Annotated in this window: 57 protein-coding genes (1 of these 57 cut by a window edge); 27 read left to right on the forward strand and 30 right to left on the reverse strand. The window is 69.5% G+C overall.

Annotated features, from left to right (window positions below):
• Window positions 1–234 (forward strand): hypothetical protein (locus ACWICD_RS11085; RefSeq protein ID WP_376130394.1); only part of this gene is annotated, 234 nt, incomplete at its 5' end.
• Window positions 235–270: 36 nt separating this feature from the next.
• On the opposite strand, the gene rocD is transcribed toward ACWICD_RS11085, so the two are convergent.
• The 5 genes from rocD to ACWICD_RS11110 all read right to left on the reverse strand — a co-directional run bounded on the left by rocD (window position 271) and on the right by ACWICD_RS11110 (window position 4170).
• Window positions 271–1497, reverse strand: coding sequence for an ornithine--oxo-acid transaminase (rocD, locus tag ACWICD_RS11090; protein ID WP_454140176.1), 1227 nt, complete (start codon window positions 1495–1497; stop codon window positions 271–273).
• A gap of 9 nt (window positions 1498–1506) precedes the next feature.
• Window positions 1507–2379: a dimethylargininase gene (gene ddaH / locus ACWICD_RS11095; RefSeq protein WP_454140177.1), complete on the reverse strand. Its 873-nt coding sequence runs from the start codon at window positions 2377–2379 to the stop codon at window positions 1507–1509.
• A 153-nt stretch (window positions 2380–2532) separates the two neighbouring features.
• Window positions 2533–3519: an NAD(P)-dependent alcohol dehydrogenase gene (locus ACWICD_RS11100; protein WP_454140178.1), complete on the reverse strand. Its 987-nt coding sequence runs from the start codon at window positions 3517–3519 to the stop codon at window positions 2533–2535.
• A gap of 1 nt (window position 3520) precedes the next feature.
• Window positions 3521–3736 (reverse strand): helix-turn-helix transcriptional regulator, encoded by a 216-nt coding sequence (locus ACWICD_RS11105; RefSeq protein WP_376130405.1) that lies wholly within the window; start codon window positions 3734–3736, stop codon window positions 3521–3523.
• The gene (locus ACWICD_RS11110) at window positions 3736–4170 is read right to left on the reverse strand and encodes a hypothetical protein (RefSeq protein ID WP_454140179.1); all 435 of its coding nucleotides are present in this window, start codon (window positions 4168–4170) and stop codon (window positions 3736–3738) included. Before ACWICD_RS11110 ends, ACWICD_RS11105 begins: the two co-directional genes overlap by 1 nt.
• Before the next feature lie 158 nt (window positions 4171–4328).
• Here ACWICD_RS11110 and ACWICD_RS11115 point away from each other — a divergent pair, with 158 nt between their 5' ends.
• Together ACWICD_RS11115 and ACWICD_RS11120 are read left to right on the forward strand one after the other, a co-directional pair.
• Window positions 4329–5174 carry a PIG-L deacetylase family protein gene (locus ACWICD_RS11115; RefSeq protein WP_376130411.1) on the forward strand — a complete coding sequence of 282 codons (846 nt, stop codon included), beginning with the start codon at window positions 4329–4331 and terminating at the stop codon, window positions 5172–5174.
• A gap of 42 nt (window positions 5175–5216) precedes the next feature.
• Window positions 5217–5927, forward strand: a complete 711-nt coding sequence (locus ACWICD_RS11120; RefSeq protein WP_376130414.1) for a hypothetical protein — start codon at window positions 5217–5219, stop codon at window positions 5925–5927.
• Between the two features lie 189 nt (window positions 5928–6116).
• Here the strand turns inward: ACWICD_RS11120 and ACWICD_RS11125 are convergent, their stop codons facing one another.
• Window positions 6117–9809 carry a bifunctional proline dehydrogenase/L-glutamate gamma-semialdehyde dehydrogenase gene (locus tag ACWICD_RS11125; protein ID WP_376130417.1) on the reverse strand — a complete coding sequence of 1231 codons (3693 nt, stop codon included), beginning with the start codon at window positions 9807–9809 and terminating at the stop codon, window positions 6117–6119.
• A 154-nt stretch (window positions 9810–9963) separates the two neighbouring features.
• Between ACWICD_RS11125 and ACWICD_RS11130 the strand changes: the two genes are divergently transcribed.
• The gene (locus tag ACWICD_RS11130; RefSeq protein WP_376130420.1) at window positions 9964–10896 is read left to right on the forward strand and encodes a LysR family transcriptional regulator; all 933 of its coding nucleotides are present in this window, start codon (window positions 9964–9966) and stop codon (window positions 10894–10896) included.
• A 44-nt stretch (window positions 10897–10940) separates the two neighbouring features.
• On the opposite strand, the gene ACWICD_RS11135 is transcribed toward ACWICD_RS11130, so the two are convergent.
• A complete protein-coding gene (locus tag ACWICD_RS11135; RefSeq protein WP_376130423.1) occupies window positions 10941–11501 on the reverse strand; it encodes a thioesterase family protein in 561 nt (186 codons plus the stop codon).
• Between the two features lie 140 nt (window positions 11502–11641).
• On the opposite strand from ACWICD_RS11135, the gene ACWICD_RS11140 reads away from it, so the two are divergent.
• Window positions 11642–12148, forward strand: a complete 507-nt coding sequence (locus ACWICD_RS11140; RefSeq protein ID WP_376130426.1) for a GNAT family N-acetyltransferase — start codon at window positions 11642–11644, stop codon at window positions 12146–12148.
• Window positions 12149–12154: 6 nt separating this feature from the next.
• Window positions 12155–12910 (forward strand): coenzyme F420-0:L-glutamate ligase, encoded by a 756-nt coding sequence (gene cofE / locus ACWICD_RS11145; protein ID WP_454140180.1) that lies wholly within the window; start codon window positions 12155–12157, stop codon window positions 12908–12910.
• Between the two features lie 4 nt (window positions 12911–12914).
• On the opposite strand, the gene ACWICD_RS11150 is transcribed toward cofE, so the two are convergent.
• The 4 genes from ACWICD_RS11150 to ACWICD_RS11165 all read right to left on the reverse strand — a co-directional run bounded on the left by ACWICD_RS11150 (window position 12915) and on the right by ACWICD_RS11165 (window position 17248).
• Window positions 12915–13730, reverse strand: coding sequence for an MBL fold metallo-hydrolase (locus ACWICD_RS11150; protein WP_454140181.1), 816 nt, complete (start codon window positions 13728–13730; stop codon window positions 12915–12917).
• Window positions 13730–14953: a cytochrome b/b6 domain-containing protein gene (locus ACWICD_RS11155; RefSeq protein WP_454140182.1), complete on the reverse strand. Its 1224-nt coding sequence runs from the start codon at window positions 14951–14953 to the stop codon at window positions 13730–13732. The genes ACWICD_RS11150 and ACWICD_RS11155 overlap by 1 nt, the downstream gene beginning before the upstream one ends.
• 558 nt (window positions 14954–15511) lie before the next feature.
• Window positions 15512–16462, reverse strand: a complete 951-nt coding sequence (locus ACWICD_RS11160; RefSeq protein WP_454140183.1) for an electron transfer flavoprotein subunit alpha/FixB family protein — start codon at window positions 16460–16462, stop codon at window positions 15512–15514.
• A 9-nt stretch (window positions 16463–16471) separates the two neighbouring features.
• A complete protein-coding gene (locus ACWICD_RS11165; protein ID WP_454140184.1) occupies window positions 16472–17248 on the reverse strand; it encodes an electron transfer flavoprotein subunit beta/FixA family protein in 777 nt (258 codons plus the stop codon).
• A 166-nt stretch (window positions 17249–17414) separates the two neighbouring features.
• On the opposite strand from ACWICD_RS11165, the gene ACWICD_RS11170 reads away from it, so the two are divergent.
• Window positions 17415–17951, forward strand: coding sequence for a MarR family winged helix-turn-helix transcriptional regulator (locus tag ACWICD_RS11170; protein WP_454140185.1), 537 nt, complete (start codon window positions 17415–17417; stop codon window positions 17949–17951).
• Between the two features lie 596 nt (window positions 17952–18547).
• Here ACWICD_RS11170 and ACWICD_RS11175 read toward each other — a convergent pair.
• Window positions 18548–19324, reverse strand: a complete 777-nt coding sequence (locus ACWICD_RS11175; protein ID WP_454140265.1) for an enoyl-CoA hydratase — start codon at window positions 19322–19324, stop codon at window positions 18548–18550.
• A gap of 147 nt (window positions 19325–19471) precedes the next feature.
• On the opposite strand from ACWICD_RS11175, the gene ACWICD_RS11180 reads away from it, so the two are divergent.
• From ACWICD_RS11180 to ACWICD_RS11205, 6 genes are read left to right on the forward strand one after another with little or no spacing between them, the layout of a single operon-like run.
• A complete protein-coding gene (locus tag ACWICD_RS11180; protein ID WP_376129556.1) occupies window positions 19472–19759 on the forward strand; it encodes a WXG100 family type VII secretion target in 288 nt (95 codons plus the stop codon).
• Between the two features lie 38 nt (window positions 19760–19797).
• Window positions 19798–20130 (forward strand): hypothetical protein, encoded by a 333-nt coding sequence (locus ACWICD_RS11185; protein ID WP_454140186.1) that lies wholly within the window; start codon window positions 19798–19800, stop codon window positions 20128–20130.
• Window positions 20131–20142: 12 nt separating this feature from the next.
• A complete protein-coding gene (locus ACWICD_RS11190; protein WP_376130453.1) occupies window positions 20143–21495 on the forward strand; it encodes a hypothetical protein in 1353 nt (450 codons plus the stop codon).
• Entirely contained in the window at window positions 21492–22154 is a 663-nt protein-coding gene (locus ACWICD_RS11195) for a hypothetical protein (protein ID WP_376130456.1), read from the forward strand. Before ACWICD_RS11190 ends, ACWICD_RS11195 begins: the two co-directional genes overlap by 4 nt.
• Entirely contained in the window at window positions 22151–22747 is a 597-nt protein-coding gene (locus ACWICD_RS11200) for a hypothetical protein (RefSeq protein WP_454140187.1), read from the forward strand. Before ACWICD_RS11195 ends, ACWICD_RS11200 begins: the two co-directional genes overlap by 4 nt.
• Complete coding sequence (locus tag ACWICD_RS11205; protein WP_454140188.1) at window positions 22744–23361, forward strand: hypothetical protein; 618 nt, start codon at window positions 22744–22746, stop codon at window positions 23359–23361. The genes ACWICD_RS11200 and ACWICD_RS11205 overlap by 4 nt, the downstream gene beginning before the upstream one ends.
• A 6-nt stretch (window positions 23362–23367) precedes the next feature.
• On the opposite strand, the gene ACWICD_RS11210 is transcribed toward ACWICD_RS11205, so the two are convergent.
• Window positions 23368–24528, reverse strand: a complete 1161-nt coding sequence (locus ACWICD_RS11210) for an acyl-CoA dehydrogenase family protein (RefSeq protein ID WP_454140189.1) — start codon at window positions 24526–24528, stop codon at window positions 23368–23370.
• Between the two features lie 99 nt (window positions 24529–24627).
• Window positions 24628–24999, reverse strand: coding sequence for a LysR family transcriptional regulator (locus ACWICD_RS11215; protein WP_454140190.1), 372 nt, complete (start codon window positions 24997–24999; stop codon window positions 24628–24630).
• Between the two features lie 38 nt (window positions 25000–25037).
• On the opposite strand from ACWICD_RS11215, the gene ACWICD_RS11220 reads away from it, so the two are divergent.
• On the forward strand, window positions 25038–26702 hold the full coding sequence (locus ACWICD_RS11220; protein ID WP_454140191.1) for a flavin-containing monooxygenase: 1665 nt from the start codon (window positions 25038–25040) through the stop codon (window positions 26700–26702).
• A 24-nt stretch (window positions 26703–26726) separates the two neighbouring features.
• Here the strand turns inward: ACWICD_RS11220 and ACWICD_RS11225 are convergent, their stop codons facing one another.
• Window positions 26727–27971 carry an acetyl-CoA hydrolase/transferase family protein gene (locus tag ACWICD_RS11225; RefSeq protein ID WP_454140192.1) on the reverse strand — a complete coding sequence of 415 codons (1245 nt, stop codon included), beginning with the start codon at window positions 27969–27971 and terminating at the stop codon, window positions 26727–26729.
• 92 nt (window positions 27972–28063) lie between these two features.
• Between ACWICD_RS11225 and ACWICD_RS11230 the strand changes: the two genes are divergently transcribed.
• Genes ACWICD_RS11230 through ACWICD_RS11250 form a run of 5 tightly spaced genes read left to right on the forward strand, consistent with a single transcriptional unit; the run spans window position 28064 to window position 31898 of the window.
• Window positions 28064–29230, forward strand: coding sequence for an acyl-CoA dehydrogenase family protein (locus ACWICD_RS11230; protein WP_454140193.1), 1167 nt, complete (start codon window positions 28064–28066; stop codon window positions 29228–29230).
• Window positions 29231–29232: 2 nt separating this feature from the next.
• The gene (locus ACWICD_RS11235; RefSeq protein WP_454140194.1) at window positions 29233–30003 is read left to right on the forward strand and encodes a FadR/GntR family transcriptional regulator; all 771 of its coding nucleotides are present in this window, start codon (window positions 29233–29235) and stop codon (window positions 30001–30003) included.
• A gap of 18 nt (window positions 30004–30021) precedes the next feature.
• Window positions 30022–30933 carry a hydroxymethylglutaryl-CoA lyase gene (locus ACWICD_RS11240; RefSeq protein WP_454140195.1) on the forward strand — a complete coding sequence of 304 codons (912 nt, stop codon included), beginning with the start codon at window positions 30022–30024 and terminating at the stop codon, window positions 30931–30933.
• Window positions 30934–30957: 24 nt separating this feature from the next.
• Complete coding sequence (locus tag ACWICD_RS11245) at window positions 30958–31434, forward strand: MaoC family dehydratase (RefSeq protein ID WP_454140196.1); 477 nt, start codon at window positions 30958–30960, stop codon at window positions 31432–31434.
• On the forward strand, window positions 31431–31898 hold the full coding sequence (locus tag ACWICD_RS11250) for a nuclear transport factor 2 family protein (protein WP_454140197.1): 468 nt from the start codon (window positions 31431–31433) through the stop codon (window positions 31896–31898). The genes ACWICD_RS11245 and ACWICD_RS11250 overlap by 4 nt, the downstream gene beginning before the upstream one ends.
• A gap of 3 nt (window positions 31899–31901) precedes the next feature.
• On the opposite strand, the gene ACWICD_RS11255 is transcribed toward ACWICD_RS11250, so the two are convergent.
• From ACWICD_RS11255 to ACWICD_RS11320, 14 genes are all read right to left on the reverse strand, one after another.
• Window positions 31902–33050 carry a thiolase C-terminal domain-containing protein gene (locus ACWICD_RS11255; RefSeq protein WP_454140198.1) on the reverse strand — a complete coding sequence of 383 codons (1149 nt, stop codon included), beginning with the start codon at window positions 33048–33050 and terminating at the stop codon, window positions 31902–31904.
• Window positions 33047–33442 carry a Zn-ribbon domain-containing OB-fold protein gene (locus ACWICD_RS11260; protein ID WP_454140199.1) on the reverse strand — a complete coding sequence of 132 codons (396 nt, stop codon included), beginning with the start codon at window positions 33440–33442 and terminating at the stop codon, window positions 33047–33049. The genes ACWICD_RS11255 and ACWICD_RS11260 overlap by 4 nt, the downstream gene beginning before the upstream one ends.
• A 7-nt stretch (window positions 33443–33449) precedes the next feature.
• Window positions 33450–34994, reverse strand: coding sequence for an AMP-binding protein (locus ACWICD_RS11265; RefSeq protein WP_454140200.1), 1545 nt, complete (start codon window positions 34992–34994; stop codon window positions 33450–33452).
• Complete coding sequence (locus ACWICD_RS11270) at window positions 34991–36007, reverse strand: acyl-CoA dehydrogenase family protein (RefSeq protein WP_454140201.1); 1017 nt, start codon at window positions 36005–36007, stop codon at window positions 34991–34993. The genes ACWICD_RS11265 and ACWICD_RS11270 overlap by 4 nt, the downstream gene beginning before the upstream one ends.
• Window positions 36004–37197: an acyl-CoA dehydrogenase family protein gene (locus ACWICD_RS11275; protein ID WP_454140202.1), complete on the reverse strand. Its 1194-nt coding sequence runs from the start codon at window positions 37195–37197 to the stop codon at window positions 36004–36006. The genes ACWICD_RS11270 and ACWICD_RS11275 overlap by 4 nt, the downstream gene beginning before the upstream one ends.
• Window positions 37194–38117, reverse strand: coding sequence for an LLM class flavin-dependent oxidoreductase (locus ACWICD_RS11280; protein ID WP_454140203.1), 924 nt, complete (start codon window positions 38115–38117; stop codon window positions 37194–37196). Before ACWICD_RS11280 ends, ACWICD_RS11275 begins: the two co-directional genes overlap by 4 nt.
• Before the next feature lies 1 nt (window position 38118).
• Complete coding sequence (locus ACWICD_RS11285) at window positions 38119–38940, reverse strand: LLM class flavin-dependent oxidoreductase (RefSeq protein ID WP_454140204.1); 822 nt, start codon at window positions 38938–38940, stop codon at window positions 38119–38121.
• Window positions 38928–40118, reverse strand: coding sequence for an ABC transporter substrate-binding protein (locus ACWICD_RS11290; RefSeq protein WP_454140205.1), 1191 nt, complete (start codon window positions 40116–40118; stop codon window positions 38928–38930). The genes ACWICD_RS11285 and ACWICD_RS11290 overlap by 13 nt, the downstream gene beginning before the upstream one ends.
• 122 nt (window positions 40119–40240) lie before the next feature.
• Window positions 40241–41401, reverse strand: a complete 1161-nt coding sequence (locus ACWICD_RS11295; protein ID WP_454140206.1) for an ABC transporter substrate-binding protein — start codon at window positions 41399–41401, stop codon at window positions 40241–40243.
• Entirely contained in the window at window positions 41398–42285 is an 888-nt protein-coding gene (locus ACWICD_RS11300) for a MaoC/PaaZ C-terminal domain-containing protein (RefSeq protein WP_454140207.1), read from the reverse strand. The genes ACWICD_RS11295 and ACWICD_RS11300 overlap by 4 nt, the downstream gene beginning before the upstream one ends.
• A 54-nt stretch (window positions 42286–42339) precedes the next feature.
• A complete protein-coding gene (locus tag ACWICD_RS11305; RefSeq protein ID WP_454140208.1) occupies window positions 42340–43428 on the reverse strand; it encodes an acyl-CoA dehydrogenase family protein in 1089 nt (362 codons plus the stop codon).
• Between the two features lie 76 nt (window positions 43429–43504).
• A complete protein-coding gene (locus tag ACWICD_RS11310; RefSeq protein ID WP_454140209.1) occupies window positions 43505–44116 on the reverse strand; it encodes a TetR/AcrR family transcriptional regulator in 612 nt (203 codons plus the stop codon).
• A gap of 85 nt (window positions 44117–44201) precedes the next feature.
• Window positions 44202–45386, reverse strand: coding sequence for an acetyl-CoA acetyltransferase (locus tag ACWICD_RS11315; RefSeq protein WP_454140210.1), 1185 nt, complete (start codon window positions 45384–45386; stop codon window positions 44202–44204).
• Window positions 45386–46771 (reverse strand): hypothetical protein, encoded by a 1386-nt coding sequence (locus ACWICD_RS11320; protein ID WP_454140211.1) that lies wholly within the window; start codon window positions 46769–46771, stop codon window positions 45386–45388. The genes ACWICD_RS11315 and ACWICD_RS11320 overlap by 1 nt, the downstream gene beginning before the upstream one ends.
• A 112-nt stretch (window positions 46772–46883) precedes the next feature.
• Here ACWICD_RS11320 and ACWICD_RS11325 point away from each other — a divergent pair, with 112 nt between their 5' ends.
• Genes ACWICD_RS11325 through ACWICD_RS11335 form a run of 3 tightly spaced genes read left to right on the forward strand, consistent with a single transcriptional unit; the run spans window position 46884 to window position 49569 of the window.
• The gene (locus ACWICD_RS11325) at window positions 46884–48074 is read left to right on the forward strand and encodes an acyl-CoA dehydrogenase family protein (protein ID WP_454140212.1); all 1191 of its coding nucleotides are present in this window, start codon (window positions 46884–46886) and stop codon (window positions 48072–48074) included.
• The gene (locus ACWICD_RS11330) at window positions 48071–49102 is read left to right on the forward strand and encodes a TIGR03617 family F420-dependent LLM class oxidoreductase (protein ID WP_454140213.1); all 1032 of its coding nucleotides are present in this window, start codon (window positions 48071–48073) and stop codon (window positions 49100–49102) included. Before ACWICD_RS11325 ends, ACWICD_RS11330 begins: the two co-directional genes overlap by 4 nt.
• Window positions 49099–49569: a nuclear transport factor 2 family protein gene (locus ACWICD_RS11335; RefSeq protein ID WP_454140214.1), complete on the forward strand. Its 471-nt coding sequence runs from the start codon at window positions 49099–49101 to the stop codon at window positions 49567–49569. The genes ACWICD_RS11330 and ACWICD_RS11335 overlap by 4 nt, the downstream gene beginning before the upstream one ends.
• Before the next feature lie 9 nt (window positions 49570–49578).
• On the opposite strand, the gene ACWICD_RS11340 is transcribed toward ACWICD_RS11335, so the two are convergent.
• Complete coding sequence (locus ACWICD_RS11340; RefSeq protein WP_454140215.1) at window positions 49579–50535, reverse strand: nuclear transport factor 2 family protein; 957 nt, start codon at window positions 50533–50535, stop codon at window positions 49579–49581.
• A 192-nt stretch (window positions 50536–50727) separates the two neighbouring features.
• Between ACWICD_RS11340 and ACWICD_RS11345 the strand changes: the two genes are divergently transcribed.
• The 5 genes in view from ACWICD_RS11345 to ACWICD_RS11365 are tightly spaced (at most 27 nt apart) and all read left to right on the forward strand, a layout consistent with a single transcriptional unit that may run on beyond the window.
• Window positions 50728–51528, forward strand: a complete 801-nt coding sequence (locus ACWICD_RS11345; RefSeq protein WP_454140216.1) for an SDR family NAD(P)-dependent oxidoreductase — start codon at window positions 50728–50730, stop codon at window positions 51526–51528.
• Between the two features lie 27 nt (window positions 51529–51555).
• Window positions 51556–52740, forward strand: a complete 1185-nt coding sequence (locus ACWICD_RS11350; protein WP_454140217.1) for a thiolase family protein — start codon at window positions 51556–51558, stop codon at window positions 52738–52740.
• 2 nt (window positions 52741–52742) lie between these two features.
• Window positions 52743–53714: an amidohydrolase family protein gene (locus ACWICD_RS11355; RefSeq protein WP_454140218.1), complete on the forward strand. Its 972-nt coding sequence runs from the start codon at window positions 52743–52745 to the stop codon at window positions 53712–53714.
• On the forward strand, window positions 53711–55273 hold the full coding sequence (locus ACWICD_RS11360) for a class I adenylate-forming enzyme family protein (RefSeq protein WP_454140219.1): 1563 nt from the start codon (window positions 53711–53713) through the stop codon (window positions 55271–55273). The genes ACWICD_RS11355 and ACWICD_RS11360 overlap by 4 nt, the downstream gene beginning before the upstream one ends.
• A protein-coding gene (locus tag ACWICD_RS11365) for an LLM class F420-dependent oxidoreductase (protein ID WP_454140220.1) crosses the window boundary here: on the forward strand, window positions 55270–55957 show its 5' portion. The gene runs 197 nt beyond the window's last position; 688 of the gene's 885 nt are visible here — the first part of the coding sequence; it begins with the start codon at window positions 55270–55272; the stop codon falls past the right edge of the window. Before ACWICD_RS11360 ends, ACWICD_RS11365 begins: the two co-directional genes overlap by 4 nt.

A 55957-nucleotide genomic window follows, 5' to 3' on the forward strand; every position in this document is an offset into this window, starting at 1 on the left:
GGTAATTTGGCATTTGACAAGTGCACGCTGTTGAGTTCTCAAGGATCGGATGCTCCTGCTACTCGGCCTCTCAGCTCCGCCCGCAGGGCAACTTCACTATCTTATGTGTCGCTTCGCTTCTGTCAAATCCGCGTTCCCGACAAGATGTCGGGCACAGCGATCATCGACGACTTCACGAAGCTGGATCTGCTCCGGACGTTCAGCTTCTCGCCGATCCGCCGGGCAACTTGTTGAGTCTATGGGTTTCTGCGTGACTGTCAAAATCGACGCTCACGCGCCGAGCCCGACCCGCAACTGTTCGACCGCCCAGTCGAGCTCGGTGGCCCGCACGACCAGCGGCGGCGCGAAGCGCACCGTCTGTCCGTGGGTGTCTTTCGCGAGCACACCCCGCGCGAGCAGCCGTTCGGCGATCTCGCGACCCGTGCCGACGGCGGGGTCGATGTCCACTCCCGCCCACAGTCCCGCGCGGCGCACCGCCGTGACGCCGTGGCCGATGAGAGCCGTGAGCTTGTGCTCGAGGTGCTCGCCGAGCGCGAGTGCCCGCGATTGGAACTCGCCCGACTGCAGCATCTCGACGACCCGCAGCCCGATCGCCGCAGCGAGCGGATTGCCGCCGAAGGTCGACCCGTGCTCACCGGGCCGGATGACCCCCAGCACGTCGCGATCGGCGACGACGGCCGACAGGGGCAGGATGCCGCCACCCAGCGCCTTGCCGAGCAGATAGACGTCGGGCACGACCTGTTCGCGGTCGCACGCGAACGTCGTGCCGACGCGGCCGAGCCCCGACTGGATCTCGTCGGCGATGAACAGCACGCCGCGCCGGGTGCAGATCTCGCGCACTTGCCGCAGGTAGCCCTCGGGCGGCACGATGACGCCCGCCTCGCCCTGGATGGGCTCGATCAGCACGGCCGCCGTGTTCGGGGTGATCGCCGCTTCGAGCGCGGCGGCGTCGCCGAACGGCGCGTGCACGAACCCGGGGGCGAACGGCCCGAACCCGGCGCGCGCCACGGGGTCGTCGCTGAAGCCGACGATCGTCGTCGTGCGGCCGTGGAAGTTGCCGTGCGCGACGATGATCTCCGCCGCATCCGGCGCGATGCCCTTGACGCGCTCGCCCCACGCGCGCGCGACCTTGATGCCGGTCTCGACGGCTTCGGCGCCCGTGTTCATGGGCAGCACCATGTCTTTGCCGGCGAGTTCGGCCAGCGCCGCGGCGAAGAGCCCGAGCCGGTCGTTGTGGTAGGCGCGGCTCGTGAGCGTCAGCCGTTCGAGCTGCTCGCGCGCCGCGGCCAGCAGCGCCGGATGCCCGTGCCCGAAGTTGAGCGCCGAATAGGCCGACAGCAGGTCGAGGTACCTCTTGCCCTCGACGTCGGTGACCCACGCGCCCTCGCCGCGCGCGATGACGACGGGAAGCGGTTCGTAGTTGTGTGCGACGTGCTCGGCCTCAGCGGCGATGATGGCCGCTGTCGCAGCATCCGTCGAGAAGATCTCGGTGGTCATGGCTCCCCCTCAGCGTCGCAGTTCGAGCGTGCAGCACTTGATGCCGCCGCCGCCGAGCAGCAGCTCGGACAGGTCCACGAGCACGGGGTGGTATCCCCTGGCGCGCAGCTGCGCTTCGAAACCCGTCGCGCGCGGCGAGATGATGACGTTGCGGCCGTCGCTGGCCGAGTTCAACCCGAAGACGGCGCCGTCCTCGTCGGACACCCGGATCGCATCGGGGTAGCGCTCGGCGAGCACCCGCTGCGAGCGCTCATCGAACGCGTGCGGCAGATACGCGATGGTGGCGCGCTCGACGCCTCCTTCACCCTCGACGGGGTCGAGCACGGCGAGCGCCGTGTCGAGGTGGTAGAAGCGCGGGTCGACGAGGCCGAGTGAGACGACCTCCTTGCCGAAGAGCTCCGACAGCTCGCGGTGACTGTCGTCGGTCGAACGGAAGCCCGACCCGGCGAGGATCGTGTCCCCCACGAGCAGGAAGTCGCCCTCCCCCTCGTTCACTTCGCGCGGCTCGACGACGTCGAAGCCGTTCGCGCGGAACCAGTCCATGAACGCGGGCGCCTCGGGCACCCGCTCGGCGAAGCGGAACTTCGCGCCGTACGCGACACCGCCCACGACGAAGCCGCCGTTGGCCGTGTAGACCATGTCGGGAAGCCCCGGCACGGGATCGATCAGGTGCACATCGTGACCGAGCGAGACGTAGGTGTCGTAGAGCGCCTGCCACTGCCGCACGGCGAGCGCCGTATCGGTGGGTCTGGTGGGCTCCATCCAGGGATTGATCGTGTAGCTGACCGTGAAGTGCTCGGGTCGGCACATGAGATACGTGCGATGCTGCTGGATGCGGGTCGTGGTCACGATGTCGTCGGGGACGGTGTTCGGCGTAGACATGAAGCTCCTCGCGAAGGTTCGGCGGACGCTGTCCACGGGCCCGCCGGCCCCGATCCGGCGCTCATCCAGGAGCAGCAGGCGGGGAAGCGACACGGGCACGCCGCATCCATTCTCGCACGCGACGCCCTCCGGACCGAGCCGAGGACGGTCTTCTCAGTGCGCGCGCACGACGACCTTGCCGACCGTGCGACCGGCTTCGACGTGCGCGAGGGCGCTGCGCGCGTCCGACAGCGGCCACGTGCATTCGACCACCGGCGTGATCCGCCCCGCGCCGACGAGGCCGACGAGGGTGTGCAGCACGTCGGGCTTCGCGACCGCCGTGAGGGGCCGCAGCGATCGCCGGGAACCGACCGAACGAGCGGATGCCGCGGCGATCCGGCCGATCGGACCGAGCAGGCGTCCGCCGTCACCGGACACGAGCACGACCGAGCCGCCGTCGCGCACGAGGTCCTGAAGAGCACGCAGCGGAGCGGTCCCGGCGATGTCGAGGACGGCGTCGAAGCCGCGCCCGAGCTCAGGCCCTCCCGGCTGCACGACTCGGTAGTCGAAGGTGCGTGCGGCGCCGATCGACGAGACGAGAGCGCGACTGCGCGCTCCGCACAGCGCCCACACTTCGGCCCCGCGCGCGACGGCGAGCTGCACCGCGAAGGTGCCCACTCCGCCGGACGCACCGATCACGAGGACGCGGTCACCGCGCCCGACGCCCGCGTGTTCGAGCGCCTGCCACGCGGTGCCTCCCGCAACCGGCAGCGTCGCGGCATCCGTCATCGATACGTCGTCGGGCACGGGCACGAGCCGGTCCGCCGGCGCGACGGCGGACTCGGCGAGCCCGCCTCCCGGCAGCTCGCCGACGACGCGATCGCCCGGCGCGAACCGCGTCACTCCCTCTCCGACGGTGACGACGCGGCCGGCGACGTCCATACCGCGCACCGCGACGCGCGGCGCCCGCAGCCCGAAGAAGGGCCGGACGAGCAGGGGCTCCCCCCGCATGATGTGCACGTCGCCGGCGTTCAGCGCCGTCGCGACGACGTCCACGAGCACGTCGCCCCGCCCCGGCTCGGGAACATCGACGTCCGCACGGGCGACGACATCCGCCGAGCCGTATCGACGCTGCACCCACGCCGTCATCGTCGCGCTCATGTCACCCCTCCGGGTACTGGAAGACATCGTCGATGCCGAGGCCGAAGACGCGCGAGAGCTGGAACGCGAGCTCGAGCGTCGGCGAATAGCGACCCTGTTCGATCGCGATGAGCGTCTGGCGGGTGACTCCGATGCGTCCGGCGAGCTCGGCCTGCGTCATCCCGGCCCGTTCCCGCAGGACGCGGATGACGTTCGTGACCTTCGTCGGCTTCACCATCAGAGAAGTCCGCGGCGGTAGGCGATGACGCTCGCGACGCCGCCGACGAAGGCGGACAGGGCGAAGCCGAAGAACATCGCGTTCGCGATCCAGAACCGGTCTGCCTCGAGAGCGCACAGGACGATGACGCCGAGTCCCGCGATGACGAGGAACGACTGACCGACGCGCGAACCCATGCGCGCGATGTCCCGATCGCGCACGTCGGACCGGCCGACGCCGTCGGGACCCCGCAGGCCCGCGAGCAGACCCCACAGGATGCTCAGCACGATCGTGCCGACGATGCCGCCGCCGATCGTCCAGAGCATGATGGGCCACCACTCGACATCGGTCAGTGCACCCCCGCCCGCCTGCTGCAGCACGATGATGACGTAGGCGGTCATCGTGACGACCGTGACGATGAGTCCCGCCCAGGCATTGCGCTCTTCGTAGACCATGGTGCATCCCTCGACGTGTAAAGAATGTTTGACAGGGTGAGCGTACGACCGCCCGTGCGGTGATGTCAAGAAAAATTGACACAGCGGTTCGCCGTCGGCTTTCGGTTTAGGATTCTTCGACCGTCACAGCCGACGGCTGCCCGAACACCGGAGTTCTCATGCGCAAGCGCTGGATCGCGCTCATCGTCGTCGCCGCCGTGCTCGTCGTCGCCCTCGTCGGCGGCTACTGGGCCGGGCGCAGCCTCTTCCACATGCCCACGGCGAAAGGCGTCGACTCGGTGATCGGCGAGATCGGCGGCGAACGCGTGCTGGGCGTCTTCGCGCATCCGGATGACGAGCAGACCGTCAACGGCCTGTTCTGGCGGGCGAAGGACCGCGACGGCGCGTACACCGCGATGGTCACCGCGACCGCCGGCGAGGCCGGGCACCAGGTGCCCGTCGTCGCACGGCAGGATGACCTCGGCATCGTGCGCACCGCAGAGGCGCTCAAGAACAGCTTCAACCTCGGCGTCGACGAGCACGAGGTGTGGGACTACCCTGACGGAGGAGTGCCCGGGGTATCGGAGCAGGAGCTCGTCGACCGGCTCGTGACGACCATGAAGCGCGTGAAGCCCGACGTCGTCGTCGGCTTCTGGCCGGCCAGCGGCGCGACCGGCCACAAGGACCACATGCAGATGGGCCGGGCCACCGAGCTCGCCATCGCGCAGCTCGCCGATGAAGACGGCCCCTACCGGGGACCCGATCAGCTCGTCTACACGATCAGCCCCACCACGGCGCTGTCGCTGTTCGGCGGCGAGCAGGGCGCCCTGGTCGTCGCGAACCAGCCGGACCCCGAGTTCGCCATGTCGGCCGAGGTCGGAAAGAAGCACGAGGGCTGGGCGATCCACGCGTCCCAGGCGGACTACCTGCAGTCGGCCTACTATCTGCCCGCGTGGCTGGTCTACCTGCTGTGGGACCAGGAGTTCTACCACGTGCGCGACCTTCACGAGGATCCGATCCGATGAGCGGATCGACACCCGGGCTCGCGGACTGAGATCCTGATCAGCATGGCTCGCCGATCCGCCGAGGACACCCGCCGCCTCATTCTGGACGCCGCTCTTCACCTGCTGCTGGAGCGTGGCGCGACGGCGGGTGTGCAGCACATCCGCCTGCAAGAGGTGCTGCGCTCGGTCGAGCTCACGTCCGGCGCCGCCTATCGTATCTGGGCCGATCAGGACGAATTCCACCGCGAACTCGCGGTCGAGATGGTCCGGCTGAGATTCGCGGGACCCGTCGCGAGCGCGTCGAGCGCGATCCGCGACGTGCTCGCCGACGACGGGACGATGGACGACGTCGTGCGCGCCGCGGCCCTGGACCACGTCACCTACGCGTCGAGGTTCCACCTCGAGCCGGGATCACGCGATTCGCATGCCTTCATCACGGCGCTCGCGCTGCGCACGGCGGCGGGGTCCTGGCCCGAGCTGCGCGAAGCGAGCGCCGAGCGTCATCGCGAGTCCGTCGAGTCGTTCGCCGTGTTCTACGCCGAGCTTCTGCGCCGCTTCGGACGACGTCTGCGGACGCCGTTCACGATCCTCGACTTCGCCGAGGCGATGGCAGCGCTGGGCGAGGGCTTCGCCGTGCGTGCGGCCGAGGGCCTGGACCATCCGAACTACGACATCCCCGAGGGCGCCGAGGCCCCTCCGGGCGAGTGGACGCTCTTCGGCATCTCGATCCTGGGCCTGGTCTCCGCCTTCACGGTGCCGGTCGACGAGGACTGAGAGCGGACCCCGGCCGATGCGCGATCACGCGGACGGCCGGGGTCGCTGACCCCACTTCGGACGAGCCGCACGAAACCCGAGTCCGGCGGCGCAGTCGTCCCCCTCCACCCATCGTGACCGCTGCCGTGCGCGGCGTCCAGAAAGATAACTTCTTTCTCTTCCCGGATGCCGCGCACGCGGTCAGATGCGTCAGATGACGTCTTCCGACCACGGGTCGGGGTTGCCGAACCGGTGCGCCGTGATGGTGATCGACTGCTCGCGCAGGAACGGCAGCAGCTCGAGGCGTCCGGCCGTCGTGACCTCGTCGTGGTAGACCGCGACATCGGGGTTGCCGCCCGTCGCCTCGGCGACGGCGTGACGCACCTCGGCGATGGCCTCGGGCGAGCCGACGAGACGCACGCGCTCGACGGGCTCCGCGCCCTTGAGCGACGCGGCGATGCGCGCGGTCCACTCCGCGTCGGACTCGACCCACACCGTGACGCCCACGTCCGACAGGACGCGGCGCACGGCCGGGGGCAGACCCACGGGCGTGGAGACCGTGAACGGGGCGCCGGCGCGGATGCCCGCGACGACGACGCGCAGCAGCGCCTGCCACGTGGCATCCCCCGTGGCGCGGACCGTGACGCCCGGCGCCGGACGGTAGCGGAACAGGTTGCGCTCGACGCCGAGGCGCGAGACGTCCTTGACCTGGCCGAACTCGCGGTCCCACGCGATGGCGTCCGACAGCGCGCCGCGGCGCAGCCACTCGAACTCCTCGTAGCCGAGCGACGGCTGAGCCGCCTCGATGACCGAGGTGATGCGTGTGTCGAGCCCGCGCAGGTGCAGGGTCGCCGACGTCGACGCACCCGCCGACGCACGCCACGAGCCGAGGCCGATCAGATAGTTCGGGCCACCGGCCTTCGTGCCGGCGCCGACCGAGGAGCGCTTCCAGCCGCCGAACGGCTGGCGCTGCACGATGGCGCCGGTGATGCCGCGGTTGACGTACAGGTTTCCCGCCTCGACGCGATCGAGCCACGTCGCGAGGTCTTCGGGGTTCTGCGTATACAGGCCCGCCGTCAGTCCGTACGCGACGGCGTTCTGCATCTCGATGGCTTCGCTGAGCGAACTCGCGTGCATGATGCCCATGACGGGGCCGAAGAACTCCTCGCGGTGGAACCGCGAACCGGCGCGCACGCCCGTGCGCACGCCGGGGGTCCAGAAGCGGCCCTCGTACTTGGCGGCATCCGCACCCTCGACCGTGATGCGCTCGGGCTTGACGAGCCACTGCTCACCCTCGTCGAGCGTCGTCAGCGCCCACTGCAGCTTGCCGTGCGGCGCCTCGACGACGGGACCCATCTCGCTCATCGGGTCGGTGGGCACGCCCACGCGCAGCGACCGGGTCGCGTCGACGACCTGACGGGCGAAGCGCTTGGAGCGCGCGACGGGACCCACGAGGATCGCGAGCGACGCGGCCGAGCACTTCTGGCCCGCGTGGCCGAACGCGCTCTTGACGAGGTCGCCCGCCGCGAGGTCGAGGTCGGCCGACGGCATGATGATCATGGCGTTCTTGCCACTGGTCTCGGCCAGGAGCGGCAGTTCGGGGCGCCACGAGCGGAACAGCGCCGCCGTCTCCCACGCACCCGTGAGGATGACGCGGTCGACGTCGGGGTGCGACAGCAGACGGCGACCGAGGTCACCTTCGTCGATGTCGACGAGCGCGAGCACTTCGCGGGGCACGCCCGCCTTCCACAGCGCCTCGGTGACGACGGCCGCGCAGCGGCGCGCCTGGGGCGCGGGCTTGAACACGACGGCCGAACCGGCCGCGAGGGCGGCGAGCACGCCACCGGCCGGGATGGCGACGGGGAAGTTCCACGGGGGCGTGACGACGGTGAGTCGTTCGGGCACGAACACGGCGCCGCTGACGCTGTCGAGCTCGCGCGCCGTCGCGGCGTAGTAGTTGGCGAAGTCGACCGCCTCGCTCACCTCGACGTCGCCCTCGGCGAAGACCTTGCCGGTCTCGGATGCCGCGACCTCGATCAGGTCGCCACGGCGGGCCTCGAGCTCGCGCGCGGCGGCCTGCAGCACGGCGGCACGCTCGGCGGCGGGCTTGGCGCCCCACGCCGCGGCGGCGTCGCGGGCATCGGTGACGATCTTCTCGAGCACGTCGGCGTCGTCGACGCGCGCGGCCTGGATGGTCTCGACGCCGGCGTCCGACTGCTCGACGCGGCCGAGGATGTCGTTCGCCCAGTCGCGGTTGACCTCGAGGGCCGGGTCGCTGTCGGGGGCGTTGTCGAAGCCCGGGGCGCCGGCGGAGGGCTGGCCCGATTCGCGCGACGCGTAGACGGCGGTCTCGACGTAGGCGTCACCGGCGAACATCTGCGATTCGGCGGTGGGCTCGATCGGCGCCGTGTCGGCGGGCTCGGGCGCGGCGGTGCGTGCGATGCCGAGCACGGCCTGCGTGAGGCCTTCCTCTTCGGCGGCGTTCTCGCGGCGCAGTGCCCGCGCGCCCGCACGAGTGAGGCCGGCGGCCGACTCGAGCGTGCGATTCTGCGTGCGGTTGGGACCGATCGCCAGGGTCGGGTCGACGGCGCGGGCGAGCGAGGCCGTGAAGCGGTCCTGCTCGCGCTGGAACATCGTCGCGTCGTCGGCGAGGTCGAACGCCGCCGAGAGGAAGTTCTCCTGGGATGCGCCCTCTTCCAGGCGGCGCACGAGGTAGCTGATCGCGACGTCGAACTCGTCGGGGCGCACGACCGGGACATAGAGCAGGACGGGCCCGACGTCGCGCGTCACGGCCTGGACCTGGCCCTGGGCCATGCCGAGCAGCATCTCGAAGTCGATGCCGTCCCGCACGCCGCGCTGGCCGGCGAGCAGCCACGCGTACGCGATGTCGAAGAGGTTGTGGCCGGCGACGCCGATCCGCACGGCGGCGGTGTTCTCGGGGTGCAGCGCCTCGTCGAGGCAGCGGATGTAGTTGGCGTCGGAGTCGACCTTGGTGTTGTAGGTCGCGAGCGACCAGCCGTGCACGGCCGCATCGACGTGCTCCATGGCGAGGTTCGCGCCCTTGACCAGACGCACCTTGATCGGCGCGCCACCGGCGGCGACCCGCTGCTGCGCCCACTGGGTGAGGTCGCGCAGCGCCGGCGCGGCATCGGGCAGGTAGGCCTGCAGCACGATGCCGGTCTCGAGCGAGGTGAGCTCGGCGTGCTCGAGGATCCGCTTGTAGACCGCGATCGTCAGGTGCAGGTCGCGGTACTCCTCCATGTCGAGGTTGATGAACGTGCCGTTGGAGGCGGCCGTGAAGTACAGCGGCATGAGGCGCTCGACGACCAGGTCGACGACGTCATCGAACGCCCACATCGAGATGTGGCTCACGATCGCCGACACCTTGACCGACACGTAGTCGACGTCGGGGCGGCGGATGAGCTCGTGGATGCCCTCGAGGCGGCGCAGCGCCTCGGTTTCGCCGAGCACGGCCTCGCCGAGCAGGTTGATGTTCAGGCGCGCGCCGGACTCGCGGATCTTCGCGATCGCGGGGCCGAGCTTCTCGGGGCGCGCGTCGATGATGAGGTGCCCGACCATCTCGCGCAGCACGCGCCGCGCGATCGGCACGACGGGCGACGGCAGGACCGGCGCCACGGCGCCGCCGAGCTGCACGGCCGAGCGCAGGTACCAGGGCAGGAAGCCCGGCACGAGCGGAGCGACGCGCTTCAGGTTCGTCGCCGCGGCCGTCAGGCTCTCGGGGCGCATGACGCCGTCGACGAAGCCGAGGGTGAACGGCAGTCCGTTCGGGTCCTTGAGCACCCCCGCCAGGCGCTCCGCAGCCGGATCGACATCCGCTTGAGCGGCTTCCTCCACCCATCGCTGGGCAAGGGCGATGGACTCAGCCGCGATATCGATCGTCACGTCGGTGCTCACTATCTTTCAACTCCCGGAGGGCAGGGGGTACCACGCCCGGTACACGGGCATCAACCCCTCAACTTTGCGGCATCCGACCCGTTGGGAAAAGTGGCCATCTATAATCAATACCGTTCTAGAAGTGCCACGAATGGTGGGGGCCATGTTCGAGCTTCGACGCTTGCGGATGCTGCATGAGTTATCGCTGCGCGGAACGCTGGCGGCCGTGGCCGAAGCGTTGTCGTACAGCCCGTCGACGATCTCTCAGCAGCTCGCGCTCCTGGAGCGCGACGCGGGGGTGCGTCTCATCGTTCCGGAGGGGCGCCGCGTGCGCCTGACCGAGCAGGGCAGAGCCCTCGCCGCGCACGCCGCACGGGCGCTCGATCTCGAGGAGCAGATCCGCGCCGAGCTCGAGACGATCGAGCCGGGCATCGCGCCCGTGCGCATCGCGATCATGCAGACCGCCGCCCTCTCGCTCGCCCCGACGCTCTTGCGGATCGTCGCCGAGCGCGAGCCGGCGCTGCGGATCGACATGGCCCAGGTGCCGCCCGAAGAGGGGCTGTTCGAGCTCGAGGCCCGTGGCTTCGACCTCGTCGTGGCCGAGCAGTACCCCGGGCACACGCGCGAGCACCGGTCCGGGCTCGAGCGCGATGTCCTCGGCATCGACCCCGTGCGCATCGCGCTTCCGCCCGATGACCCCGCGACCTCGCTGGCGGACCTCCGCGATCGCGTGTGGGTCATGGAGCCCACCGGCACGGCCGCGCGGCAGTGGGCCGTGCAGCAGTGCCGCGCCATGGGATTCGAGCCCGAAGTGCGCTTCGAGCTGCCCGACCTCGTGTCGCACGTGCGGCTCATCACGGCCGGGTACGCCGTCGGCGTGCTGCCCGACCTGCTGTGGGCCGAGCCCGCCTCGCCCGTGAAGCTCGTCGACCTCCCCGGGGCGCCCACGCGCGAGGTGTTCACGTCGTTGCGCTCCTCGTCGACGGCGCATCCGCACATCCGTGCCGTGCGCCGTGCGCTGCGCGACGCGTACATCGAGACCGCGGCGCGCACGGCGGACCAGCCGTTCACGCCGACGCAGCCGGGCGACGCCTAAGGCCCGCACCGCCTGCGTCGGCCTCCGGCACGCGTCGGACCCGATCAGCGCCAGATGCTCGGGGCGGGTGCCTTCGTCGAGGGCAGCACCGACGCCGCCGCCCAATCGGTGACCCACGGTTCGAGGCCGGGCAGGTCGTCGGGCTTGTGCAGCGCCTGGAATAGCTCCTCGAGCGGCACGATCCCGCCACCGCGGCGCAGGAACCGCGCGCGCACGATCATCTCGGCGTAGATCTCACCGTCGACGACGGCCCGATGCACGAGGTACGTCGACTTCTCGTCGTGGCCGAGCAGGCGTGATTCGACCGTGAACCGCTGCCACAGCTCGAGGGACTTGCGGAACGTGATCGTCGAGCTCGCCACGACGGCGTACCAGCGCTTCTCGCGCAGCAGGTCCCACATGCCGGTGCGCACGAGCAGGTCGAACCGGCCGAGGTCGAACAGCGACGGGTACCGGCCGTTGTTCATGTGCCCGAGCAGATCCAGGTCGGTGGGCAGCGTCCGCACACGGACTCGGCCGACGGCGCGCGGATCGGTCAGACCGTGCCGGCGCACGTGCCGCTTCGCGCGCCAGATCGTCAGCAGGGTGCGCCACATCACATTCACGAAGAGCGATGGTAGCCATCGGCCCCCGATCAGCCGATTCGGTTGCAGGTTTCCCACAGTCCGCACCCGGACATCGGCGTGGCATCATCCCCGGCGACAGCCGATTTCGCGTCCTCGCGCGGCCAGCGTAGAGTCTGGCCATGGAAGCCGAAATCCAGACAGACGTCGTTGTCCGTCCGGTTCGCGACGTCGACGCCGAAGCACTCGGTCGCGTCCACGCCACGTGCTGGCACGAGACTTACGACCACCTCATCAGCAAGGCGAACCTCGAGAAGATCTCGCCCCGACGGATGGCGGAACTGTGGACGCACTGGGCCGCACAGGGCCCCGAGTTCACGATGACCGCCGCGCTCGTCGACGGTGAGATCGTGGGCTTCGCCGGTTCCGGGCCCGCCCGCGACAAGGACGCCCCCGCGTTCCGCGAGCTCTACTTCATCTACCTGCTGAGCGCTTTCCACAGCACCGGCATCGGCCAGAAGCTCTTCGACTCCGTCATCGCGAAGGACGAGCCGCTGTACCTATGGGTCGCCGAAGACAACCCGCGGGCGCACCGGTTCTACGCGCGCAACGGCTTCGCCCTCGACGGCGCGGCGCACACCGAGCCGTTCCTCGGTGAGACGCTCACCGAGGTGCGGTTCGTCCGCTGACCCACGGTGCTGCAGGTCTGGGCCCTCGCGGGCATTCCCGAGATCACGTCAGGCACGGACCTCGTCACAGTGATCGAGGATGCCGCGGGCGACACGCTCGCCGACGGTGACATCGTCGTTGTGACGTCGAAGATCGTCTCCAAGGCCGAAGGACGCATCATCCCGGCCGACGACCGCGAAGACGCCATCACGGCAGAGACCGTCCGCACGGTCGCCACGCGTGCGACGCCGTCCGGCCACCGCACGCGCATCGTGCAGAACCACCTCGGCATCGTCTCGGCAGCCGCCGGCGTGGACGCGTCGAACACTCCCGAAGGCACCGTGCTGCTGCTGCCGGTCGATCCGGATGCCTCGGCGCGAGTCCTCGCCGAGGGTCTGCGCACCCGACTCGGCGCCCGCGTCGGGGTCATCATCACCGACACGCTCGGTCGCGCATGGCGCGAAGGGCAGACCGATGCCGCGATCGGTGCCGCCGGCGTGCACGTCTTCGAGGATCTGCGCGGGCAGACCGACGCCGAGGGCCGCGAGCTCGTCGTCACGCAGCCGTGCGTCGCCGACGAACTCGCCGCGGCGACCGACCTCGTCAAGGGCAAGGCGTCACGGCTTCCCGTCGCCGTCGTGCGCGGTCGCGCCGACCTCGTGGGTCCGCTCGATCTTCCGGGTGCGCGCTCGATCGTGCGCCCGCTCGAGCGCGACATGTTCCGCCTCGGCGCCGACGAGGCCTATGCCGAAGGGTTCGCCGCGGGCGCGGCATCCGTCTGAGGTCTCAGCCGGCGAGGTAGGCGAGCTGCGCGAAGGTCGAGGCCTCGGCGGCGAAGCGCACATCGGGGGCGATCTGCGGATAGACCCGGTCGGTGACGGCCGAGACCGTGTCGTCGTCCGTCGAAGCGGGGATCCCGAGGTCTGCCAGTGCCGCCTGCACCTCTTCCAGGCGCAGGCGCCGGTGCGCCAGGTAGCGACGGGCGATGGCCGCGAGGTCAGGCAGGACAGGGCCGTGCGCGGGGAGCGCGAGGGTGTCGGCGCCCGTGCGCTGCAGGGTTTCCAGCGACGCCAGGTAGGCGCCGAGCGATCCGTCGGGCGGCGCGATGATCGTCGTGCCTCGCCCGAGGATCGTGTCCCCCGTCAGCACCGATGCGGTCGCCGCGCCGTCGAGCGTCGCGTCATCGGGCAGCCGCAGGCACACCGAGTCCGCGGTGTGGCCGGGCGTGTGCATCACGTCGATCCGGATGCCGGCGGCCTCGAGCTGCTCGCCGGGCTGCAGAGGGGCGGCATCCGCGCACAGGGACGCATCCCACGCGCGCACGGGGGCACCCGTCCGGCGCGCGAGCTCGGGAGCGGCCTCGACGTGGTCGATGTGGTGGTGGGTGAGCAGGATGAGCTCGACCGGGCCCTCTGCCGTGATCCTCGCGAGGTGGTCGTCGTCGAGCGGACCCGGGTCGACCACGACGGCGCCGGTGGCCCCGGGGGCGCGCAGCACATACGTGTTCGTCCCGTCGAGGGTCATCGGCCCCGCGTTGGGCGCGAGGACCCGGGTCGTGAGCGCGCTCGTCCGCGTCATGACCGGCAACGCGTCGGCGGCCATCAGCGCGAGCTGACCTTGCCGAAGATACGGGCGATCGGGGCGAGCACGAGCGGGCGTGCGGCGACCCAGGCGACCGCGATGACGACCATCGAGGCGACGAAGAACCAGAACCCGGCCCAGTTCTCGGCGTAGACGCTCGGGTCGGTCGAGCCCTGCGCGGCATACATGTGGTTGAGGTTGCGCAGCGCCCCGGTCGCGAACACGAGGAACACGTGGATCGCGATGAACACGACGAAGTAGAGCATCACCGGGAAGTGCACCGCGCGCGCCCACTCGACGGGGTAGAGGCGGTTGAGGGTCTTGGCGTCCTTGGGCCAGATGCCCGACATCCGCACGCCGGTGATGATCGCCAGCGGTGCGGCGAGGAACACGGTCGTGAAGTACGCCAGCTGCTGCACGCTGTTGTAGTTGACCCACCCGTTCTCGGTCGGCCAGTCCAGCGAGATGTACTGCAGGATGGCCGAGAGCGCGTTGGGGAAAACGTCCCAGCTGGTCGGGATGATCCGCATCCACTGCCCCGTCACGAACAGCAGCACGATGAAGATCGCACCGTTGAGCACCCACAGGATGTCCAGCGACTGGTGGAACCAGAGGGTCAGACTGATCTTGCGCTTGCTGTTCGTACGCGGTGACCAGAACGCGGTGGGCCGCTTCTCGGTGCGCACCCGAAGCCCCGATCGGATGATCAGCACGATGAGGAACACGTTGAAGAAGTGCTGCCACCCCAGCCACGCCGGGAAACCGACGGGCGCACCCTCGGGCAGGTGGTATTCGCCCGGATAGGTCGTGAGGAAGTCCTGCAGCGGCTCCAGCGACAGCAGCCACCGCACCGCGACGACGGCCATCGCCGCGGCGAACAGCAGGCCCGCACCGGCGACGAGCACCGCACCGACCCACTGACCGCGCGTGAACGGGCCGATGCGCTCGGGTTCGGGCGCGGTCGCGACGACGCCCGAGCGGCGCTGCCGCTCGAACTCCCGCCCCGCCGCACCCTGCCACACCGTGCGCGTGAACGGCAGCGGCGTGGAGGTGTCGCGAACGGATGCCGCGACCGCGACCTCGCCGGCGGGAACCGGCGCGGGAGTCTGCGCCTCGGTCGCCGCCGCGGTGGTTTCGGGCGCGGTGGTTTCGGGTGCGGTGGTTTCGGGCGCGGGCACCGCCGGCGCTTCCACCGAGGTGACGGCGGTGTAGTCCGCGGGAGGCCACGGCTCGCCGCCGGCCACGCGCGGCAATCCGCGCCGCACGGCGTGCGATGTGCCGCCGGCTGCCGCCGGGGTCGCTACCGCAGCCGGAGTCGCTGCGGTCGGACCGGCCGCGGTCGGAGCGGTCGCTGCCGCTGTCGCCGGTTGGCTCGTCGGGGCCGGGGCCGGGGCCGGGGCCGGGGCTGCGGCATCCGCACTCGCAGGAGGAGCGGCGTGCGCCGGGGCTGTCGCAGCCGGGGCGGCAGTTCCGGCGGGGGCGAAGGATGCGGGCGGCCAGGGCTCGCCGCCGGCCACGCGCGGCAGTCCGCGGCGCACGGTGGGCGCTGCACCTGCCGTCGGAGTCAGCGCCGCAGCATCCGCTGGCCGCGGTTCATGTGTCGCAGACTGCTCTTCGGCACCAGCCGGAGCAGCAGAATGAGGCAACTCAGCCGCGGGCGCCTCAGCCTCGGGCGCCTCAGCCTCGGGCGCCGCAGCCGGCGCCGCAACCTCGACCGGTGCTTCGCCGGCGGGAGGCCAAGGGTCTCCGCCGGGTCGCCGCGGGAGGCCGCGACGAATCGTGCGCCCGAAAGTCGCCACGGGTTACGCCTTCTTCTTCGCCTCGAGGGCCGCGATCAGCTGCGGCACGACCGTGAACAGATCGCCCACGACACCGAAGTCCGCGATCTCGAAGATCGGCGCATCCGCGTCCTTGTTGATCGCGACGATCGTCTTGGCCGTCTGCATGCCCGCTTTGTGCTGGATCGCACCCGAGATGCCCAGAGCGACATACAGCTGCGGGGCCACCGACACACCCGTCTGACCCACCTGGAACGACTGCGGCACGTAGCCGGCATCGACCGCCGCGCGGGATGCTCCCACGGCAGCGCCGAGCGCATCGGCGAGGTCGTTGACGAGCTCGAACTTCTCTTCCGAGCCCAGACCCCGACCACCCGAGACGACCTTGGCCGCACCGCGCAGTTCCGGGCGCGACGACGCCACGACAGCTTCCTGCAGCTCGCCGAACGTCGCCGACGCACGACCGGATGCCGCAACCTCGAGCGTCTCGACGACGGGCGAGGCGACCGCCTCGGCGCGCGTGTCCACGGCACCCTGGCGGATCGTGATCACGGGGGCACCGAACGTCGCCGTCGAGTCCACGTTGTACGCACCGCCGTACACCGAATGCCGCGCCACGACGCCCTCGTCATCACGGCCGACGCCGATGGCGTCCGCCGCGATGCCGGCGCGGGTGCGCGCCCCGAACCGGGCGGCGGCCTCACGACCTTCGACCGAGTGCGACAGCAGCACCGCATCGGGCTGCACACGAGCGGCAGCCGCCGCGAGCGCGTCGACCCGGTCACCGGATGCCACGAGCACCGCTGCCGCCCCGAGCGCGGCAGCATCCTGCGCGAGCTTGTCATCACCGATCACCAGAGCGACCGGCGTGCCCACCTCGGATGCCGCACCGAGCAGTCCCGCCGACGACTTCGCCAGCTCGCCCGAGGGCATCGTGTCGAGAAAGACCAGAATCGAATCCGCAGCAAACGTCATCTCAGTTCCTCACACCAGTCGGTTCTGCGCGAGGAACTCCGCGAGCTTCTCGCCCGCATCGCCCTCATCGACGATCTTGACCCCCGCCTCACGCGGCGGCTTCTCACTCAGGCCGACCACGATCGACCGCGACACGTCCGCGGCGAGCGCCTCGACACCGAGGTCGGCCAGCGACAGCGTCTCGAACGGCTTCTTCTTCGCCGCCATGATGCCCTTGAAGTTCGGGAACCGTGCGTCCGGCAACGCCTCGGTGATCGAGATGACCGCCGGGAACGTCGCCGACACCTCGACCGTGCCGGCATCCGTCGCGCGAACACCCGACACCGAGCTCTCGCTGATCTCGACCGACGAGAGGTTCAGCGCGGCGGGAGCATCGAGCAACTCGGCGATCATCGCCGGCACCATCCCGCCCGAACCGTCCGTGGACTGGTTGCCCGCGACGACCAGGTCGAACCCGACCTTCTTCAACGCCGCGGCGAGAACCTCAGCCGTCAGCCCCATATCCGCACCGAGCAGTTCCTCATCGACGACCTGCACGGCAGAGGCCGCACCCATCGCGAGCCCCTTGCGCACCGTGGCCTGCGCCGACTGCGGCGCCATCGACAGCACGACCACCTCGGTGTCCGCATTCTTGTCGGCATACGACAACGCGACCTCGAGCGAGCGCTCACCGATTTCATCGAGAACCGCCTCGGACGCGGCACGATCTGCCAAACCCGTCTCGAGACTCAGCTTGCGGTCACCATAGGTGTCCGGCACTTCCTTGACCAGGACGACGATCTTCATCGAACACACTCCTCACACCTGCGGTGAGTCTATCCGCGCATTTTCTTCGTATCCAATCGAGGGCAATATGCCGGCATCGACGCCGACAATGTGCCCGTGTGTATACATTGCGCGTCGTTCGAGGTTCGATCCGCACGACGGTACCGTGGAGGCAGGAGGAGCACCCATGGCCAGACGCGGACCGCTGCCGGTCGACCCGATCGCCGAAGCCAAGCGCCAGTGGATCTCGCACGGATGGACGGATGCCGCTGCCGGCATGTCCGCCGTGACGAGCATCATGCGCGCGCAGCAGCTCATGCTGGCGCGCATCCACACGACGCTGAAGCCCTTCGGTCTGTCGTTCGCCCGTTATGAGATGCTGCGTCTTCTCGCCTTCACGCGCGAAGGACGGATGCCGATGGCCAGCGCCATCGCGCGGTTGCAGGTGCACCCCACGAGCGTGACGAACACCGTCGATCGGCTCGTGCGCGACGGCTTCGCCGAACGCGAGCCGCATCCCGAGGATGGGCGCGCCGCGATGCTCGTGCTGACCGCCTCAGGTCGCGAGCTCGTCGAGCGCGCGACGGCGGCGCTCAACACGTCGGTGTTCGAGAGCCCCGGCCTCGGCGACGACGACACGGCCGAGCTCGTGCGCATCATCGCCCGCCTGCGCAAGGCCTCGGGCGACTTCACCGATCCCCGCCCGATGCCCGAACCCCTCTGACCGCGTCGCCCCGCGCTGCCCTCCCGGTCGCTGAGCTTGCCGAAGCGTCACCCCCCGGTCGCCGGCCCACGGTCGCTGAGCCTGTCGAAGCGTCGCCCCGCACGCACGCCCGCTCCCCCACCCCTGAGCTTCGGTCGCCGAGCTTCGGTCGCCGAGCTTCGGTCGCCGAAGCGTCGCCCCGCACCCACACGCCCCCACCCCGGTCGCTGAGCTTGCCGAAGCGTCGCCCCGCACGCACACTCCCCCACCCCGGTCGCTGAGCTTGCCGAAGCGTCGCGAGACGAACGCCCCTTCGACCAGCTCAAGGGCCACCCTTCGGCAGGCTCAGGGATCGGGACTCAGCCCCGCGCGGGCGGAGCGATGCGCTGCTCCCGCGAAGCTGGCATCGGGTCTGGCGGGAGCGGCGGCCGCAGGCCGTCGCGGGGGCATGCTGAGCGGGAGCAGCGCATCGCGACCCTTCGACAAGCTCAGGGACCACCCTTCGGCAAGCTCAGGGACCGAGCGGAGAGACGGACCACCCTTCGACAAGCTCAGGGACCGCGCGAGGTCAGGGACCACCCTTCGGCAGGCTCAGGGACCGAGCAGGAGCCCGCGGATCAGCGGTGGCGGAAGTCCGGCGAGCGCTTCTCGCGGAACGCCGACATGCCTTCGCGCTGGTCCTCGGTGTCGAACAGCGACGAGAAGACGTGCTTCTCCAGACGCAGGCCCTCGGCGAGCGGCGTTTCGAGCGCGGCATCCAGCACCGCCTTCGCGGCGTACAGCGACGGCAGCGATTTCGACGCGATGGTCTCAGCCAGCTTCGACGCTTCGTCGAGCAGGTCTGCGGCGGGCACGACGCGCGAGGCGAGGCCGGAGCGCTCGGCCTCGTCGGCGCCCATCATGCGTCCCGAGAGGATGAGGTCGGCGGCCTTGTAGTAGCCGACCGCGCGCTCCAGGCGCTGCGATCCGCCCATGCCGGGGATGACGCCGAGGTTGATCTCGGGCTGCCCGAACTTCGCCGTGTCGGCGGCGAGGATGATGTCGCACATCATCGCCAGTTCGCAGCCCCCGCCGAGCGCGAAGCCCGACACGGCCGCGATGACGGGCGTGCGCACGGCGGCGAAGTCGGCCCAGCCGCCGAAGTGGTCGCCGATGAGCATGTCGAGCCCGGACATCGACTCCATCTCTTTGATGTCCGCGCCCGCCGCGAATGCGCGTTCCGAACCCGTCAGCACGATCGCCCCGATCCCGGTGTCGGCATCGAACGCGGATGCTGCGGCCACGACCTCGCGGCACACCTGGGTGTTGAGCGCATTGAGCGCCTCGGGTCGGTTCAGCGTGATCCAGCCGACGCGTCCTCGCGTCTCGACGATGATCGTGTCGTACTCGCTCATGGTGTCCTCCATCGGATGTCCTCATCCGATCATGTCGCACGGAATGAGGTGGGTGGGTAATCCTCCCCATGGGGCGTCGACCCCAGCCTCGGTTAGCCTGTGTGTCGACCGGGGAAACGCCCGGACCTAGAGACCAAGGGGTGGATCATGGCTGATTTCAAGGCTTCTTATGGCGAGATGGATTCGATGGCGGGCAAGCTCGAGACCGGTCGCGAGGAGATCGGCGACGTGCTGCGTCGCCTCAAGGCCGACGTCGATCGCCTCCTGGGCGATGACTTCAAGACCGAGCACGCGTCGGGCAAGTTCGGCGAGGGCTACAACGAGCTGACGACGGGTCTGGAGAAGGCCATCGAGGGCATCAGCGACATGGGCGAGTCGCTGCGCAAGATGATGCAGGCCATCAAGGACACCGACCAGGCACTCGCCGGCAACTGACCGGCTGAGTCGGCGACGCGCGCGGAGGGAGGCCGGTTGTGCCCGACATCTATCTGAACATGCAGGAACTCGACGAGGTCGTCGCCAACCTCGACGCCTCGATCGCGGAGTTCGACGAGGCGACGACCGTGTCCGGCGGCATCCAAGAGGCCATCGGCCGACCGGACGGCCGCGGATCGCTGCGCGGACGCGCCGCCGACTTCGAGAACGACTGGAACAACACCCGCGACGATCTGAAAGAGAACCTCGATCAGATCCGCAAGCACCTGCAGGACGTCATCGACGGCTGGCGCAACTGGGATGCCGAAGCCGCAGCCGCGATGCAGTCCAACGGCGCCGACAACGATCCCGCGCTCCATCAGCCACGGTAAGGAAGCACACCGGTGACTCTCACCTCACCCCAGCACAATGTGCTGCGCCGTCTCGAGGGCACTCCGTCCGACATCGACCGGTACGCGACCGATCTGAAGGATGCCGCGCGCGTCATGCGGCGCACCGTGACACAGTTGCGTCTGATCAGCGAGGGCACCCGGCAGATCGCCGAGTCCGTCGACGCCGTGCGCGAGGCCGCGGGCGAGACGCACCCCGAGCTGAGCAAGGCGGCGACCCGGTACAGCCGGACCGGCATCACGCTGACCACGTACGCCCGCAAGCTCGAGACCGCGCAGGAAGTGATCCACCCGCTCATCCCGAAGATCGAATCGGCGCACACCACCGTGCAGACCAAGCGCCAGGAAGAGCGCGAGGCCGAGGCCCTCGTGCGCGACCACGCGTGGCAGATGCCGTGGGAAGACGAGGTCACCGACGCCCAGAAGCAGCAGGCGCTCACGGCTCAGACGACGGCGCGCTCGGCGACAGAGACCGCCGAGGGCAACCTCGAGACGCTGTGGGGAAGCTTCGACCGGTCGTTCTCGACGTGGTCGGACGCGTACGACAAAGCCGTCAACGGCATCGAGGACGCCTTCGACGCGGCCGACAACAACGACGCGTGGGGTGAGGACCTGCTGCCCGTGCTCGGCTGGATCGCCGTGGGGCTCGCCGTCGTGGCGCTGTTCGTGACGGGTCCCATCGCCCTCGCGATCGCCGCGATCGGCGCCGTCGTGGGTCTGGTCATGCTCACGATCAACCTGCTCAAGTTCGCCAAGGGTCGAGGGAACTGGCTCGATCTGACGATGTCGATCATCGGGATCATCCCGTTCGCGAGGCCGCTCATCCAGGGGATGCGCGGCGGTCTCGCGGGTCTGCGCGGCACATCGGCGCTGTTCTCGAGCGGTCGCACCGTGCTGCGCCAGTCGGTGCGCTCGACGTTCCCCCGGTTCGGGTACTCGCCCATGTCGGGCGGACTGTTCTCGCGAGTCGGTGCCGCCGGCCAGAACACCTGGAACTTCGCGCGGAACACCTGGTACGGTGCTCGGTCGTGGGTGCGCAGCAACAGTCTGCTGGGCCAGTTCTCGATGCGCGACTTCTTCATCGACCGCCCGATCATGAACGCGTTCCGCGGCGGGCACAACTCCGTCACGAGCTTCTCGAACTTCCTGCTGCGCAACGAGGGCACGGTCGGCAACGCCGCCGCCGCGTGGGCGCGCAGCGGCGCCGTCGCCGGCCAGGGGCCGAGTTCGTTCGCGCAGATCGCAAGCCGGGTCGAGTTCGCGGGAACGTGGGTCGCGAACAGCGACTTCATCGGATCCAGCATCTCCGAGCGCTATGACTCGTTCCGAGGAGCATTCGCGCAATGAGCGCGCGTTCCCGACCATTCGCCTACGAGTTCGTCGACGAGGCCGACCGTCGGCGCGAGAAGCGGCTCGGCCTCTTCTGGCTGCCCATGACGATCGGCCTCCTCGTTTCGCTGCTGTTCATCGTCATCACGATCGTGAACTTCCTCGCCTCGGGCATCCCCGATCTCACGTCCGGCTCGACCGTGTGGGAGTCCGACGTCACGTTCCCGTTCATCCCCCTGCCGTCGTGGCTCACGATCCTGGTCGGCTTCCTGCCGCTGCTCACCGCGATCCTGATCTGGCCGCTCGTCGATCGCCGCCACGCTCCGCTGGTCAGCAACACGATCCTCTTCACTGCGACGGTCTTCCTGCTGCTGCCGATCTTCTTCGCCCTGGCCTACTCCGAGCCGAGCCCGTTCACCGACGGCGACCGCACGATCGGCTGGCACTGGCTCGCCGTGCCCGTCGTCGTCGTCGCGCTCATCGTGCTCATCGTGCGGCGCGCGACCCTGCCGCCGTCGCCGGTCCCGGAAGCACCCGAGGATCCGTTCTTCGAAGAGGCCGTCGCTCTGCGGCGCCGCGCTCAGCACAGCCGCCGGCATCGTGAGACACTCGAAGCCGATCTTGCCGACGTCGCCGCCCGGCGCGCGGCAGCGGGCATGACAGGACGAGAGCTGTGAGCGATCAGGTGGCACGCGGCATCCGGTTCTCGATGCTGTTCCCTCCGGGCTGGCAGGAGTTCCGGCCCGACCTCGAGAGCGAGAAGGCACTCACCGCCCTCGCGACCGCCGGGGCACGCGAAGCCGGCCGCGCCGACGTCGTGATGGCGATCCGCCAGCACGTGCACCGCATGTTCGAGGGCCTGCGCCGGCGACGCGCGGTCGGAGTGCATCTGCCCGTCGCCGTGCCCGGCGACCTCACGGTGCCGGCATCGCTCACGGTCGTGCCCGTGCAGGTCACGACCGGGTCGACCCTGGACCGGGCCGTCACGGGGCTCGCGACCGGACAGACGCCCGAACTGGTCGAGGTGGACGGTGCGCGGTGGTACCGCTGGATCGAGCGGCAGAACACCCTCGAAGGATCCGATGAAGCGGGATCGACGACGATCCACTACGTCATTCCACGGCCCGACGAGGGCGAGCCGACGGCGGGGCTGCACCTGATCTTCGCCGTGACGATGCTCGCCGAAGATCGTGACAGCGAATTCACGCGCGCCCTCGAGAGCCTCGGCCACGGCATCATCGGCACGTTCGCGTGGGGGGAGCGCACATGACCGAGTACGTCATCGAGCTCGACGAGAACGACTGGCTGGGCATCCCGCCCGGGTTCCCCTACCTGCAGTGGGAGGATGCCGCGGCCTGGGCCACCCAGCTCGCGGCGGCCGCCGTGCCCGATGACGCCGAGAGCCGCGCGGTGTTCGAGGCGATGGCGCTGAGCGTCGCCTCCGAAAGGCCCCCGCAGGTCGATCAGGCGCTGTGGTTCGCGCCACTCGACGGACGGGCGATGGGCGTGGCATATCTCAGCGTCTTCGAGCAGGATGCCACGACGCCCGCGCTCCCCGAACTCGCGGTGCTCGGGCTCGATTCACCCACGCCCGTGCAGGTCACGCGTCACACCTCGGTGCCGTTCGGCGAAGTCTTGCAGTCCGCCGCGACGATCCGGCTCGCCGATGTCGGCGGAGACCCCGACGACAGTGTCGCGGGCAGCATCCGGACCGTCGGGATCGCGGGAGGGCTCGTGTTCATGCTCAACGCGGTCGATGAAAACCTCGACGTGCTCGCCGTCATGCAGGAGCCCCTGCTCGAGCTCATGGAGAGCATCCGGCTGCTGCAGGGTGAGGACGAGCTCGATCGCGCGGTGGCGCGCATCCTCAGCGACGACGCCTGACCTCGCTCACTGCTGCCGCAGCACCTCGCGGCCGATGATGACGCGCATGATCTCGTTGGTGCCCTCGAGGATCTGGTGCACGCGCAGATCGCGCACGACCTTCTCGATGCCGTAGTCCTGCAGGTAGCCGTAGCCCCCGTGCAACTGGAGGGCACGGTTGGCGATGTCGAAACCGGCATCCGTCGCGTAGCGCTTGGCCATGGCGCACTGCATCGCCACGTCGGGAGCCTGGGCATCGAGGGCCGCCGCGGCGTCGCGCACGAGGGCGCGCGCGGCGCGCAGCTCGGTCGCCATGTCGGCGAGGGTGAACATCACGCTCTGCTTCTCGGCGAGGGGCTCGCCGAACGTGAAGCGCTCGTTGACGTAGCGGATCGCCTGATCGAGCGCCCACTGGGCGCCGCCGAGCGAGCAGGCCGCGATGTTGATGCGTCCGCCGTTGAGGGCGGACATCGCGATGCGGAAGCCCTGCCCCTCGTCGCCGAGGACGTTCGCGGCGGGAATCCGCACCTCGTCGAGGATGACCTGGCGCGTCGGCTGCGCCTTCCAGCCCATCTTCTTCTCGTTGGCACCGAACGACAGGCCGGCCGCGTCGCTCGGGACGAGGAAGGCGGTGACGCCGCGCGCTCCCGGCTCACCCGTGCGGGCCATGACGATGTAGACGGATGCCGCGCCGGCACCCGAGATGAACTGCTTGACACCCGTCAGCACGAACTCGTCGCCGTCCCGGATGGCGCTCGTCGTGATCGCGGCGGCGTCGGAGCCGGCGCCGGGCTCGGTGAGGCAGTAGGCGCCCAGGTCGCCCATCGTCGTCAACCGCGGCAGCCACTCGGTGCGCTGGGCGTCGTCGCCGTAGGTGTCGATCATCCAGGCGACCATGTTGTGGATCGTCATGTACGCGGCCATCGTCGGGTCGCCGTACGCGAGCGCCTCGAAGATCTCGACCGCCTCGGCGCGGCCCAGACCCGCACCGCCGACGTCTTCGCGCACGTAGATGCCGCCGAGGCCCAAGTCGCCGGCTTTGTGCAGGACCTCGCGCGGAAAGTGCGACCGCTCGTCCCAGTCGAGAGCGTGCGGGGCGAGCTCGGTCTGCGCGAACTCGCGTACCGCGTCGAGGATCGCCGCCCGCTCATCGGCGGTGAGCGTGCTCGTCATGCTGGTCGTGGACATCGACGTCTCCTTCCTGCAGAGCCGAAGGAGACGTTGTGCGTCGTTTCGGCGTCAGATCGTGTGCCGGCTGCGGCACGGTGATCACTTTACATGGAAGACCTAGTAAATAGGCGGTCGACCTGTCACTCGCGGGGAGACGACCCGACCTGACGCGAAGCCGCTCGCATATGCCTCGAACCGGCGCAGCTCATCGACGATCTCCCGGCAGCGCTCTACGAATTCGAGGGCCTCCGCGGTCGGCTTGATCGAACGGCCTTCCGGAACGAACAGGCGCACCCCGAGCCGCCGTTGCAACCAGCTCATCTGGCGGGAAACCGCAGCAGACGAGTAGCCGAGCGCGCGAGCTGCGCCGACGACGGATCCGTGGTCCATGACGGCGACGAACGTCTTGAGCACGGGCAGGTTGGCGATCATCGCGGCCTCCTGGCGTTGCGCAGCCACGAAGCGACCATTGCTCGCGGCATCCCTCATGCTAACATTTGAGCAAGCGCTTGATTTATGGAGGACACATGAACCGTGCGAGGGATGCCGCAACGATGCCGGACTTCGTCGAGTACCTGATCGTCGGAGCCGGCGTCTGCGGGCTGTGCCAGCTGCAGAAGCTCGTCGACATGGACGTCGATGTGCTGCTCGTGGACGCCAACGCCGACCTCGGCGGCACGTGGTACATGAACCGCTACCCGGGATGCCGCTTCGACTCCGAGTCGTACACCTATCAGTACTCCTTCTCGGACGAGATGCTCCAGGAATGGGACTGGTCCGAGCGGTTCGCAGCGCAGCCCGAGACTCTGTCGTACCTCAACTACTTCGCCGACAAGTTCGACCTCCGCCCGCACATCCGGTACAGCATGTCGGTCACCTCGATGCAGTGGCACGAAGACGAGCTGCTGTGGGTCGTGGGCTTCGCCGACGGGCGCACGATCAAGGCGCGGTTCGTCCTCTCGGCGATCGGCATCCTCTCCGCCCCCACCTATCCCCGCATCGAGGGCATGGACTCGTTCGACGGCGTCGCCGTGCACACGTTCGACTGGCCCGAAGACCTCGATGTGACGGGCAAGCGCGTCGCCGTCATCGGCACGGGGGCGAGCGGAGTACAGGTCATCACCGATATCGCACCGCACGTCGAGCAGCTCTTCGTCCTGCAGCGCGGCGCCAACTGGTGTGCGCCGCTCGGGAACAGCCCGATCTCGGCCGAGGAGATGGCCGACCTGCGATCGCGCTACGACGAGATCTTCCAGTGGTGCAGCGAGACCCCCGCGGGGTTCATCCACCGGCCGAGCCGCGAACTGAGCACGGACGTCACCCGCGAGGAGCGCGTCGCGCGCTGGCACGAGCTGTACAACGGGTCGGGCGCCGGGATGTACATGGGCAACTACCGCGACACCATGATGAAGGAAGCCCCCAACGCCGAACTGTCCGAGTTCATCGCCGAGCGCATCCGTGAGCGGGTGCGCGACCCGCGCATCGCCGAGACGCTCATCCCCAAGGACCACGGCTTCGGCACGAAGCGAGTCGCCGGCGAATCGGGCTATTACGAAGTGTTCAATCGCGACAACGTCGAGCTCATCGACCTGAAGTCGACGCCGATCACCGAGATCATCCCGGGCGGAATGCGTTTCGGCGACGACGTCGACCGCCCACCCATCGATGTAGACGTCATCGTGTACGCAACAGGATTCGATGCCGTCACGGGGCCCTTCGACAGGATCGAGATCGTCGGCATCGACGGATTGCGCCTTCGTGACAAATGGAGCGCCGGACCTGTCACCTGCCTGGGAGTTCAGGTGACAGGCTTTCCGAACCTGTTCATCCTCGCCGGCCCCCAGTCTGGGTCGGCGTCGGCCAACTTCCCGCGCGGGATCGAGGACGTCGTGAACTGGATGACGGCGTTCGCCACGGTCATCCAATCCGATGGCGTCGTCCGCGTCGAGGCAAGGGCCGAGGCCGAGGCCGAGTGGACCGCGCACGTGCACGAGATCAACGCGAAGCTGCTCATGTCGAAGACTCGGTCCTGGTTCAACGGCCACAACAAGAACCTCGACCGCGACGACGCGCCGCGAGCCATGGTCTACCTCGGTGGCGGCCCCCGCTTCCGCCGTCGCCTCGCGGAGGAGACCGAGAACGGGTATCCGAGCTTCGAGGTCGAGCGCGCGCCCGTCGTCGCGAGCCGCTGACGCCCGACGACGATGCGCGAGCGGCTAGGCCGACGCCTCGAGCGCCGCGCGATGCTCGGGCGCGGCGACCGCGATCAGCGCGGCCCGGCGCTCGAGCTGTGTCGCGCCGCGCAGCCACGCGACACCGTGCTCGGTCACCACGACATCAACGCTGTGGTGCGGTGCCGTGACGAGGTCACCGGGTCCGTGCGCCGCGACGATCGTCGAGTGACCGCGCGCCGTCGTGGCGGCGAGCGCGATGACACGCATGCCACCCGGGGACAGGTGCGCCCCCTCCGCGAAGTCGGCGCTGCCGCCCACGCCCGAGATGACGCCGCCCCGCACCGTCTCGGAGACAACCTGACCCGACAGGTCGACCGCGACCGCGGAGTTGACCGAGACGAACGAGGGGATGCCAGCGATCGCCGCGGGGTGATGGATGCGCTGCGAGTCATGCATCTCGATGGCGGGATTGTCGTCGGCCCACTCCATGAGCTCGCGAGAACCGAGGATCTCAACGGTCTGCACGGGGGCGCCGCCGGCGGCGGCGATCGCCTCGATGAGGGGCCGCGTGGGGTCGGAGATCATGCCGTGCAGGCGCAGCGACCGCTCGGCGCCGACGCGCGAGAGCTCGATCGCGACGGCATCGCCGATCGCGCCGATGCCGAGTTGCACCGTCGAGCCGTCGGCGATGATCCCGGCGACGTGGCGTGCCACGGCGGCGGCCGCGGGCGAGGGATCGATCGTCTCAGTGAGCGGCATCGGGACGTCGGACTCGACGAACCGGTCGATCTCCGTGACGTGGATGCGGGTGTCTCCGCGCGTGTGCGGGACGTCGTCGGCGACCTCGGCGATCACGAGCCCCGCGAGCGTCACGGCGTCGCGTGTATAGCTGGCGGACGGTCCGACGTTGCAGAAGCCCTCGGAGTCAGGGCGGCTCACGCGGATGAGGGCGACGTCGGCCTCGGCCAGGACGAGTCGAGGCACATCGACGAGTCGGAGCGGCGCATACTCGACGAGCCCCTCGCGGCGCATCGCCCGGATCTCTCCGTGCACGTGCCAGCTGCGCACCGACAGCGATCCCGCGAGGACGGCCGGGCGCAGCTGGGGATCGCCGAGGGTGATGCCGAGCGTGAGAGTCACGCTTCCCGCCTCAGCCGAGCGTCGCCCCAGCGCGCGCAAGAGCGTGAGCGGCGTGCCGCACGCGTTTCCCGCGGCCAGTCTCGTTCCAGGCGCGAGGTCGCGGACAGCATCGTCGGCGGTCAGGTATTCAAGCTGCACAGCATCCATATATCCGCATATTAGAGGCTTGACTGCTCTGGCAACACCGTTGCTAGAATGTTCGCGGATTTAATATCCGTATATTTCGACGAGGAGATTTCGTGGACTTCGAAGAACCCGAACACCTGCGCGACATCCGCCAGGCCGTCCGAGGCATCTGCGATGGTTTCGGCCCCGAATATTGGCGTCGCTGCGACGACCAGCACGAGTTCCCGTGGGACTTCTACAACGCGATGGCTGCGGCCGGCTGGGTCGGCATCTCCATCCCCGAAGAGTTCGGCGGTGGCGGTGGCGGTATCACCGAGGCCTCCATCGTCCTCGAAGAGGTCGCCGCCTCGGGCGCCGCCATGAATGGCGCGAGCGCCCTGCACCTCTCCATCTTCGGCATGAATCCGGTCGCCAAGCACGGCACGCAGGAGATGAAGGAGACATACCTCCCCCTCGTGGCGTCAGGAGAGCTGCACGTCGCCTTCGGCGTCACCGAGCCGGATGCCGGCACGGACACGCCGTCCATCACGACGCGCGCTGTGCGCGACGGCGACGAGTACGTCGTCCATGGCCAGAAGGTGTGGATCACGAAGGCGCACATCGCCGACCGCGTCCTGCTCCTCACCCGCACGACGCCGCTCGACCAGGTCGACAAGCGCACCCGCGGGATGACCCTGTTCTTCGCCGATCTGAAGGCCCCGGGCGTCCAGGTGACCGAAATCGACAAGATGGTGCGCAACGCCGTGGGATCGTGCGAAGTGCGCTTCGACGGCCTGCGCGTGCCCGCGACCGACCTGCTCGGCGAGGAAGGCCGCGGATTCACCTACCTACTCGATGGGCTCAACCCCGAGCGCATCCTGATCGCCGGCGAGGCGATCGGCATCGGCCGAGCCGCGCTCGCGCAGGCGACGAAGTACGCGAAGGAGCGCGTCGTGTTCGGCCGCCCGATCGGCAAGAACCAGGGCATCTCGTTTCCGCTCGCCGAAGCCCATATGCGACTCAAAGCCGCCGAGCTCGCGGTACGCGAGGCGTCATGGCGCTACGACCAGGGCCTGCCGTGCGGCGAGCAGGCGAACTCCGCCAAGTTCCTCGCGTCGGATGCTGCGTTCTTCGCCGCCGACTGCGCGATGCAGACGCTCGGCGGCTACGCCTACGCCAAGGAGTACGACCTCGGGCGATACTGGGCCGAGGCGCGCCTCATGAAGAGTGTCCCCGTGCCGCAGCAGATGGTCCTCAACTACATCTCCGAGCACACTCTCGGCCTACCCCGCTCGTACTGACGATGTCCGACGTAGTCGCGCCCGCCGCCGAACGCAGCCCCCGCCGCGCACGCCCGCGCAAGCCCGTCGTGCTCGCCGAGGCGATCTCGGACGGCATCGTGAGCGCGGGACTGCGACCGGGTGACCGCCTGCCGGTCGAGGCCGACATGGCGACGCAGTACCAAGCCGGCCGCGCGTCGATCCGCGAAGCGCTGCGCATCCTCGAGGCGGAGGGCATCGTCGAGACGCGTGTCGGCTCCGGCGGCGGCGCGTTCGTCGCCCACCCCCGGCGCGAGACGATCGCGCGCCCGCTGTCCGTGCTGATGCGCACGAGCGACATCGGCCTGCGCGAGATCCTCGAGGCGCGACTACTGATCGAACCCACCCTCGCGGCATCCGCCGCCGCGCGCTGCACACCCGACGACGCCGAGCGCTTGCAGCGGGCCAACGACGCGCTCGAAGGTCTCGACGAGGGCGGTGAGGAGTGGCGCGTGCGCAACCGCGAGTTCCACAGCATGATCGCCGAGATCGCCGACAACCGTCTGCTCGCGCTCATGTGGGACATCCTCAGCATGATCGCCGACGGGCACGACGCCGGGGTGCGCTATCCCGCGAACTCCCTAAATCTCGCCGAAGCCGCGCACCGCAAGATCTTGCGCGCGATCGTCGCCGGCGATGCCGACGGCGCGGCCGCGGCGATGCGCACGCACCTCCAGGCGATGGCCGACCACGTCGCTCGCTACTACCCGCAGCTGCTCGGGGAGCCGGTTGCGATCGTGCGGTCGCAGATCTGACGAGACGAAGGAACCCGCATGACGACACTCCCCGCTTCCGTGGTCATCTACGAGGTCGGCGCACGCGACGGCCTGCAGAACGAATCCGCGATCGTGACGACCGACGACAAGATCGCCTTCATCCATCGGCTCGTCGCCGCGGGTCTCACCACGATCGAGGCGACGAGCTTCGTGCATCCGCGCTGGGTGCCCCAGCTCGCCGATGCCGAAGCCGTGCTCGCGGGGATCGACCTTGCGGGCGCCATCGACTACCCGGTCCTCGTCCCGAACGAACGCGGACTCGACCGCGCAATCGACGCGGGCGTCCGGCACATCGCGATCTTCGGCAGCGCAACGGAATCCTTCGCGCAAAAGAACCTCAACCGCTCGATCGACGAGCAGTTCGACATGTTCGCCCCCACCGTCTTGCGCGCTCGCGAGGCGGGCATGGACGTACGGGCGTACGTGTCGATGTGCTTCGGCGACCCGTGGGAGGGCACCGTGCCGATCGCGCAGGTCGTCGACGTCGGCCGCCGGCTGTTCGACCTCGGTGCGTCTCAGTTGTCGATCGGCGACACGCTCGGCCTCGCGACGCCGGGACGCGTGCACGATCTCATCGAGGCCTTCCAGGACGCGGGGCTCGGCGTCGGCGACCTCGCCGTGCACTTCCATGACACGTACGGGCAGGCGCTCGCGAACTCGTATGCCGCTCTGCAGACCGGCATCCGCACGTTCGACGCCTCGGCGGGCGGTCTCGGCGGCTGTCCGTACGCTCCCGGAGCCGCCGGCAACCTCGCGACAGAGGACCTCGTCTGGATGCTCGACGGCCTCGGGATCGACAGCGGCGTCGATGTCACCACCCTCGCCGAGACGAGCCGGTGGATGTCCGAAAAACTCGGGCGACGGTCGACGTCGCGCGTCGTGCAGGCCCTCGGCGCCACCGAGGCCTGACAAACCCTGCAGAAGGAGACCGCAATGACGGTGCACACGCGGCGCGGCCGCTACTACGAAGAGATGATCACGGGCGACATCTACCGGCACGACCCGGGCCGCACGATCACCGAGGCGGACAACGTGTTCTTCTCGAGCATGACCCTCAACAGCCAGCCGATGCACATGGACGCCGTCGCCGCCGCCGAATCGGAGTTCGGCCAGCGACTGGTCAACAGCATGCTGACACTCTCGATCGTGTGCAGCGTCGGGGGACCCGACGTCACGATGAAGACGACGATCGCGAACCTCGGCTTCCAGGGGATCGATTTTCCCGCGCCCGTCTTCATCGGCGACACCCTCTACTGCGAGACCGAGATCGGGGAGAAGCGGCTCTCATCGTCGCGCCCGGGGCAGGGCATCGTGACGCTCGAGCACCGCGGCCGCAATCAGGACGGTGTCCTCGTCTGTCGGGCCGTGCGCACGGCTCTCGTCCGCTGTCTTCCCGAGGATGCCGCGTGAGCGAGCTCCTGGATCGCCTCGCGGCGCTCGACGCGCGCGTGCGCGAACTCGAAGACGTGCGCGCGATCGAAGAGCTCGCCGTGCGCTACCACACGCTGTGTGACGGCGGGTGGGCGGGTCCGAGCCATGCCGACCCCGATGCGCTGGCCGATCTGTGGACGCCGGACGGCGTCTACCGCATCAATCCGCGGCGCCCCGCGTGCCGCGGACGCGACGAGGTGCGCGCCCAGTTCGTGCGCTTGCAGACCTCGATGCCCTGGATCCTGCACACGTTCACCAACAGCGACATCCGCATCGACGGCGACACCGCCGCCGGCGTCTTCAAGGGCACGGCGTTCTACCGTCGCGACGACGGCAACCACATCGTCGTGGGCACGTACACAGGCGACTTCGTCCGCACCGAGGACGGGTGGCGCTTCGCCTCGTGGGTCGCCGACCTCGCCCACGGCTCGGTCCTCAGCTGAGCACTACAGCGTCGCGGCGCTACCGAGCACGAGCGTGCCGGAGCTCATGAACATGCCGCCGACACCCGTCGCGACGCTGACGTCGACACCCGGAACCTGCGCAGGAGCCATACCGCGGATCTGCCGGACCGATTCCTGGATCGCGAACATGCCGTACATTCCGGTGTGGGTATACGACAGTCCTCCACCGTTGGTGTTCAGTGGGAGCCGTCCGCCCGGCGCGGTGTTACGGTCCGCCACGAACGCCGGCGCCTCGCCGCGGCCGACGAAGCCGAGGTCTTCCAGGCCGTAGAGCGGCACGTGCGCGAAGGCGTCGTAGATCATGAGGTGGTCGACGTCGTCGTGCCGGATGCCCGCCTGTGCGAAGGCGCGTTTGCCGCCGACCCGGATCGCGCGCGATGACGTGAGGCTCTCGAGCCCCGCGACTGTCGAGGATTCACTCGACTCGCCCGCGCCCAGCACGTAGACCGGCGTCGACGCGAGGTCACGCGCCCGCTCAGCCGAGGTGAGCACGAGCGCTCCCCCGCCGTCGGTCACGAGGCAGCAGTGCAGCAGGTGCACGGGATCGGCGATGACGGGCGACGCGAAGACGTCGTCGACCGTGATGGGGTCGCGCAGCTTCGCGCGCGGGTTCATCGCCGCCCACTCGCGCTGGATGACCGGCACGAGGGCCAGCTGCTCGCGTGTCATGCCGTAGGTCGCCATGTACTCGCGCACGCCGATGGGAAAGAGCGACGGCGCGCCGACCGGACCGTACGGGACCTCGAACTGCCCCATGGGCGACTGCGGTGCGGGTGCCCAGGGCAGCATCCCGACGCGGGAGCGTCCCGACTCGCCGTGCGTCACGAGCACGGTGTCGCACAGGCCCGATGCGATCGCCGCCATCGCGTGCCGCACGTGCAGCATGAACGAGGATCCGCCGACGTTCGTGCCGTCGAGGTACTGTGGCACGATGCCGAGGTAGTCGGCGATGTCGTTCGGCATCTCGCCCGCCGACGCGATGCCGTCGACGTCGGCGGGGGTGAGCCCGCAGTCCGCCAGGGCGTTCAGCGCAGCATCCACGTGCAGTTCGACAGCCGACTTGTCAGGGATGCGGCCGAGATCGGTCGTCTCGGCCGCGCCGACGATCGCGACAGCGCCACGGAGGTTCATGCGGTGGTCCCTTCGGGCTGGAAGTACACGACGCGACGATCGCCGCGCTGCTCGAAGACGGCGCGCACGGCGGCGCCGACGGGCACCTCATCGGGTCGCTCGGCGATGACGCCCGCGAGCATGCGGGGTCCCTCGGCGAGCTCGACGACGCCGAGCGCGTAGGGCGGCTCGAATCCCTGCGGTCCGCGGTGGTTCACGACGAACGAGCGCAGCCGGCCGGTGCCCGCGGCATCGACAAGCTCGATCTCGCGGTGTCCGCAGCGGGGGCACGAGCTGCGCGGGTAGAGGAAGAACGACGCGCAGGACAGGCAGCGCGGCACCGTCAGACGGCCCTCGTCGATCGCATCGAACCAGGCCTGTGTGTCGGGAGTCGGGGTGGCGACGGGTTTCATGGGCAAGTCATTTCGCGATCAGGTCGGGGATGAGGTGCTTGCGGAGCTTGCCGTTCTCACCGCGCGGCAGCGCCGGGACGACATCGATGCGGCGCGGCACCTTGTAGCGGGCGAGCCGTGTCGTGAGGAACTGCAGGACGGCATCGGCGGTCTCGGTCGGCGCGGTCTCGAGCGGCGAACCCGGTACGGCTTCGACGACGGCGCAGACCTTCTCGCCCCACTCGGGATCGGGCAGGCCGACGACGCCGACGTCGCGCACGTCGGGGTGCTCGAGCAGGGCCGCCTCGATCTCGGCGGGATAGATGTTGACGCCTCCCGAGACGATCACTTCGGACACGCGCGCGTGCAGGAACAGGTAGCCCGCCTCATCGAGGCAACCGATGTCACCCACCGTCACGTAGTCACCGTGCCGCGTGGCCTCGGTCTTGTCGGGGTCCCCGCGGTAGACGAAGGCGTGCGCGCCCATGCGGAGGAACACGGCCCCCGACTGGCCCGCGGGCACGGGCCGGCGGTCATCGTCGAGGATCTGCACGTCGGCCCCCGGCTGAGGGCGGCCGACGCTGCCTGGCCGCTCGAGCCACTCGGGACTGCTGATCGCCGTGCCCGCCGCCTCCGTCGCACCGTAGTACTCCCAGACGACCGGGCCGAACCACTCGATGACGGCGCGCTTGACGCTCTCGGGGCACGGACCGGCGCCGTGCACGAGGTTGCGCATCGAGCCGACGTCGTGGCGTGCCCGCACGTCATCGGGCAGACGCAGCAGACGGTGCAGTTGCGTCGGGACCATGTGCGTCGTCGTGACGCGCTCATCCTGGATGAGCCGCAGCGCCGTCTGGGCGTCGAAGCGATCCATCAGGACGACGGCGTGACCGAAGTGCAGCGAGGTCACCGCCAGCCCGCTCACCGCCGTGTGGCTGAGGGGCGACGTGACCAGATGCACGCCCGCGTCGAGCGGCTCGATGCCGAACATGCCGAGCTGCCACTGGGCGCCGGCGGTGAAGACGTCGTCGGGGTCGCCACTCGCGAGGGCGCGCGCGACGCCCTTGGGTCGACCCGTCGTGCCGGACGTGTATCCGAGGAAGGCGCCCGGCGTGCGATCGGGCGGTGTGCTGTCGGGAAGGCCCGCGAGAACGACAGAGAGCTCGCGGAACCCGGGATCGGCGCCGAACGAGAAGCAGCCCTCCGGATCGAGCCCACTCTCGTCCACAGCCGACGCGACGACGCCGGCGTACGCGGACGACGTGAAGAGGGCGATGGGTGCCGCGTCACCGATGATGTACGCGATCTCGCCCGCCGTGAGCGCCGTGTTGACGGGCACGTAGTAGACGCCCGACTGCTGGCACGCGAGCGCCAGCGCGAGCGCGAGCGGCTCGTTCGCGACGACGCCGACGACGCGGTCGCCTCGCTCTGCTCCGCGCTCCCGCAGGAGGTGCGCGATGCCGTTGCTGAGCGCGAGGAGCTCGCCCCTCGAGACGACCCGGCCGTCCGTGCACACGACGGCCCGCGCGGCCGGATCTTCCGCCGCGAGGCGCCAGAAGCCCAGCTCGGTCATGCCTCGTCCAGCTCGGCCAGCAGCTGCCGCGCGAGCTCGCGACGCAGCTGTCGCGTCGTGCCGTACGCGGCGGACAGGCTCATGACGCGCTTGAGCCAGATCTGCAGCTCGTACTCCCACGTGAAGCCGATCCCGCCGTGCAGCTGCAGACTCTGCACGTTCGCAGCGTGTCCGGCGTCGCCGGCGTACGCCTTCGCGGCGGCGGCGCGACGCACGGCATCGGGACCGTCGACGCCATCGAAGGCCGACAGCGCCGCCGAGGTCGCCATGTCGACGCGCACGGCGACGTCGGCGATCTTGTGCTTGACGGCCTGGAACGACCCGACGGGGCGATCGAACTGCTTGCGCATCCCGACGTACTCGACGGTCAGGTCGAGCAGGCGGCGCGAAGCTCCCGCGAGAAGGCACGCGGCCCCTGCGACGGCGAGCGCGCGGGCGCGGCGCACACGCTCGACGGGCACCGCGAGGTCGATGCCCGTTCCGCCGGTCTGGACGGTCGACAGCGGACGCAGGGGGTCGAGGGCGGCAGCATCCGCCACGGTCAGCTGATCGGCCGTGAAGGCACGCACCGCGTCATCGGCGTCGATCTCGATCAGCAGGTCGGCGTCGGTCGCGAACGCGACGTGCGCCGCCCCATCGAGGCGGACCGCGACCATCGCGTCGCCCGCGGCGATCCGCTCGAGCCACGCGCCGGCGTCTGCCCAATCCGAGTCTCCGAGAACGGATGCTGCCACGACGGCCGTCTCGAGGAACGGCTCCGGCACGGCATGACGCCCCAGAGCGAAGAGCACACCCGAGAGGAAGGCGGGGTCGAGGCCCAGTCCGCCGTGTGCGTCGTCGATGAGCGCCGACACGAGCCCCGCGTCGGCGAGCGTCGCCCATAGCTCGCTCGAGTGGGCCTCGCCGCGATCGAGGAGTGCGCGCAGGTGCTCGATCGTGCAGGAGCGGTCGAGGATGGATTCGCACAACTCGAGGAGCTCGCGGTGGTCGGGGTCGAGGACGGTGTCGATCATCTCCGGCTCTCCATGGGCAGTCCGAGCACGCGCTCGCTGATGATGTTGCGCTGGACCTCGTTCGTGCCGCCGAAGATCATGGCGGCACGGGCGTACCAATAGCGGTGGTGCCAGTCCGCCCACGCGCGGCGCGTGCGGTCGTCGGCGCCGGGGATGGCGGCGGGGTCGCCGATCACCGCGGCATCCTCGTCGAGCAGGCGCAGCCCCGCGTCGAAGATATCGAACTGCATCTCGGTCCAGAAGATCTTGTTGATGCTCGCCGTCGCGGTGAGGTCCACGCCCGATTCTGCGAGCTCGGCGAGCCGGTAGACGTTCGAGCGGTAGACCTCGGTCTCGACGAGCACGCGGCCGAGGTCGTCGAGCACAGCACCGTCGTCCTCGGCACCCCGCGCACGCACGAGGCGCGCGAGGTTCGCGACGTCTTTCGAGTACTTGGCGTGGTCGCCGAACACGGCGCCGCGCTCGAACCCGAGCGTCGACATCGCGACGGCCCACCCGCCGCCGACCTCGCCCACGACGTTCTCGACGGGCACGCGTACATCGGTGAAGAAGATCTCGGCGAAACCCTGCGTGCCGTCGACCATCGTGAGCGGTCGGACCTCGACGCCCGGCGAGCGCAGGTCGATGCACAGGAAGGTGATGCCGTCGTGCTTGCGCGCAGCAGCGGAGTCCGTGCGGACGAGCGCGAAGATCCAGTCAGCGAATCCGCCCATCGAGGTCCAGATCTTCTGCCCGTTGACGACGAACTCGTCGCCGTCGCGCTCGGCGCGCGTGCGCAGCGACGCCAGGTCGGAGCCGGACTCCGGCTCACTGAAACCCTGGCACCAGATCGTGCGGCAGCTGAGGATGTCGGGGATCCAGCGGGCGCACTGCTCGGGCGTGCCGTGCTGCATGAGCACGGGACCGAGCAGGTAGAGCCCGCCCATGTTGATCCGCTCGGGCGCACCGGCGCGGTAGTACTCCTCGCCGAAGACGATCGAGCGTTTGAGACCCGCATCCCGACCGCCGTACTGCGACGGCCAGTCGATCGCGGCATAGCCGCCCTCGAAGAGCACGCGCTCCCACTCGCGGTGCTGGTCGAATCCCGCGCGCTCCGTCCACGGGTCGAGCGGCTCGGCGGGCACGTTCGCGGTGAGCCAGGTGCGCACCTCCTGACGGAAGTCGTCGATGCCGGCGTCGTCTGCGGTCATGCTGCAAGCTCCAGGATGTCAGAAACCGCCGAGAGCTGGTCGGCGAAGGCTCGGGTGTCGGTGCGCAGGGAGACGTTGACGGCGTCGGCGCCGAGTCGCGCATATCCCTCGACGATCGCGGGGAGGGCGTCGAGGTCGCCGCTGAAGCGCAGTCCCGCGACGACCCGCTGGTCGGCGCGGTCGCGGCCACTCGCCTGCAGGCGGGTGCTGTACGTCTCGTAGTGCTGCGCGAACTCCGGCATCGTGAGGTTCCACGGGTACCAGCCGGTCGCGACCTGCGCCGCGCGGCGGATCGCCGCCGGAGAGTGGCCGCCGACGAGCATCCGCGGGAAGGGCACCGACGAAACGGGATACGCCATCTCGTCGTCGTGCCACAGGGCCTGCATGTCGATCATCATCTGCTCGCAGCGCTTGCCGCGCGTCGTGAAGTCGGTCTCGCACGCCTCGAGCTCTTCGGACGACCAGCCGACCCCGACGCCGAGGTCGAGGCGATCGCCCGTCAGCTCGCCGACCGTCATGAGCTCGCGCACGATCATGCGGGGGTTGCGCAGGGGCAGCAGCATGACCGACGTGCCGAAGCGCAGACGCGTCGTCGCCTGGCACACGTGCACGGCGGTCTGGAAGACATCGAGCAGACCCTGATCGGCCGACGCCTCGACGCGCGGCTTGCCGTCGACCGTCTTGTTGTGCACTTCGGCGGTGTCGGGGTTCGCCGCCGACGGCGCGGAGGGATAGGGGTATGCCGACGCGTACTGGTCGAAGAAGAGGATGTGCTCGGGCAGCCAGATCCCCGTGAAGTTGAGGTCTTCGGCCGTCTGCGCGAAGGAGCGGATGAAACCGGCGTCGCGCTCGGGCGATCCGTCGAAGAGGTCGACGAGTCCGATCTGCACGGGTCGCCCCGCTGCCGTCAGTGCCACCATGTCAGGCCACCGCCTTCTCGATCTCACCGGGAGTGGGGATGCGGTCGAAGTAGGACACGACCTCGCGGACGCCAAGTCCTTCCGCCGCCTCGCGCGTCAGGCGCTGTGCCGCCGGCACGACCCACGTCAGGCGGACGTCGTTCGCCGCACTGCCGAGCACCTCGTCGAGAACCGCGCGGCCCCGAGCGACGTCGTCGGGATCGGCCGACCACACGATCCACCCCTGCGGTGCACCGTTGACCGCGATGTACCGCGACAGTCGGTCGGCCGTCGTCGCGCGCAGGTGCGTCACGGGGATGCGGTCCTCCGCGGGCTTGGGCAGCGAGATGGCCCCTTCAAAAGAGATGTGGGGGCCGGAGTGCGTCGCACGGCGGCTCGTCCACAGCGCGTGCATCGCGGCCGTCTGGTCGATGACCTGTCCGACGTGGTCCTGGGCGCCCGGCCGGGTCTCGTCGATCAGTGCCCCAGGCGGAGGTGCGAGGTCGATGCCGTGCTCGACCCGGCCGCCGCTGAACCAGTCGAGCGTCGCGATCTGCTTCGCACGCACGGGCGCGCTGTAGAGGGAGGGGATGTCGCCGGAGACCACGAGCCGCAGGGCGCTGCTCGCGCCCGCGACGACGTGGAGCCCGAGCGTCGGCTCGTGCGACCGGTCGGCGAGCGCCTCGCGATCACCCGGCCCCCACCAGGAGGCGACCGCGCAGTCTTCTGCTGCGCGGACCGCCTCCCGGAGGGAGTCGGCGAGCGACGCGCCGCCATCGGGCCGGAAACTGCACGCGACACCGGTGTCCGGCGACATCCCCGTCGTCACTTTCAGCTGTTCCACTCCGTGAGGGTGCCGTCGCCGGTCCACTCGAGGTAGAGGCCCGGAGCGTCGAGACTCGCCTGGCCGCCGCTGTAGGTCAGCGGGCCGTAGACCGAATCCTGCTCCGTGATCTGCTCAAGCGCCTCGGCAACCTTCTGCGGGTCCGCGCTGCCGGCGGCCTTGATACCCTCGGCGAGCAGCCACATCGCGGTGTAGCCCTGGGCCCCGTACATGTCGGGGACCTCGCCATACTCGGCCTCATAGGACTCGACGAACGAGACGGCGGTGTCGTTGGTGTTGAAGCCCGCGTGGAAGGGTGACATGAAGATCGTGCCCTCGAGCCCGCCGCCGGACGTCGTGAAGAGCTCTTCGCTGTCGACACCGTATGTCGTCAGGAGCGGCTTGTCGTAGCCGCGCTCGCGCATCGACTTCGCCAGCAGCGCCGTCGGGGTGCCGAGTGTCGCGCCGATGACGGCGTCAGGGTTGAGCGCCTCGATCTCGGTCGCGGCCTGCGTATAGTTCGTGTCGGCTGCCGATGTCTCGATCGTCTTGACGATGTCGACGCCATTACGCTCCAGCGCGGCCGCCCACACCTTGGCGTCGCCGACCATGCCGTCGTTGTCCGCCGTCACGACGATGACGGCGGTCTCGATGCCTTCACCGGGAACGACCGCGTCGACGAATTGGTCATACATACCGCCCTCTTCGGCGGGGAGGATGACGGGGCGGTAGACGTACGGCGGGTTCGCGAGACCTGCGAGGATCGCGGAGGTGACGATCGCGGGGGTCTGCGCGTCTTCGATGACGGGCGCGAGAGCGCCGGCCTCGGACGACAGGCCACAGCACAGGATGCCGGAGGCACCGTCGGCGGCGTACTGGTTGAAGATCGCGATAGCCTGCGCCGGATCGCCCTTGATGTCGTCGATGCGGAGGTCGATCGTGGAGCCCTCGCCGAGGAATCCGCTCTCGTTGATCTCCTTGACGGCGAGCTTCGCCCCGTCAGCGATCGGGACACCGGCGAACGCCGCCGGTCCGGACAGGATCGCCGGGAAGCCGACGACGTACTCTGTGGCCGCGCCTTCGTCTGAGGGCTGGTCACCGGAGGCACATCCGGCGAGTCCGATCAGTGCGGCAGCGGCGATCGTGGCGATCGCGGCTCGCGTCCGCAGTCGGCGGGGGGTAGTGGTGGGAGACATCATCGTCCCTTCTTCGGGTTGTTCATGAGCATGTGAAGCAAGCACTTGATTTTGACATAGCGGACCAGAAGGCGCAACGGGCAAGTCGTGGTCGGGCGGGAATCCCTCCCGACCGACCACGGGACTCACTCGCCGAGTCGAGAGAGCGCGCCGTCGGCGCCCCAGACGAGATGCAACGCCGCCTCGGCGACTGTCGCCTGCCCGCCGGCGTACGAGAGCGAGCCGTACACGCTCTCCTGCTCTGAGATCGCGGCGAGGGCCTCGCCCACGGCGACCGGGTTGTCAGACCCTGCATCACGGATGCCGGTGGCGAGAAGCCATGCGGCGGTGTAGCCCTGAGCCGCGAACATGTCGGGCGCAGTACCGAAGGAGTCTTCATACGCGACGGCGAAGTCGGCCGCGAGGTCGTTCACGGGGTAGAGCGCCTGGAAGGGCGTCGGGAAGATCGTGCCGACCATGGCACCGGCCGACGCGTCGTAGGCCGCACGACTGTCAGCGCCGACGTTCGAGACGATGGGCTTGTCGTACCCCAGCTCACGTAGGGCCTTGGCGAGATTGGCGGTCGACGAGCCGATCGTGCTCGCCACGACGACGTCGGGGTCGAGGTCGATGATCTGCGTGGCCGGGCCGATGTACGACGTCTCAGCGACCGGCACCTCGACCGTCTGCCGCAATTCGACGTCGTTGCGCTCCAGTCCGTCGGCGTAGACGGCGGCATCCTGCACCATCGCGTCGTTGTCGCTATTGACGACCATGACAGCTGTCGCATACTCGGCATCGCCGAAGACGGCATCGAGGAACTCGTCGTAGACGCCGCCCGCGCTCGATGGCACCTCGAACGGCCGGAACAGGTGCGGCGGATCGGCGAGCCCGTCGAGGATCGAGACAGTGACGACGCCCGGCACCGTGCCTTCCTGCAGCAGAGGCAGCAGCGCCCCGGCTTCGCCGCCGAGCGTGCAGCACAGCACTCCGACAGCGCCCGAGGCTTCGGCTTCCTTGTAGCCCGCGATCGCCTTCGCGGGGTCGCCCGCCGTGTCGAAGAACTCTAGATCGATCGTCGAACCGTCACCGAGGAAGCCGGAGTCGTTGATCTCGTCGATCGCCAGCTCAATTCCCTGGGCGACCGGGATTCCGGCGAACGCACCGGGTCCGGATTGCACCAGCGGCGCCGAGACCTTGTAGACCGTGGCCTCTCCCGCCTCGCCTCCGTCATCGCCGGCCGCGCACCCCGCGAGCGCCAGCGCGCTCACAGCGAGAAACGCAGCACCACGTATCCGATTCGTCATGACGTGCCCTCCTTCTCTTCAAGCCCCGACGCCGTCGTCGGGGTGAGCCTGACCTCGCCGCGGTCGATGACGAGCTCTCCATCGCTCGTGACCACCTGGAACGCGGCGCCCGCGGCAGTGCGCCACGCGCGCAGGCGCAGCGGGTCGCCCGGGAGAACGGGTCGCACGAATCGGCCGGACATCGCCTGGAACGGCGCGACGTCTCTCCCGCACAGCTCGTTCACGATGAGTCGGGCGGCGAATCCGTACGTGCACATGCCATGCAGGATCGGCCGTTCGAAACCACCCCGGGCCGCGAACGACGGATCCGAGTGCAGCGGGTTGCGGTCCCCCGTCAGACGGTAGAGCAGCGCCTGGTCGGGGCGAGGGGTGAACGGCACATCGACATCGGGCCGCGCGTCGGGTGCCGACCACGCGACGCTCGGGCCGCGCTCGCCCCCGAAGCCGCCGGCGCCGCCGAGGAAGGCGCCGGTGCGGCTGCGGGCAAGGAGAGCATCGGTCTCCTCGTCGCGCAGCTCCGTCTCGGTCCAGACGATCGCGTGCGGATCCTTGTCCCACATCTCGGTGATCGTCGTCGTGACGCGGGCGCGCCCCTCCGAGGGGAGCGGCCCCGCGAGTTCGAAGGACTGCTCGGCCTGGACAGCGCGGGTCGGGTCGTACGTGCCGACGTCGGGCATTCCACTCACGAATCCGAGCACGACGGCGAAGCTCGGGATGACCTGCTGCGGCGTGCCATCGGTGTTCTCGGTCGTGAAGGCGAGCTCCTCGGCGGGATCGGCTTGTCCGGCGCCGACGGCGAGCGCGTAGAGCAGCGATTCACGAGTGGTCCAGCGGACGGTCGCCGGCTCCGTGCGGAAGCCGAGACGAGTGGGGTCGAGCGACATGGTCGCCTCCATTGGCGAGTCGGGTGCACCACGCACCAGGACGGGTGGATGCGGTCAGAGACCGCTCAGGGTCGCGACGAGCGCGCGATGGGCGGTGGGGGTGCCGTACAGGGCACGCGATGCGACGACGCGACGGAAGTGATGCGAGATCTCGTGCTCCCACGTGAACCCGATCCCGCCGTGAACCTGGATCGACTCGCGCAGCACCTGCATCGCGGCGTCGCCGGCCCGGGTTTTGGCAGCCGAGACCGCGAAGGCCCATTCCTTGTCAGAGGGATCGGTCGCGACGGCGGCCGCGACGGCACTGTAGGCGGTCTGCAGGTCGCCGTACATGTCGACGAGCTTGTGTTTGATGCTCTGGAACGACGCGATCGTGCGTCCGAACTGCTCGCGCACGAGGGAGTAGTCGCGCGCGAGCGAGAACGCGCGCATCGCGGAGGCGAGCAGGTCGACACTCGTGAGGAGCCCGCCGACGCGCCACGCCTCGGCGAGCGCGTCGGTCACGGCGTCGCCGGTCGCGAGGACGCGCGCGGCGGCGTCGGCGAGGTCGAGCGTCGCGAGCCCGCGTCCCGGGTCGACCGATTCCATCGCGGTGCGCGTCAGGCCCGCGGCATCCGCATCGACGACGACGACGGACGGGCGCCCTTCGGCGTCTATCGCCGCCACGAGGAACGCATCCGCGTGCATGCCGCTGTCGACGAACGTCTTGCGGCCCGTGACGCGGACCCCGTCGCTCGCACCGCTCGCGCGGGTCTCGATATCGAGCGACGCGCCGCGGTCGTCCTCGTGGAACGCGACGACGGCGACGACGCCCTCTTCGGCGATCGCCCGCTGCAGAGCGGACCCGTCTTCCGGGTCGAGCAGCCGAAGGAGCGACACGGCGACGCCCGCCGTCGCCGTGAGCGGCCCCGACCATCCCACGCGCGCGGCCTCGGCGACGGCCGCGGCAAGCTCGGTCATCGACGCCCCCTGCCCGCTCAGGTCCTCGTCGACGAGGAGGCTCGCGGCACCGATCTCCTCGACGAGCGCGTCCCACAGGGGTGGGCGGGCGTCACCGCTCGCGCGGCTGACCTCCCATGGACTGCGGTCGTCCATGAACCGCGCGAACACAGGACTGATCTCGGGACTGAGGGGTGCGAACACCGGAAAGGCTCCTCTTCATTGAACAAGCGCTTGCTTTTACCCGGACAGGGCTCGGGCCGTTGCAGCCGCGCCCTGATCAGCTCGGGGCGCGGACGCCGTCGAGCAGGATCGCGGTCTGGATGGCGATGATGTCGTCGATGCTCGCGCTGCCCCGCGGATCGAACCATCGGATCACCGCCTGCACCGCTCCCATGATCGTGCGGTAGACCATGCGTGCGCCGATATCGCTGCGCAGCGCACCCCCGTCGATACCCTCTTGGATCGTGCGGAGCCAGATCTTCTCGACCTGCATCTGCCGGTCGTGGATCTCGGTCATCGGCCGCACGTACTGCCAGTCGTTCTGCAGAATCGTGAGGTGTTCGCGGTGCGTCACCGTGCCGCGCAGTGCTTCGGCGAGCAACTTCTCGAGCCGCGGCACCGCTCCTTCGGTCTCTTCCAGGGCGCGCTCATAGGCGCGGATCTGCTTGTCGAGGTACTCCACGAGCACTTGCTCGACGATCGACTCCTTCGAGTCGAAGTAGTAGTAGAGACTTCCCGAGAGCATGTCGGCTTCGTCCGCGACATCGCGGACGGTCGCGGACGAGAAGCCGTTGCTGGCGAACACCTTCGCGGCGGCGCGCAGGATGACCTCTTTGCGAGCGACGCCGGCGGGAGAGCCCGCCGACCTGCGCCTGGTGGTGGTTGTCACTGTGCGTTCCCCCTCTGGGACGGCTCCGGATTCGGGGGAATCCTACCGAAGCGGTGCCCGCAGACCGTACGGGCCGCGCGGAGCATCACGGCTGACCCGACACGATCGTAACCAGACTCACCAGGTCACCGGGGCTTCCGCCCTGGTTCTGGATGAGGCCGAACCGCGGATCGGCGACCTGCCGCTCGCCCGCCTCGCCGCGGAACTGCAGCCACATCTCGTACAGCATCCGCAGGCCGCTTGCACCGACGGGGTGCCCGAAGCTCTTGAGGCCGCCGTCGACGTTGACCGGCAGCGCGCCGTCGCGGTCGTAGCGCCCCTCGAGCACGTCGCTCCACGCGCGGCCGCGCTCCGAGAAGCCGAGTTCCTCCATCAGCACGAGCTCGGTCGGCGTGAAACAGTCGTGCACCTCGGCGAGTGAGATCTGGGATGCCGGATCGGTGATGCCCGCCTGCGCGTACGCGCGCTGCGCTGAAACGGCGGCCTCGGACAGGTCGGAGTAGTCGTAGTCGCTGTCGAAGCGACCCGTGCCCGATCCCGCGTCGTGCGCGAGCGCGTGGATGAAGAGGGGCCGGTCGGTGTATTTGTAGGCGTCCTCCGCCCGGACGATGACGGCGGCGGCGGCGCCGTCGGCGACCCCCGAGCAGTCGAAGACGCTGAGGTTGCCCGCGAGGGCGGGAGCCGCGGCGATCGTCTCTTTCGAGACGGCCTTGCGGAACTGCGCGCGCGGATTGAGGGCGCCGTTCGCGTGGTTCTTCCACGCGATGTGCGTCATCGCCTCCTTGATCTGCTCCTCCGAGACGCCGTACCGGCGCGCGTAGGCGGGAACGATCATGGAGTACATGGCCGGGGCGCTCAGCACGGCCGGGGTCCCGTCGTTGGGCACGCTCGGCATCTCGAGGCCCGAATAGCCGGCATCCTTCAGCTTCTCGCCGCCGACTGCCATGACGATGTCATAGGCACCGGAGGACACCGCGAAGCACGCGTTTCGGAACGTCTCCGATCCCGTTGCGCACATGTTCTCGACGCGCGTGACGGGCTTGTGCGAGATGTTCAGCGGACGCGTGAGCGTGAGCCCGGATACCCCGGAGATCATCGAGCCGAGCCAGAAGGCGTCGACGTCCTGCACGTCGAGACCGCCCGCGGACGCGAGCGCGCCGTGCGTGGCCTCGACCAGGAGGTCGTCGACGCCCCGGTCCCAGTGCTCGCCGAAGGCGGTGCACGCCATTCCGACGATCGCCACCGGGTTCTTCAGTGCATGCGTTCCCATCAGCCGACCTCCTCCTCGTGCGGGCGGACCTTCCACACATAATTGCGTACGCCGTTCGCGCCGATGCTCGCGAGACGGAACGTCGGACGGACCTTGTCGCCGATCTCGAACGAACGGCCGACGGCATCCGTCATCTCGCACTCGAAGCGTCCGCCTCCCTCGAAGTCGACCGCGACGACCTTGGCCGGCAGCTGGATGGACTCCGAGAGCCAGTCGTCGGTGAACGTCGCGACGCGGCCGGGCACGTCGACCATCGAGACCGGGGTGAATCCGTCCGTCGCGGAGCACTTGAGGCAGACGCGGCGCGGCGGCATGTTGCGGTAGCCGCACGACGTGCACTCACCCGCGACGAAGCCGAACTTCCAGGCCGCGGTACGGCGCGAAGCCGGGGGCACGGGCGGACGCACGTCGGGGCGGCGCGCGGGCTCGCGCGGCAGGAGGCCCCGCCAAGAGAGGAAGTCTCCGTAGCCGATCGAGTAGCCACCCGACATCGCGTGCGCGAGCCCCCCGGACTGCGGCGGCGCATGCTTCGCCGTCATCCGGAAGACGAAGGCGTCGGCGCCGTCGGCGCCGTGCGCGACGAGCACGGTCTGCCCCGCTGTCGCGACATCGAAGACGGCGGCGAGCCGCACGGCGAAGTCGGCCGCACCGACGTACCCGAGCCCGCCGGCGTCACCCGAGGCCAGCTGCTCGGGGCGAAATCCGCGACGGACGACGCCCGCGGCGCGCGCATGGGGTGTGCTGATGATGACGTGGTCGGCGCCGTCGCGGTCGAGGCCCGCGCGGTTGAGGGCCTCGGTGAGCGCGCGCTCGATGAGCGGCACGTACTCGTCGACCGCGAAGCGCTCCTCCCACGTGCGCGTGCGCGCCTCGCCCGGCCCGCGCCAGCGATCGAGGAACTCGCTCGTGACGGATGCCTGACCGATGAGCTCGGCGACGGGATCGGACCCGATGACGAATGCCGCCGCACCGTCGGCACCCGAGGATTCATCGGCCGATCCGGGCAGGCCGTAGCGGATGTCACTCATCGAGACGACGGAGGAACCCGACGCGAGACCCGCCCGCAAGGCGCCGGCACCGCCGCGCAGCGCGCCGCCGACGTCATAGGCCGCGGCATCCTCGCCGAGGCCGGACGCGACGGCGACGGTCGCGGCGTTGGACTTCTCTTCATACGCGGGACGACTCGTCGCGAACCAGAGCGTGTCGATGCCGGTTGCACCGTTCAGGGCGCGGCGCGTCGCCTCGACCGCCAGGGTCGTGGTGTCCTCGTCGTACGAGGCGACGGGGCGAGTGCCCTTCGCGCGGATACCGAGCACACGCGCGGCATCCGCCAGGTCGAGCCGCGGCGCGGGCACATAGGCACTGTAGGTCTCGATGCCGACCACGGCACGTCCTTTCGCCGGCTGACAGTTTAAATCAAGCACTTGCTTTGCTAGTGTACGAAGTCAGTCACCGCCGACGCAACCGACGTCGGAACGGGTCGGCCGAAGGAGGACGATGACGAGCGTGAGCGAGGCGCAGTTCCGAGAAGAGGTCGCCGCGGCGCTCGATGCGTTCGCCGAGCGCCGGACGTCCGACACCGCGTCGGGGCCAGGCGATGATCGCGTGTCGGTCGTCGCGGAGCGATCCGAGGGCGAAGCCGAAGAACTGGCCGAGCTGCGCCGCTACCGTGCGCATCTCGCCGAGCGCGGCCTCGCGTGGGTCGACGGCCCGACCGAGTACGGCGGACGCGAGCTGCCCTCGTCGTTCGGGGCCCTGCTGCGCGACATCGAGAGCGAGTACGTGCTGCCCGACGACGGGTACCTGCGCTTCAGCGTCTCGACGCTGTCCCCCACCCTGCTCGCGCACGGCACCGACGCCCAGCGCGACGACCTGCTCCCCCGCCTGCGCACGGCGGACGTCATCGCGTGCCAGCTCTACAGTGAGCCGGGCGCGGGTTCCGACCTCGCGGGCCTGTCGACGCGCGCGGAGCGCTCGGGCGACGGCTGGCTCCTCTCGGGCCAGAAGGTATGGAGCTCGGGCGCCCACTTCAGCGACCTGGGCCTGTGCATCGCACGGACCGACCCGACGACGTCGAAGCACGCGGGCCTCACGACCTTCCTCGTGGACATGCGCGCACCGGGCGTCGAGATCCGCCCCATCCGCCAGCTGACGGGAGGCGCGTCGTTCGACGAAGTGTTCCTGACCGACGTGTTCGTGCCCGACACGGCGCGCGTGGGCGAGGTCAACGGCGGGTGGTCGGTCGTCGTGACGTCGCTGCTCAACGAGCGCTCGGCGATCGGCCGCGAGGTGGGCGTCGATGCGACGCTCGTCGATCGGCTCGTCGACCTCGCCCGCACGTCGTCGGCACCGCTGGACGAGCGCACACGCGACGCCGTCGCCGACGTCGTCGTCCGCGCGTGGGCCGCTCGGCTCACGACCGAGCGCATGCTCCGGTCAGACGGCACGCCGGGCCCCGAGTTGGCCCTGACGAAGCTCCTCACGACCGACCTGCTCACGCAGATCAGCGACATCTCCGCCGACATCCTCGGCGCGGCGCACGTCGCCGACACCGGCGCGTGGGGCACGTATGCCTGGTCCGAGCTCACGCTCGGACTGCCGGGCCTGCGCGTGGGAGGCGGCACCGACGAGATCCTGAAGAACGCCGTCGGCGAGCGGGTCCTGAACCTTCCGAAGGACGCACGATGAAGATCGACATGGGCATGATCGGCGCGACGGGCGCCGAATGCGGGCCGATCGCGTCGGCCGCGGAGCGTCAGGGATTCGACGCCGTGTGGGCCAGCGAGAGCGTGACCGATTCGTTCCTGCAGTCGCAGGCGGCACTTCTGCAGACTTCCCGGCTCACGGTCGGCACAGCGATCGCCGTCGCGTTCGCCCGCAACCCCATGTCGACGGCGTACGCCGCGTGGGACCTCGCCGCAACGTCGGGGGGCCGCTTCATCCTGGGCCTCGGCAGCCAGATCCAGCCGCACATCGAGCGCCGGTTCTCGATGCCCTGGTCGTCGCCGATCGCGCGCATGCGCGACTACCTGCTCGCCCTCGACGCGATCTTCACGTCGTGGCGCGACGGGTCGAAGCTCGACTACCGCGGCGACATCTACCAGCACACCCTCATGACGCCGGTCTTCACGCCTCCGCATCACGACCACCGCATCCCGCTCATGATCGCGGCGGTCGGCGAGCGCATGACCGCCCTCGGCGCCGAGTTGTGCGACGGTCTGCTGCTCCACGGCATGACGACGACGGCCTATCTCGACGGTGTGACGCTGCCCGCCGTCGAGCGCGGCCTCGCCGCCTCGGGGCGCACGCGCGATGCCCTCGAGCTGTACGTACCGCTCTTCCTCATCATGGGCGACACCGAGGAGCAGATCGCCGAGACCGCGCGCAAGACGCGCGAGCAGATCGCGTTCTACGCGTCGACCCCCGCCTACGCCGCCGTGCTCGAGAGCGTCGGCTACGACGAGCTGCAGCCCGAGCTCCAGCGGCTGTCCCGCGACGGCCGCTGGTCCGTGATGGCCGACCTCATCGACGAGCCGCTCCTCGACGCGATCGCGCTGACGGGAACGCCCGACGAGATGCCCGACCTCTGCCGTGCGCGCTTCGGCGGACGCGTCGACCGGATCTCGTCGTACTACGGCTGGCCCGTCGACGATCCCGACCGACTGCGCGAGATCCTCTCGCGCTTCCACGACGACACTCCGAAGGAGTCCCGATGACGAGGCTCACGCCCGCAGACCTGGTCGCCCGCGCCGAGATCGCGGACACCCTGCACGCCTACAGCCGCGGAGTCGATCGCCGCGACATCGACCTGCTCGCGGACCTCTTCACGACCGATGCGACGTTCGACTACGGGCATGGCAACGTGACGTCGGGCCGCGAGTCGCTGCGCGCGCTCTTCATCGCGGCGACGGGCAAGTACCTCGCGACGAGCCACCACGTGTCGACGATCAACTACCTGCGCCTCGACGATCAGAGGGCCTCGACGATCAGCTATGTCTACGCGTTCCACGACACCGGCGACGTGCACTTCCATATCTGGGGATGCTACGAAGACGAGCTCGTCGACGACGGCGAGCGCTGGCGGATCGCTGCCCGCAAGGTGCGCACGGCGGGCGCGAGCACGGTCGCCTCCGACGCCCTGCCGGAACGATTCGAACGCTACGCACGCGCCGACGTGGGCTGAGCCGTCCCGTCAGAGCGGCAGCTCGTAGACATCGAACGCGTGCTGCGTGTCGCAGTACTCGCGCACCTCGTCGATGAGCCCGTCATCCCGCACTGCGAGGACGAACGCGTACCGGTTCTGATAGCGGCGACCGTTCGCGCGCCGCGTGCCCTCGCCGATCGCCTCGACGCACACGAGGCCGGCGTCTCCTTCGATGAGTCGGTGCGCACGCACGCGCAGGCCGTCGACGTAGCCCGCCGGCAACTGCGAGATCCGCCCACCGCGCTGGGACACGAGCACGCGCCCGACGACGAGCAGGTCCGGGTCGCGGTCGACGGGCCCCTCGACATCGGACCAGCGGCGGTCCCGCCCACCGTCCGCCCACCATGTGGCATCCGGGGCGAAGAGCGTGAAGAAGGCGTCCTGATCGCCCGTTGAGATCGCCTCGAGAAGAGCGAGTGCCGCCCGGCCGGGGGCACCGCGCGGCGTGATCACGGCCGCAGGCGGATGCGCCGCCTCGGACCGCCGGTCGAGGTGGCGGCCGTCGAAGACGTCGGCCGCGTGGCGCGTATCGAGGTACTCGCGCACCGAGCGCACGAGGCCGTCCGCCACCTCGATGACGAAGCAGTACCTGTTGCGGTACGGCCGCTCACCCCGGTAGAGGCCGTCGCCTGCGACCTCGAGAACCGCGAACGGCCCGCTCGCGAACGAGCGGCGCACGATCTGCCGGACGCCGCCGGGAAAGCGCTCGCGCACGCCCGCGAGGCCGTCGCACTTGACCTGCGCGTCCATTTCTCCGTGCAGCGGCCACGGACGGTGCTCACCCGGGTCGACGCCGAAGACACCGCTCGCCCGGTCGAGTCCCGTGTCGACCCACCACGTGGCCCCCGGAGCCATCCACGCGCGCACGCCCTCGGCATCATTGGCGTCGAGCGCGCTCATGAAGGAGAGGGCGACGTCGAGGGTCGCGTGCGTGGAGGAAGTCATCGTTGCCAATCCGTAGAGCAATCGCTTGATTTATCACGAGAAAACCACAGAATTCCGCGGTTCCGCAACCCCCGCGGGCACGCCGGCGCGTTGCGTAGATCAAGCACTTGCTCTACAGTCGGATCACCGCCGACGACGCCGCGAAGGACTGCCGATGATGCCGATGAGCCTCTGCCTGGAAAGGGCTGACCGATGACCACGGGCCGCCTCGCGGGCCGCGTCGCCTACGTGCTCGGCGGCGGCAGTGACGGCCCCGCCCGCCCCGGTGAGGCGATCGCGATCGGCAACGGCCGCGCCATCGCGATGCGCTTGAGCGCCGAAGGGGCGACGGTCGTCGTGGGCGACAAGGTCCTCGAGCGCGCCCAGACGACCGTCGAGCACCTCAATGGTCCGGGCCTCGCCGTCGATGTGGATGCCGCAGACCCGGCCTCCTGCCGAGCGGCGGTCGCCGCCGCGCTCGACCTCACGGGGGCTCTCGACATCGTCGTCTGCAACGTGGGGGTGTCGGGGCGCGAGCCGCTCAAGGTGCAGTCCCTCGAGGACTGGGAGTTCGCCGACGACGTCAACGTGCGCTCGCACTGGATCACGGCGCAGGAAGCGCTGCCCACGATGCTCGAGCAGGAGCGCGGGGCGTTCGTCTTCGTCGGGTCGACCGCGGGCGTGCTGAGCAGCCGCCGTTCACTGTCCTACGAAGCCACGAAGGCGGCACAGCTCGCCGTCATGCGTCACGTCGCGGTGCGCTATGCCGACCGCGGCATCCGCTCCAATGCCGTCGTGCTCGGCAATATCAACTCCGCGCTCGTGCGGCGCGAGTTCGGTGCCGACGGCTCGGACGCGCGCGCCGCCGTCGTGCCGATGCGACGCGAGGGCACGCCGGAAGAGGCCGCGTCGGCCGTGGCCTTCCTCGCGAGCGACGACGCCGGGTACATCACGGGCCAGAGCCTGATCGTCGACGGCGGCGTGAGCGCCGCGTGGCCGATCCCGCCGCGGTGACGTGAGACGTAAGACGAAGGAGTCAGCGTGAACAGTCAAGTCGTCGTGAGCGGCGTCGGAATGCACCCGTTCGGGAAGTTCCTCGATCTGTCGATGAAGGACATGGCCCGCGTCGCTGTCGAGTCCGCCCTTGCGGACGCGCAGATCGGCGTCAAGGACGTGCAGGCGCTGTTCTTCTCGAACGCCCTCGCTGGGCTCATCACGGGTCAGGAATGCATCCGCGGCGAGGTGACGGTGTATCCGCTCGGGCTCGCCGGCATCCCCATCCACAACGTCGAGAACGCGTGCGCGTCGGGCGGGAACGCCCTGCACCTGGCCTGGATGGCCGTCGCCTCGGGCATGTACGACACGGTGCTCGCACTGGGCGTCGAGAAGGCGAACCACGAGGACAAGCAGCGCACGTTCAGCGCATACGCCGCCGGCATGGACGTCGAGCAGGGCTTCGCGACCGGCGACGGCGCAGGGCAGGAGCGCAGCCCCTTCGTCGACCGCCAGGCGAAACTCGCATCGACGCTGTTCGATGACCGAGGCGTCACGATGGAAGGCCTCGCGCGCGTCACGTCGCGCTCGCTCGAAGCTGCACGGCTGAATCCCTTCGCGCACCGCCGCTTCGGCGGCACGCCGGAAGACGTGCTCAACGCGCGCGTCGTCGTCGAGCCGCTCACGGTGCTCATGAGCTCGCCCGTGAGCGACGGCGCCGCCGCTGTCGTCGTGACGAGCCGGCCGGATGTCGTGAAGGCGGCCCGCTCGGTGCCGATACTCGCCTCGCGGATGGCGACGCGGCCCCCGCGTGACGAGCCGGACGCTCCCAACGCCGTCGAGGCGTCGGCGATCGCCGCCTATGAGCAAGCCGGTCTCAGCCCCGAGGACATGGATCTCGCCGAAGTGCACGACGCATCGGTCGCGTATGAACTGATGGCGTGGACCGACACAGGTCTGTGCGCGCCCGGCGACGAGCAGCGTTGGGCGATGGACGGCGTGACAGCAGCGGGGGGCGCGTTGCCCGTCAACCGCTCGGGTGGTCTCGTCGGCCGTGGACACGCCCTCGGCGCCAGTGGTCTCGCGCAGGTGCACGACGTCGTCGCACAGCTGCGCGGCGAGGCCGGCGAACTGCAGCTGGACAAAGCCGACCGTGCCCTCGTGCAGATCGGCGGAGGCGTCGTGGACTGGCTCACGGCCGCCTCAAGCGTGCACATCCTCGGAAAGGGCTGACCGTGGCGGACGACCTCGTCATCGACGCCCACATGCACGTGTGGGACGCATCCTGGCTGCCCGAGGGCCTCCGGCTCGCATGGGCCCGCCAGGGCGCGGGACGCCGGCTCCCCGAGCGCGACCCGCGCGACATCCTCCCTCACGTCGCGACCGGGCAGAGCGATCCCGACGCCGAGCTCACGATCCGCGCGTTCGATCGCGCAGGTGTCGCCGCCGGGCTCGTCCCCGTCGTCGACTGGACGATCGTCGGTGCACCGGTCGGCGAACATCTGCCGATCGCACAGCTCAATGCGCGCTACGAGCAGCTCTGCACCGAACGCGAGGGACGGCTGTTCTTCGCCGCGGGAATCGACCCGCGGCATCCCGAAGCGCGCACCCTCTTCGACGAGGTCGTATCGCATCCGCACTGCCGCGGAGTCAAGCTCTACCCGGCCGCCGGCTGGGATCTCACCGACCCCGCGTTCGACTGGCTCTTCCGGGCGCTCGTCGAACGCGATCTGCCCGCGGTCATTCACTGCAGCCCGCTGGGCGGCGATCCCCTCCAGGTGATCCGCTCACGGCCCGGCGCAGTTGCGGCGGTTCTCGCGAAGCATCCGACCCTGCGCGTCTCGTTCGCTCACGCGGGCATCGAAGCGTGGTGGGCCGAGGCCCTGGATTGCGCGACGGGCTGGCAGCACGCTTACCTCGAGCTGTCGCTCTGGCAGCGAGTCGCGACTCGGGACTACCGTGAGTTCCGGCACCGCGTCAAGCTCATGCGCGACCAGCTCGGCGCGCACCGCCTCGTGTTCGGGTCCGACATCATGCGCGGCACCAAGCATGATCCCGACGGCGCCGAACTCGAGAACTGGATCGCGCAGGTGCGCGATCTCGCGGCACCCTACGAGGGCTCCGCACCCGTTTTGTCCGAGGAGGAACTGGGGTTCTTCCTCGCCGACAACGCCATCCGCCTGTTCGACCTCAAGGAATTCGCATGAGTGCCACTCTCGGTGAGCTCTTCGCCCACGCGGGCCACCGCTTCAACAACAACGTCGCGATCGAATCCTGCGGAAAGCAGAGGACGTTCGGCGAAGTGATCGAGCGCGGCTGGCGGCTCGCGCACGCTCTGCGGGACCGCGGCGTCCCGGCGGGCTCGCACGTCGCCGCCCTGCTCGGCAACCGCGTCGAGTCGCTCGAGGTGTACGTGGGCCTCGCGCTCGGCGGCTATACGGCTGTCCACGTCAACGACCGGCTCACCTCGGCCGAGGTCGACTACGTCCTCTCGGATTCGGGCGCCGTCGCGCTCATCCATACCGACACGGCGTCCGAGATCGCCGCGGGGATCAGCTGCCACGGGCAGCTGCGTGCGTGGCTGTCGACGGGGGCCGCTCCCCCGGACGGCGCGGAATCATTCGACGAGGCTCTCGCGGCAGCATCCGCCGGCCCCCTGCCGATCGCAGCGGAGCCCGAGGATACGGCGCTCATCGGCTACACGAGCGGCACGACCGGGTTCCCCAAGGGGGTGCTCGTGAGCCACCGTGCCGTCGTGAACTGCATCAAGCTCGTGCCGTTCGCCTACCGCCTGCCGCTGCGGGGCCACGCGGCCTTCGCGGGCGGCTGGTCGTTCGTGTCAGGGCTGTGGGGTGTCATCTTCCCGCACTTCTACACGGGTGGGACGGTGTCGTTCATCCCCGGCGCGACCCCCGATGAGCTGGGCAGGCACATCGTCGAGCACGGCTCGACGTTCGCGCTGGGGCTCACGCCGCTCATCCCGGGCCTGCTCGAGGCCATCCGGCTGCACCCCGGCGTGCTCGACACGCTGCAGACCGTGCTGCACTCGGGCGGACCTCTGCCTCCCGAGTATGCCGAGAAGCTCGTCGGCGTCATCGGCGACCGCCTCGTCGAGACGTACGGCATGACCGAGGTCATCGGCCCGATCACGATCACGAACCGCAGCGACTATCGCACGGGCGGGCCGGAGCACATCTTCGAATCGGTCGGTCGGCCCCTGCCGACGTCATCGATGCGCGTCGTCGATGCCGATCGCAACACCCTCGGCCCCGGAGAGATCGGCGAGCTGGTGATCTCGGCGGACACGATGTTCTCGGGCTACCACGACGCGCCCGAGAAGACGGCAGCCGTCCTGTGCGACGGCGAGTACTTCACCGGCGACCTCGGCTACCGCGACGAGAACGATTACTACTACCTCACCGGCCGCGGGCAGGACCTCATCCTCAGCGGCGGGGCGAACGTCTACGCCGCCGAGGTCGAGCGCGTCCTGCTCCTCATGGAGGAGATCATCGACGCGGCCGTCTTCGGGCTCCCGGACGAGAGATGGGGCGAGGCCGTGTCGTGCGCGCTCGTGCTCGCGTCAGGGTCGACCGTGACGGTCGACGACATCCGCACGTTCGCGCGTGGCCAGCTGGCCGGTTACAAGAAGCCGGTGCACATCTTCCTCGTCGAGCAGTTGCCTCGCAACGCCGGCATGAAGGTCATGAAGCACGTCTTGAAGGAACAGCTCGCAGACCGCATCGAACAGACGAAGGTGGACACATGAAACTCGGCATCAGCGAGATCTTCACCGGCACAGGGCCCCGTTCGGGATCCTGGGCGAACGACGCCGCGCAACTGATCGAAGAGATCGGCTACAACTCGGTGTGGCTGCCCGAACACGTCGTGTTCTTCCCCGAGTACACCTCTCAGTACCCGTACGAATCCGGCGGGGCCGAAGAAGTGCACCGGATGCTGGGGGTCATCGACCCGCTCGTGCTGGCTTCGAGCATCGCGGCCGCGACGAAGACCCTGCGCATCGGCACGTACGTCTTCGTCGTGCCGCAGCGCAACCCCATCATCACGGCCCGCCAGGTCGCGAGCGTCGACCAGCTGAGCGACGGCCGCTTCGAGTTCGGCGTGGGCGTCGGATGGTCGGAAGAGGAATACTCGGCCCTCGACGTGCCGTTCAGCCGTCGAGGCGCCCGCATGGACGAGTATCTCGCGGCGATGCGCGCGTTGTGGTCGCCCGAGGAGCTGACCAGCTTCTCCGGTGAGTTCGTCGACTTCCCCCCGCTGTACTGCTTCCCCAAGCCCGCGCAGACCCGCCTGCCGATCATTGTCGGAGGAAACAGCGACGCGTCGCTGCGGCGCATCGTGGAGTTCGGCGACGGGTGGGCCGGCTACAGCCGCACGCCGGAGGATATCGAGATCTTCATCGAGCGGCTGTCGACTCTCATGGACGCCGCGG

This window comes from Microbacterium sp. NPDC055357 (assembly GCF_053644835.1).

Excerpts from the sequence above, each read along its gene's own strand:
- rocD (WP_454140176.1), bottom strand. The coding sequence starts at position 1,497 with ATGACCACCGAGATCTTCTCGACGGATGCTGCGACAGCGGCCATCATC.
- ddaH (WP_454140177.1), bottom strand. The coding sequence starts at position 2,379 with ATGTCTACGCCGAACACCGTCCCCGACGACATCGTGACCACGACCCGC.
- ACWICD_RS11100 (WP_454140178.1), bottom strand. The coding sequence starts at position 3,519 with ATGAGCGCGACGATGACGGCGTGGGTGCAGCGTCGATACGGCTCGGCG.
- ACWICD_RS11105 (WP_376130405.1), bottom strand. The coding sequence starts at position 3,736 with ATGGTGAAGCCGACGAAGGTCACGAACGTCATCCGCGTCCTGCGGGAA.
- ACWICD_RS11110 (WP_454140179.1), bottom strand. The coding sequence starts at position 4,170 with ATGGTCTACGAAGAGCGCAATGCCTGGGCGGGACTCATCGTCACGGTC.
- ACWICD_RS11115 (WP_376130411.1), top strand. The coding sequence starts at position 4,329 with ATGCGCAAGCGCTGGATCGCGCTCATCGTCGTCGCCGCCGTGCTCGTC.
- ACWICD_RS11120 (WP_376130414.1), top strand. The coding sequence starts at position 5,217 with ATGGCTCGCCGATCCGCCGAGGACACCCGCCGCCTCATTCTGGACGCC.
- ACWICD_RS11130 (WP_376130420.1), top strand. The coding sequence starts at position 9,964 with ATGTTCGAGCTTCGACGCTTGCGGATGCTGCATGAGTTATCGCTGCGC.
- ACWICD_RS11140 (WP_376130426.1), top strand. The coding sequence starts at position 11,642 with ATGGAAGCCGAAATCCAGACAGACGTCGTTGTCCGTCCGGTTCGCGAC.
- ACWICD_RS11150 (WP_454140181.1), bottom strand. The coding sequence starts at position 13,730 with ATGGCCGCCGACGCGTTGCCGGTCATGACGCGGACGAGCGCGCTCACG.
- ACWICD_RS11160 (WP_454140183.1), bottom strand. The coding sequence starts at position 16,462 with ATGACGTTTGCTGCGGATTCGATTCTGGTCTTTCTCGACACGATGCCC.
- ACWICD_RS11165 (WP_454140184.1), bottom strand. The coding sequence starts at position 17,248 with ATGAAGATCGTCGTCCTGGTCAAGGAAGTGCCGGACACCTATGGTGAC.
- ACWICD_RS11170 (WP_454140185.1), top strand. The coding sequence starts at position 17,415 with ATGGCCAGACGCGGACCGCTGCCGGTCGACCCGATCGCCGAAGCCAAG.
- ACWICD_RS11175 (WP_454140265.1), bottom strand. The coding sequence starts at position 19,324 with ATGAGCGAGTACGACACGATCATCGTCGAGACGCGAGGACGCGTCGGC.
- ACWICD_RS11180 (WP_376129556.1), top strand. The coding sequence starts at position 19,472 with ATGGCTGATTTCAAGGCTTCTTATGGCGAGATGGATTCGATGGCGGGC.
- ACWICD_RS11195 (WP_376130456.1), top strand. The coding sequence starts at position 21,492 with ATGAGCGCGCGTTCCCGACCATTCGCCTACGAGTTCGTCGACGAGGCC.
- ACWICD_RS11205 (WP_454140188.1), top strand. The coding sequence starts at position 22,744 with ATGACCGAGTACGTCATCGAGCTCGACGAGAACGACTGGCTGGGCATC.
- ACWICD_RS11210 (WP_454140189.1), bottom strand. The coding sequence starts at position 24,528 with ATGTCCACGACCAGCATGACGAGCACGCTCACCGCCGATGAGCGGGCG.
- ACWICD_RS11215 (WP_454140190.1), bottom strand. The coding sequence starts at position 24,999 with ATGAGGGATGCCGCGAGCAATGGTCGCTTCGTGGCTGCGCAACGCCAG.
- ACWICD_RS11220 (WP_454140191.1), top strand. The coding sequence starts at position 25,038 with ATGAACCGTGCGAGGGATGCCGCAACGATGCCGGACTTCGTCGAGTAC.
- ACWICD_RS11225 (WP_454140192.1), bottom strand. The coding sequence starts at position 27,971 with ATGGATGCTGTGCAGCTTGAATACCTGACCGCCGACGATGCTGTCCGC.
- ACWICD_RS11235 (WP_454140194.1), top strand. The coding sequence starts at position 29,233 with ATGTCCGACGTAGTCGCGCCCGCCGCCGAACGCAGCCCCCGCCGCGCA.
- ACWICD_RS11240 (WP_454140195.1), top strand. The coding sequence starts at position 30,022 with ATGACGACACTCCCCGCTTCCGTGGTCATCTACGAGGTCGGCGCACGC.
- ACWICD_RS11245 (WP_454140196.1), top strand. The coding sequence starts at position 30,958 with ATGACGGTGCACACGCGGCGCGGCCGCTACTACGAAGAGATGATCACG.
- ACWICD_RS11255 (WP_454140198.1), bottom strand. The coding sequence starts at position 33,050 with ATGAACCTCCGTGGCGCTGTCGCGATCGTCGGCGCGGCCGAGACGACC.
- ACWICD_RS11260 (WP_454140199.1), bottom strand. The coding sequence starts at position 33,442 with ATGAAACCCGTCGCCACCCCGACTCCCGACACACAGGCCTGGTTCGAT.
- ACWICD_RS11265 (WP_454140200.1), bottom strand. The coding sequence starts at position 34,994 with ATGACCGAGCTGGGCTTCTGGCGCCTCGCGGCGGAAGATCCGGCCGCG.
- ACWICD_RS11270 (WP_454140201.1), bottom strand. The coding sequence starts at position 36,007 with ATGATCGACACCGTCCTCGACCCCGACCACCGCGAGCTCCTCGAGTTG.
- ACWICD_RS11275 (WP_454140202.1), bottom strand. The coding sequence starts at position 37,197 with ATGACCGCAGACGACGCCGGCATCGACGACTTCCGTCAGGAGGTGCGC.
- ACWICD_RS11280 (WP_454140203.1), bottom strand. The coding sequence starts at position 38,117 with ATGGTGGCACTGACGGCAGCGGGGCGACCCGTGCAGATCGGACTCGTC.
- ACWICD_RS11290 (WP_454140205.1), bottom strand. The coding sequence starts at position 40,118 with ATGATGTCTCCCACCACTACCCCCCGCCGACTGCGGACGCGAGCCGCG.
- ACWICD_RS11295 (WP_454140206.1), bottom strand. The coding sequence starts at position 41,401 with ATGACGAATCGGATACGTGGTGCTGCGTTTCTCGCTGTGAGCGCGCTG.
- ACWICD_RS11300 (WP_454140207.1), bottom strand. The coding sequence starts at position 42,285 with ATGTCGCTCGACCCCACTCGTCTCGGCTTCCGCACGGAGCCGGCGACC.
- ACWICD_RS11315 (WP_454140210.1), bottom strand. The coding sequence starts at position 45,386 with ATGGGAACGCATGCACTGAAGAACCCGGTGGCGATCGTCGGAATGGCG.
- ACWICD_RS11325 (WP_454140212.1), top strand. The coding sequence starts at position 46,884 with ATGACGAGCGTGAGCGAGGCGCAGTTCCGAGAAGAGGTCGCCGCGGCG.
- ACWICD_RS11330 (WP_454140213.1), top strand. The coding sequence starts at position 48,071 with ATGAAGATCGACATGGGCATGATCGGCGCGACGGGCGCCGAATGCGGG.
- ACWICD_RS11335 (WP_454140214.1), top strand. The coding sequence starts at position 49,099 with ATGACGAGGCTCACGCCCGCAGACCTGGTCGCCCGCGCCGAGATCGCG.
- ACWICD_RS11340 (WP_454140215.1), bottom strand. The coding sequence starts at position 50,535 with ATGACTTCCTCCACGCACGCGACCCTCGACGTCGCCCTCTCCTTCATG.
- ACWICD_RS11345 (WP_454140216.1), top strand. The coding sequence starts at position 50,728 with ATGACCACGGGCCGCCTCGCGGGCCGCGTCGCCTACGTGCTCGGCGGC.
- ACWICD_RS11360 (WP_454140219.1), top strand. The coding sequence starts at position 53,711 with ATGAGTGCCACTCTCGGTGAGCTCTTCGCCCACGCGGGCCACCGCTTC.